General features: G+C 63.8%; 53 protein-coding genes (1 of these 53 only partly in view). 17 read left to right on the top strand and 36 right to left on the bottom strand.

The annotated features are described in order from the left end of the window. Positions 1 to 206: 206 nt before the first annotated feature. From frp to NKI21_RS18370, 8 genes are all read right to left on the bottom strand, one after another. Positions 207 to 551, bottom strand: coding sequence for a fluorescence recovery protein (gene frp / locus NKI21_RS18335; protein WP_352442004.1), 345 nt, complete (start codon positions 549 to 551; stop codon positions 207 to 209). Positions 552 to 612: 61 nt separating this feature from the next. Then, entirely contained in the window at positions 613 to 1,260 is a 648-nt protein-coding gene (locus NKI21_RS18340) for a ThuA domain-containing protein (RefSeq protein ID WP_352442003.1), read from the bottom strand. Between the two features lie 42 nt (positions 1,261 to 1,302). Further along, the gene (locus tag NKI21_RS18345; RefSeq protein ID WP_023809378.1) at positions 1,303 to 2,325 is read right to left on the bottom strand and encodes an LLM class flavin-dependent oxidoreductase; all 1,023 of its coding nucleotides are present in this window, start codon (positions 2,323 to 2,325) and stop codon (positions 1,303 to 1,305) included. A 70-nt stretch (positions 2,326 to 2,395) separates the two neighbouring features. Continuing rightward, a complete protein-coding gene (locus NKI21_RS18350) occupies positions 2,396 to 3,283 on the bottom strand; it encodes an ABC transporter permease (RefSeq protein WP_352442002.1) in 888 nt (295 codons plus the stop codon). Continuing rightward, on the bottom strand, positions 3,280 to 4,239 hold the full coding sequence (locus NKI21_RS18355; RefSeq protein WP_352442001.1) for an ABC transporter permease: 960 nt from the start codon (positions 4,237 to 4,239) through the stop codon (positions 3,280 to 3,282). Before NKI21_RS18355 ends, NKI21_RS18350 begins: the two co-directional genes overlap by 4 nt. A 7-nt stretch (positions 4,240 to 4,246) precedes the next feature. Then, positions 4,247 to 5,884 (bottom strand): ABC transporter substrate-binding protein, encoded by a 1,638-nt coding sequence (locus NKI21_RS18360; protein WP_352442000.1) that lies wholly within the window; start codon positions 5,882 to 5,884, stop codon positions 4,247 to 4,249. Positions 5,885 to 5,918: 34 nt separating this feature from the next. Then, entirely contained in the window at positions 5,919 to 6,695 is a 777-nt protein-coding gene (locus tag NKI21_RS18365; protein ID WP_128303938.1) for a DUF427 domain-containing protein, read from the bottom strand. A gap of 14 nt (positions 6,696 to 6,709) precedes the next feature. After that, entirely contained in the window at positions 6,710 to 8,068 is a 1,359-nt protein-coding gene (locus tag NKI21_RS18370) for an LLM class flavin-dependent oxidoreductase (RefSeq protein ID WP_352441999.1), read from the bottom strand. Between the two features lie 190 nt (positions 8,069 to 8,258). Here NKI21_RS18370 and NKI21_RS18375 point away from each other — a divergent pair, with 190 nt between their 5' ends. The 5 genes from NKI21_RS18375 to NKI21_RS18395 all read left to right on the top strand — a co-directional run bounded on the left by NKI21_RS18375 (position 8,259) and on the right by NKI21_RS18395 (position 13,252). Further along, a complete protein-coding gene (locus NKI21_RS18375) occupies positions 8,259 to 10,067 on the top strand; it encodes a dipeptide ABC transporter ATP-binding protein (protein WP_352441998.1) in 1,809 nt (602 codons plus the stop codon). A gap of 163 nt (positions 10,068 to 10,230) precedes the next feature. Beyond that, positions 10,231 to 10,593 carry a hypothetical protein gene (locus tag NKI21_RS18380; protein ID WP_245273081.1) on the top strand — a complete coding sequence of 121 codons (363 nt, stop codon included), beginning with the start codon at positions 10,231 to 10,233 and terminating at the stop codon, positions 10,591 to 10,593. Between the two features lie 132 nt (positions 10,594 to 10,725). Further along, positions 10,726 to 12,162, top strand: coding sequence for a multicopper oxidase family protein (locus NKI21_RS18385; protein WP_502896765.1), 1,437 nt, complete (start codon positions 10,726 to 10,728; stop codon positions 12,160 to 12,162). Positions 12,163 to 12,203: 41 nt separating this feature from the next. Continuing rightward, a complete protein-coding gene (locus NKI21_RS18390; RefSeq protein ID WP_352866654.1) occupies positions 12,204 to 12,644 on the top strand; it encodes a DUF411 domain-containing protein in 441 nt (146 codons plus the stop codon). 185 nt (positions 12,645 to 12,829) lie between these two features. After that, entirely contained in the window at positions 12,830 to 13,252 is a 423-nt protein-coding gene (locus tag NKI21_RS18395; RefSeq protein ID WP_023809388.1) for a hypothetical protein, read from the top strand. Positions 13,253 to 13,357: 105 nt separating this feature from the next. Here NKI21_RS18395 and NKI21_RS18400 read toward each other — a convergent pair whose 3' ends face one another. The 8 genes from NKI21_RS18400 to NKI21_RS18435 all read right to left on the bottom strand — a co-directional run bounded on the left by NKI21_RS18400 (position 13,358) and on the right by NKI21_RS18435 (position 21,743). Further along, positions 13,358 to 14,140: an ABC transporter ATP-binding protein gene (locus NKI21_RS18400; protein ID WP_023809389.1), complete on the bottom strand. Its 783-nt coding sequence runs from the start codon at positions 14,138 to 14,140 to the stop codon at positions 13,358 to 13,360. A 10-nt stretch (positions 14,141 to 14,150) separates the two neighbouring features. Further along, entirely contained in the window at positions 14,151 to 14,918 is a 768-nt protein-coding gene (locus NKI21_RS18405) for an ABC transporter permease (RefSeq protein ID WP_031212557.1), read from the bottom strand. A 100-nt stretch (positions 14,919 to 15,018) separates the two neighbouring features. Then, entirely contained in the window at positions 15,019 to 16,026 is a 1,008-nt protein-coding gene (locus NKI21_RS18410; protein WP_031212560.1) for an ABC transporter substrate-binding protein, read from the bottom strand. Between the two features lie 200 nt (positions 16,027 to 16,226). Beyond that, the gene (locus tag NKI21_RS18415; protein ID WP_023809392.1) at positions 16,227 to 17,525 is read right to left on the bottom strand and encodes a hypothetical protein; all 1,299 of its coding nucleotides are present in this window, start codon (positions 17,523 to 17,525) and stop codon (positions 16,227 to 16,229) included. Between the two features lie 109 nt (positions 17,526 to 17,634). Then, entirely contained in the window at positions 17,635 to 18,366 is a 732-nt protein-coding gene (gene hutC, locus NKI21_RS18420) for a histidine utilization transcriptional repressor HutC (RefSeq protein ID WP_023809393.1), read from the bottom strand. 32 nt (positions 18,367 to 18,398) lie between these two features. Further along, positions 18,399 to 19,424 carry a zinc-dependent alcohol dehydrogenase gene (locus tag NKI21_RS18425; RefSeq protein ID WP_023809394.1) on the bottom strand — a complete coding sequence of 342 codons (1,026 nt, stop codon included), beginning with the start codon at positions 19,422 to 19,424 and terminating at the stop codon, positions 18,399 to 18,401. Positions 19,425 to 19,439: 15 nt separating this feature from the next. Further along, positions 19,440 to 20,762 carry a histidinol dehydrogenase gene (gene hisD, locus NKI21_RS18430; RefSeq protein WP_023809395.1) on the bottom strand — a complete coding sequence of 441 codons (1,323 nt, stop codon included), beginning with the start codon at positions 20,760 to 20,762 and terminating at the stop codon, positions 19,440 to 19,442. A 207-nt stretch (positions 20,763 to 20,969) separates the two neighbouring features. Beyond that, entirely contained in the window at positions 20,970 to 21,743 is a 774-nt protein-coding gene (locus NKI21_RS18435; protein ID WP_352441997.1) for an SDR family NAD(P)-dependent oxidoreductase, read from the bottom strand. 130 nt (positions 21,744 to 21,873) lie between these two features. Here NKI21_RS18435 and NKI21_RS18440 point away from each other — a divergent pair, with 130 nt between their 5' ends. Together NKI21_RS18440 and NKI21_RS18445 are read left to right on the top strand one after the other, a co-directional pair. After that, positions 21,874 to 22,977: a histidinol-phosphate transaminase gene (locus NKI21_RS18440; RefSeq protein ID WP_023809397.1), complete on the top strand. Its 1,104-nt coding sequence runs from the start codon at positions 21,874 to 21,876 to the stop codon at positions 22,975 to 22,977. Between the two features lie 108 nt (positions 22,978 to 23,085). Further along, positions 23,086 to 23,457: a hypothetical protein gene (locus NKI21_RS18445; protein WP_245273087.1), complete on the top strand. Its 372-nt coding sequence runs from the start codon at positions 23,086 to 23,088 to the stop codon at positions 23,455 to 23,457. Between the two features lie 147 nt (positions 23,458 to 23,604). On the opposite strand, the gene NKI21_RS18450 is transcribed toward NKI21_RS18445, so the two are convergent. The 5 genes from NKI21_RS18450 to NKI21_RS18470 all read right to left on the bottom strand — a co-directional run bounded on the left by NKI21_RS18450 (position 23,605) and on the right by NKI21_RS18470 (position 28,955). After that, positions 23,605 to 24,288: an SGNH/GDSL hydrolase family protein gene (locus NKI21_RS18450; RefSeq protein WP_023809399.1), complete on the bottom strand. Its 684-nt coding sequence runs from the start codon at positions 24,286 to 24,288 to the stop codon at positions 23,605 to 23,607. 64 nt (positions 24,289 to 24,352) lie between these two features. Then, on the bottom strand, positions 24,353 to 25,306 hold the full coding sequence (locus tag NKI21_RS18455) for an ABC transporter permease (RefSeq protein WP_023809400.1): 954 nt from the start codon (positions 25,304 to 25,306) through the stop codon (positions 24,353 to 24,355). Positions 25,307 to 25,309: 3 nt separating this feature from the next. After that, positions 25,310 to 26,272, bottom strand: coding sequence for an ABC transporter permease (locus NKI21_RS18460; protein WP_023809401.1), 963 nt, complete (start codon positions 26,270 to 26,272; stop codon positions 25,310 to 25,312). A gap of 10 nt (positions 26,273 to 26,282) precedes the next feature. Then, positions 26,283 to 27,794, bottom strand: a complete 1,512-nt coding sequence (locus tag NKI21_RS18465) for a sugar ABC transporter ATP-binding protein (RefSeq protein ID WP_023809402.1) — start codon at positions 27,792 to 27,794, stop codon at positions 26,283 to 26,285. Positions 27,795 to 27,875: 81 nt separating this feature from the next. Further along, the gene (locus NKI21_RS18470; RefSeq protein ID WP_023809403.1) at positions 27,876 to 28,955 is read right to left on the bottom strand and encodes a substrate-binding domain-containing protein; all 1,080 of its coding nucleotides are present in this window, start codon (positions 28,953 to 28,955) and stop codon (positions 27,876 to 27,878) included. A gap of 342 nt (positions 28,956 to 29,297) precedes the next feature. Here NKI21_RS18470 and NKI21_RS18475 point away from each other — a divergent pair, with 342 nt between their 5' ends. The 9 genes from NKI21_RS18475 to NKI21_RS18515 all read left to right on the top strand — a co-directional run bounded on the left by NKI21_RS18475 (position 29,298) and on the right by NKI21_RS18515 (position 37,618). After that, positions 29,298 to 29,948, top strand: a complete 651-nt coding sequence (locus NKI21_RS18475) for an SGNH/GDSL hydrolase family protein (RefSeq protein ID WP_023809404.1) — start codon at positions 29,298 to 29,300, stop codon at positions 29,946 to 29,948. 57 nt (positions 29,949 to 30,005) lie between these two features. Next, positions 30,006 to 31,100, top strand: coding sequence for an ROK family transcriptional regulator (locus NKI21_RS18480; protein WP_352441996.1), 1,095 nt, complete (start codon positions 30,006 to 30,008; stop codon positions 31,098 to 31,100). 135 nt (positions 31,101 to 31,235) lie between these two features. Then, positions 31,236 to 31,928 (top strand): helix-turn-helix domain-containing protein, encoded by a 693-nt coding sequence (locus NKI21_RS18485; RefSeq protein WP_352732807.1) that lies wholly within the window; start codon positions 31,236 to 31,238, stop codon positions 31,926 to 31,928. 3 nt (positions 31,929 to 31,931) lie between these two features. Beyond that, on the top strand, positions 31,932 to 33,011 hold the full coding sequence (locus NKI21_RS18490) for an extracellular solute-binding protein (RefSeq protein WP_023809407.1): 1,080 nt from the start codon (positions 31,932 to 31,934) through the stop codon (positions 33,009 to 33,011). Between the two features lie 24 nt (positions 33,012 to 33,035). Further along, on the top strand, positions 33,036 to 33,944 hold the full coding sequence (locus NKI21_RS18495) for an ABC transporter permease (protein ID WP_352441994.1): 909 nt from the start codon (positions 33,036 to 33,038) through the stop codon (positions 33,942 to 33,944). Beyond that, on the top strand, positions 33,941 to 34,729 hold the full coding sequence (locus NKI21_RS18500) for an ABC transporter permease (protein WP_023809409.1): 789 nt from the start codon (positions 33,941 to 33,943) through the stop codon (positions 34,727 to 34,729). Before NKI21_RS18495 ends, NKI21_RS18500 begins: the two co-directional genes overlap by 4 nt. 1 nt (position 34,730) lies before the next feature. Next, on the top strand, positions 34,731 to 35,840 hold the full coding sequence (locus NKI21_RS18505) for an ABC transporter ATP-binding protein (RefSeq protein WP_023809410.1): 1,110 nt from the start codon (positions 34,731 to 34,733) through the stop codon (positions 35,838 to 35,840). A 29-nt stretch (positions 35,841 to 35,869) separates the two neighbouring features. Further along, complete coding sequence (locus NKI21_RS18510) at positions 35,870 to 37,252, top strand: NAD(P)/FAD-dependent oxidoreductase (RefSeq protein ID WP_352441993.1); 1,383 nt, start codon at positions 35,870 to 35,872, stop codon at positions 37,250 to 37,252. A 9-nt stretch (positions 37,253 to 37,261) separates the two neighbouring features. Beyond that, positions 37,262 to 37,618 carry a cupin domain-containing protein gene (locus NKI21_RS18515; RefSeq protein ID WP_352866662.1) on the top strand — a complete coding sequence of 119 codons (357 nt, stop codon included), beginning with the start codon at positions 37,262 to 37,264 and terminating at the stop codon, positions 37,616 to 37,618. Between the two features lie 17 nt (positions 37,619 to 37,635). Here NKI21_RS18515 and NKI21_RS18520 read toward each other — a convergent pair whose 3' ends face one another. From NKI21_RS18520 to NKI21_RS18565, 10 genes are all read right to left on the bottom strand, one after another. Then, complete coding sequence (locus tag NKI21_RS18520) at positions 37,636 to 37,902, bottom strand: BrnA antitoxin family protein (RefSeq protein ID WP_023809413.1); 267 nt, start codon at positions 37,900 to 37,902, stop codon at positions 37,636 to 37,638. Positions 37,903 to 38,001: 99 nt separating this feature from the next. Continuing rightward, entirely contained in the window at positions 38,002 to 40,878 is a 2,877-nt protein-coding gene (locus tag NKI21_RS18525) for a nitrate reductase (RefSeq protein ID WP_352866665.1), read from the bottom strand. A gap of 4 nt (positions 40,879 to 40,882) precedes the next feature. Next, positions 40,883 to 41,212, bottom strand: a complete 330-nt coding sequence (gene nirD / locus NKI21_RS18530; protein WP_023809415.1) for a nitrite reductase small subunit NirD — start codon at positions 41,210 to 41,212, stop codon at positions 40,883 to 40,885. Positions 41,213 to 41,274: 62 nt separating this feature from the next. Continuing rightward, complete coding sequence (gene nirB, locus NKI21_RS18535; protein WP_352441992.1) at positions 41,275 to 43,725, bottom strand: nitrite reductase large subunit NirB; 2,451 nt, start codon at positions 43,723 to 43,725, stop codon at positions 41,275 to 41,277. A gap of 4 nt (positions 43,726 to 43,729) precedes the next feature. Continuing rightward, positions 43,730 to 44,527 carry an ABC transporter ATP-binding protein gene (locus NKI21_RS18540; protein ID WP_023809417.1) on the bottom strand — a complete coding sequence of 266 codons (798 nt, stop codon included), beginning with the start codon at positions 44,525 to 44,527 and terminating at the stop codon, positions 43,730 to 43,732. A 10-nt stretch (positions 44,528 to 44,537) separates the two neighbouring features. Continuing rightward, a complete protein-coding gene (gene ntrB, locus NKI21_RS18545) occupies positions 44,538 to 45,428 on the bottom strand; it encodes a nitrate ABC transporter permease (RefSeq protein ID WP_023809418.1) in 891 nt (296 codons plus the stop codon). Positions 45,429 to 45,498: 70 nt separating this feature from the next. Further along, on the bottom strand, positions 45,499 to 46,815 hold the full coding sequence (locus NKI21_RS18550) for a CmpA/NrtA family ABC transporter substrate-binding protein (protein ID WP_023809419.1): 1,317 nt from the start codon (positions 46,813 to 46,815) through the stop codon (positions 45,499 to 45,501). Between the two features lie 356 nt (positions 46,816 to 47,171). Further along, the gene (locus NKI21_RS18555; RefSeq protein ID WP_031212563.1) at positions 47,172 to 48,410 is read right to left on the bottom strand and encodes a CmpA/NrtA family ABC transporter substrate-binding protein; all 1,239 of its coding nucleotides are present in this window, start codon (positions 48,408 to 48,410) and stop codon (positions 47,172 to 47,174) included. 2 nt (positions 48,411 to 48,412) lie between these two features. Continuing rightward, positions 48,413 to 49,015 (bottom strand): ANTAR domain-containing response regulator, encoded by a 603-nt coding sequence (locus NKI21_RS18560; RefSeq protein ID WP_013530455.1) that lies wholly within the window; start codon positions 49,013 to 49,015, stop codon positions 48,413 to 48,415. Between the two features lie 82 nt (positions 49,016 to 49,097). Next, on the bottom strand, positions 49,098 to 51,167 hold the full coding sequence (locus NKI21_RS18565; RefSeq protein WP_023809421.1) for an oxidoreductase: 2,070 nt from the start codon (positions 51,165 to 51,167) through the stop codon (positions 49,098 to 49,100). Positions 51,168 to 51,440: 273 nt separating this feature from the next. On the opposite strand from NKI21_RS18565, the gene argE reads away from it, so the two are divergent. Further along, a complete protein-coding gene (gene argE / locus NKI21_RS18570; RefSeq protein ID WP_352441990.1) occupies positions 51,441 to 52,601 on the top strand; it encodes an acetylornithine deacetylase in 1,161 nt (386 codons plus the stop codon). A gap of 6 nt (positions 52,602 to 52,607) precedes the next feature. Here argE and NKI21_RS18575 read toward each other — a convergent pair whose 3' ends face one another. The 5 genes from NKI21_RS18575 to NKI21_RS18595 form a co-directional block, all read right to left on the bottom strand. Further along, positions 52,608 to 53,564: a LysR family transcriptional regulator gene (locus NKI21_RS18575; RefSeq protein ID WP_352441989.1), complete on the bottom strand. Its 957-nt coding sequence runs from the start codon at positions 53,562 to 53,564 to the stop codon at positions 52,608 to 52,610. 151 nt (positions 53,565 to 53,715) lie between these two features. Continuing rightward, positions 53,716 to 55,206: an aldehyde dehydrogenase gene (locus NKI21_RS18580; protein ID WP_352441988.1), complete on the bottom strand. Its 1,491-nt coding sequence runs from the start codon at positions 55,204 to 55,206 to the stop codon at positions 53,716 to 53,718. 20 nt (positions 55,207 to 55,226) lie between these two features. After that, the gene (locus NKI21_RS18585) at positions 55,227 to 55,901 is read right to left on the bottom strand and encodes a DUF1028 domain-containing protein (RefSeq protein ID WP_352441987.1); all 675 of its coding nucleotides are present in this window, start codon (positions 55,899 to 55,901) and stop codon (positions 55,227 to 55,229) included. A 5-nt stretch (positions 55,902 to 55,906) separates the two neighbouring features. Further along, positions 55,907 to 56,323, bottom strand: coding sequence for a RidA family protein (locus tag NKI21_RS18590; RefSeq protein ID WP_023809426.1), 417 nt, complete (start codon positions 56,321 to 56,323; stop codon positions 55,907 to 55,909). A gap of 42 nt (positions 56,324 to 56,365) precedes the next feature. Further along, positions 56,366 to 56,895, bottom strand: partial view of a flavin-containing monooxygenase gene (locus NKI21_RS18595; RefSeq protein ID WP_352441986.1) — the 3' end only. Its footprint extends 745 nt past the window's final position; only the last 530 of its 1,275 coding nucleotides appear in the window; its start codon lies beyond the right edge, outside the window — the gene reads right to left on this strand; the stop codon is at positions 56,366 to 56,368.

Here is a 56,895-nt window from a genome sequence, read left to right on the forward strand (position 1 = left end):
CTCGTCGAAACCATCGAGGCAGCCGAATGCAAGAACTACTTCGAAAACGCAGGCTACGCTTCCGTCAAAATATGAAACGCTCTAGGGTCTTCGCGACGTCGCTTCGCGACTGCTACGCCCTAGGATGACGACGCGTGGGGTTCGCAAAAGTGACGTCAATCAACGATCGCCAACCTCTCGCAGTTCTGGCAGCGCCGTTCCCCTCGTCATCCACTTGCAAAGCGACTCTCGACATAGGCCAGGTCCCGCTGAATGACATCCCGCTTGTCTTGCGACAGACCGGCAAGCAGCTTTTCATCGAGATATCCTGCTCGAATAAGCTGCGCGAACACGAAGAGAAGCTGCGAATAGCGATAGTCGAACGTGCGATCGATTTCCCGTCGCTGTTCACGCAAATAGCCTTCGAGCTCCCACATCTCGGAGGGCTGCGTCACCGCACTCGCCTTGCTTTTGAAGTCGGCCATCGTCTTTGCGAGCGCCGCCTCAAGAGCGGTATCGAAGGCATGGCGCGCGAGCTTCTTTTCGGATCCGGACCACTCGAAATCACTCATTTGATATCTCCATGGATGCCCTGTGAATTCAACCCAGGTTTTCACGAAAACGTGCCTGCTGCTACCCCCGCGCCGCCCAAAGCAAACCCCGCTCCACCATCAGCGCCATTTCCGGCACCGCGAACTCATCCGCCGTGTGACCAAGGGAACTGTAGAAAACCTTCCCCGCCCCATAGCGCCGTTTCCAGACGACCGGCATGACGACGCCGCCTATCCCCGGAAAATGCGCGTCGGTGAAGGTGGTGGTCGCCAGCACCTCGTTGCTTGGGTCGACATGCATGTAATATTGCTCCGACCGGTAGGCGAAATCGCTGATACCTTTTGTGATCGGATCGTCCGGCCGGGTGATGGCGACGTGATAGTCGATGATGTTGCCGGGATGCGCGACCCATTGACCGCCGGTCATGAACTGATAGTCGGGCTCGTTGCGGAAACTGTCGCCCATCGTCCCGTGGAAACCGCCGAGTCCGCTCCCCCCGAGAACCGCATGCGTCAGGTTCTGCAGTTCGGTCTTCTCGATCGTCGACATGGTGGTGACGGGCACGATGAGATCGAATGACGACAGCTCCGGATCGGCGAACATCGCCGTGCCTTCGCCCAACGTGACGTCGAAGCCGTTTCGCTCAAGCAAGGTGCGAACGATCTTCGCGCTCTGCTCCGGCGTATGGCCCTCCCAGCCGCCCCAGGCGATCAAGGCCTTCTTTGGCATGGTGTACCTCCCTTGGAGCACTCCGCTTCGATCGATCCGGCGTCAGCGCCAGCCCAGAGCCGGCGCGACATGGGTCAGGATCGCCTCGATGACATGCGCATTATAGTCGACGCCGAGCTGGTTCGGAACGGTGAGCAGCAGCGTGTCGGCCTCGGCGATCGCCTCGTCCTGCGCCAATTCCTTGATCAGCACATCCGGCTCAGCCGCATAGCTGCGCCCGAAGATCGCCTTGGTGTTCTCCTCGATGAAGCCGATCTGGTCGCGGCTTTCGTTGCCGCGGCCGAAATAGGCACGGTCGTGATCGTCGACCAGCGCGAAGATGCTGCGGCTGACCGAGACGCGCGGCTCGCGCTTGTGGCCGGCCGCCTTCCAGGCCTCGCGATAGATGCGGATCTGCTCGGCCTGCTGGATGTGGAACGGCTTGCCGCTCTCGTCGAATTTGAGCGTCGAGCTCTGCAGGTTCATGCCGAGCTTGGCCGCCCATTCCGACGTGGCGTTGGTAGCCGCACCCCACCAGATCCGCTCGCGCAAACCCTCCGAATGCGGCTCGAGGCGCAAGAGGCCGGGCGGATTGGGGAACATCGGCCGCGGATTGGGCTGGGCGAACCCCTCGCCCCGCAGCGTCTCGAGGAATACCTCGGCATGATGCCGCGCCATGTCGGCGTCGCTTTTGCCTTCCGGTGGCGCGTAGCCAAAATGGCGCCAGCCATCGATCACCTGCTCGGGCGAGCCACGGCTGATGCCAAGCTGCAGGCGGCCGCCGGCGATGATGTCGGCGGCACCGGCATCTTCCGCCATGTAGAGCGGATTCTCATAGCGCATGTCGATTACTGCAGTGCCAATCTCGATGCGGCTGGTCTTGGCGCCAACGGCGGCCAGCAGCGGGAACGGCGAAGCGAGTTGGCGGGCGAAATGATGCACGCGGAAATACGCCCCATCCGCGCCAAGCTGTTCGGCGGCGACGGCGAGGTCGATGGATTGCAAAAGCGCGTCCGATGCCGAGCGCACTTGCGATTGCGACGAGGGCGTCCAGTGCCCGAACGACAGGAAACCGATTTTCTTCATAGCCATGCGATATAAGGATGCGCGTCAGGCTTCAATGCCAAAGAGATTTTTCGACGCACCCGATCAAGGCTCATGCATCGCTGTTTTCGAAGGCGCCGATGCCTTGTGCGATAAGGTTGGTCGCCATGACCAATGAGACGATTGCCGCGGAATTGAAGACGACCACCCACCATTTGCCGCCGGTCAGGAAGCCGTAGCCGTCGGCGACGGCCAGTCCCCAGTCGGCCGATGGCGGCTGGATGCCGAGGCCGAGAAAGCTCAGCGTCGCGATCGAAAAGAACGCGTAGCCCAGCCTTGTGACCAGCTCGATCAAGATCGTTTCCCTGATGTTGGGCAGTATCTCCAGAAACATGATGGCGAGCGGGCCCTCGCCGCCAAGCCGCGCAGCGCTGACATAGTCGCGCTCCTTCTGCTCGCGCACGGCGGCGCGGACGGTGCGAGCCACCAGCGGCGCGTAGGCGATGCCGATCACCAGGATGACGGTCAGGTTCGACGGGCCGATCGCCACCAGCGTCATGGTGACGAGAACAATGAACGGAAACGCCATCAGCGTATCGAGCAGCCGCGCGCCGATGGCATCGACCAGGCCGTCGAAATAGCCGAGCACCAGACCGATGATGCTGCCGGCGGCAACGCCGGCCAGCGTCGCCAGCGGCGCAACCAGCAGGATATCGCGCGATCCGACGACTATGCGGGACAGCACGTCGCGGCCGAGATGATCGGTGCCGAACCAGTGCAGCGCATCGGGCGGCGTCAGCATCGCCAGAAAATCCTCGGCATAGGGATCGTAGGGAACGAAGAGGTTGCCGAACAGTGCGCAAACGACCCAGAACAGAAGCAGCAGCGATCCGACCACGACCGACGGGGCCAGTCCGGGGAAAACACTGCGGATCCTGCGCACTGCCGGAAAGCCGGCCACCGCGCGCCGTGGTGCGGGAAACTCCGCCAGATCCGTCATGGCGAGGTCCGGCGGCGTTGCCGCGGATCGAGCAGCGCCAACACGAGGTCGCCGGCCGCCGCCGACAGCACGAAGATTGCCGCCATCACCAGCACGCCGGCCTCGAGCATCGGGAAATCGCGTGCCTTGGCCGCATTCAGAACCAGATTGCCAAGCCCCTGGATGCCGAACAGCGCCTCGATCACCACCAGCCCGCCAAGCATGTAGCCGGTCTGCGTCGCCAGCACCGCGATGGTCGGCGTCAGCGCGTTGCGCAGCACGTGCCGAAAGATGATCTCGCGCCGCTCCAGCCCTTTCAGGACGGCGGTGCGCGTATAGTCGGCGGCCATTGCCTCGATCACCCCTGCCCGCGTCATCCGGGCGATGTAGCCGGCAAGGTTCAGCACCAGCGGCAGCGCCGGCAGGATCAGATAATAGCCATGCGTCCAGAAGCCCGCGCCATCGGGCGCAACGCCGGAGATCGGGAACCAGTTCAGCCACAGGCCGAAGAGGATAAGGAGCATCAGCCCGGAAACGAAATCAGGCACGATGCCGAAGGAAACGCCCGCCATCACGATCAGCCGGTCGATCAGGCGGCCGGCATTGAGACCCGCGATGACGCCGGCCCCTACACCAAGCGGCACGAGAAAAATCAGAATAATGCCGGCAAGGGCAGCAGAGCGCTTGAGGCTTTCGAGCACGAACGGCGCCACCGGCCCGCGCATAGACAACGAGGTGCCGAAGTCACCGGTCACGGCCTTGCTGAACCATAGCCAGTACTGGACGAGAATCGGCTGGTCGGCGCCGAGCCGCTTGTTCAGTTCCGCCACCGCCTGCGCGTCGGCAAACGGACCGAGCATCACGCGGCCGACATCGCCGGGCAGGACCTGCCCGGCGAAGAACACCAGGATGCTGACCAGCCACAGCGTGAGGACAAGTGTGCCCACACGCGTTGACAAAGTGCCGCCCGTCAGCATGTCTCGATCATGCCTGGACGAAGGAAACGCGGTCGAGCAGCAGATGCGAGATCGCCGTGAAGCGCACGCCCTCGACCTTGGAGCTGACGATTCGGCTGTATTGCGAGAAGTAGCTGATGATCGCCGGCGTTTCGTCGAGCAGCAAGGTCTGGATCTTGCCGGCAACGAGGCGCTGTGCCTGCAGATCACGCGCCTTCGAGTAATCGAGCAGCAGCGCATCATAGGCCGGGTTGTTGAAATGCGCCGCGTTCCAGGCTCCCGAACTCTTCAGCGTGGCGTTGAGGAAGATGTCGGGAGTGCCGCGATGGCCGTAGTCGGTGATGCCGAGCACCGAATCCAGCCATGGCGAGCTGCCGAAGGTCGCCGAGCCGTAATAGGCGTCCTGCGGCAGGACATTGAGCTTGATGTCGATGCCGGCCTTCCTGGCGAAGTTCTGGATGATCACCGCATAGTCGGGAATGTCATAGGCGCGTTCGGTGGTCAGCGTCACCTCGAAGCCGTTGGGCACGCCCGCCTCGCCAAGCAGGCGCTTGGCCTCGGCAATGTCTTGCTTGCGCTGCGGCACCGATGGATCGGCCGATGGGAAGATCGGCGCGAACGGGGTGTCGTTGCCGACGATGGCGCGGCCCTTCAGCAGGCCCTTGACGATCGCCTCGCGATCGAGCGTGAGCGCCAGCGCGCGGCGGACCCGCTTGTCGGTGAACGGAGCCTGGTCGGTTCTGAGATGCACCTGGTCATGCGAGCTTGCCTGCACGCTGAGCAGCTTGAAGTTGGGATTGCCTTCGATCGCGAGTTCCAGGCGCGTCGTGCTCGGGATGACGTCGAGCTGGCCGGCCTGCAGCGCCAGCACCTGCGCCTGCTCATCATCGAAGAACTTGATCTCGACCCGGTCGGGCAGCGCCTTGTCGCTCCAGTAATCCTCATTGCGCACGAAGCTGGCGCCTTGCTTGGGACGGAAGGATTCCAGCTTGAACGGGCCGGTGCCGTTGAAAGTCTTCTCGAAATCACCGGCATAGTCGGCCGGCAGGATGACGGCATTGTAGACGTCGGAGGAGACATAGAAGGGGAAGTTGCTGTTGGGGCCATCGAGGTCGAAGGCGACCGTCTCATCGTCGACCAGCTTGGCGCCGCCCTTGGACAGGATGCCCTTGTAGGCCGACAAGGCCGACGAGCCGCTGGCCGGATCGACCAGCCGCTCGAAGCTCGCCACAACATCCCTAGCGGTGACCGCGCGACCATCGTGGAATTTCACCCCTGGCCGCAATTTGAAGGTCCAGCGACTGGCCGTCTCGTTTGCCTCCCAGGACAGAGCGAGCTTCGGCTGCAGACCATCCTTCGGATCGTCGAGGATCAGATATTCGCCGACCTGGCTGATCACCCCGATGCTGGCCGGATCGGTCACTGAAACCGGATCGATCGCCTTGGTCGGCTGGCCGAGCCCGACGCGAACCGTGCCGCCGGCAGCAGTCGCGGCGCGCGCGCCTCCAAGCCCCTGCGAGGCGGCAAAGCCGGTCAGGCCGAGCAGTGCGGCGTATTTCAGGAGATCGCGGCGCTTGAGAAAGCCGCCCTGGTATTCGTCGACGGCGACATTCCAGATGTCCCCCGACAGGTTGCGAACTGCGTCGATATCTCTGCGTTTGGTCATGTTAAATCCCTGCTCTGAAATGAAGATTGAAAAGCTAGGCGACGGGTTCGCCGTCGAGATGGATGCGGTCTACGGCCTGCGGATAGAAGGCGATGAGCCCTTTGATCTTCGGCATTTCCTCTATCGGATTCCGGTAGCTCCAGGCGATGTCCGGGCGCACCGAACCGTCGCTCAGCAGGCCGGACCAGTAGGAGGCGATGCCCTTGTAGGGACATCGCGTCGTTGTGGCCGAGGTCGTCAGCCGCTCCAGCCGGACGTCTTCCGCTGGCAGATAGAAACGCGTCGGCAGATGCGTCTCGAACAGCAGCACAGGGCGGTGGCTTTCGGCGATCGGCTCGCCGTCGAACCAGACCTGCACATGGCTCGAGCTTTGCAGCACATCGATGCGCGCATACGGGTCTCGGGCGTGGACGAAGACTTCCTCTTCCTCCTCGAACCATTGGTCGACGGCCTTCCAGGTGAAGGCGATGCGCCCGGCCAGCGGCGCCAGGTTTTCATCCGGCGGCGAGACGAACGACCAGGCGGCGTTGGCGCTTCGCCTGTCGCCGCTGTCGATATCCCAATAGGCGGTTTCGCCACCGACCGGATGCGGCTCGCGATGCAGCGAGGGTTTCAGCACCGACGGATCGACCGCCGACGGCGGGAAGAAATAGATCGGCAGGAAATGGTTGGAGCGCAGCACCAGCACGTTGCGGCTGTCGGCGATGGTACGGCCGCCGAATCTGACGCGCACGCGCTTGGGGCTGTGCAGGACATTGACGAGCCGCGGCGCGGTTGCTTCGCGCGGCTGCAATCTTGGTGCGACGGTCATGATTGGTCTCCCGGTCAGGACACGGCGCGCGCATTGTCGCGCTGTTCGGCGAAGCGGTTGGCCGGCCGCGCCAGGCCGAAGCGGTCGCGCAGCGTTCCCGGCGCGTATTCGAGGGGGAATACGCCACGGCGCTGGAGCTCCGGCACCACCTGTTCGGCGAAGTTCACCCAGTCCTCGGGCAGCAGCGGGAACATCAGGTTGAAGCCGTCGGCGGCACCCGAAACGAACCAGTCCTGCAACTGGTCCGCGATCTGTACCGGCGTGCCGGCAACCGTCGGCACCGAACCGCTGTTGGCGAGCTTGCGGGCGATCTCGCGCAGGCTGAGATTCTGCTTCGCCCACTGCTTGACCCGGTTGAGCGATGTGCGCCCGCCATTGAACGTGCTTTCGTCCGGCAGCGGCGGCAGCGGCCCGTCCGGCGGGAACAGCGACAGGTCCAGCCCGCTCCAGCTCGACAGAAGGTCGATGCCGACCTGGTCGGGCAGCAAGGTCTGCAGATACTCCTGCTTCTCCCGCCCTTCCGCTTCGGAGGCGGCGACGATCGGCAAGATGCCGGGCAGGATCTTAAAGCTCTCCGGCCGCCTGCCGTGGCGGGCCAGCCGCTCGTTGATATCCTGACGGTATTTGATGCCATCCTCCTTGGTGCTGTAGATGGCGAAGTGCGCATCGGCCTGGGCGGTGGCGAAGTTCTTGCCGTCTTCGGAGGATCCGGCCTGGACGATCAGCGGATGACCTTGCGGCGGCCGCGAGACGTTGAGCGGCCCGCGCACCTTGAAATGCTTGCCCTTATGGTCGATGGGGTGGACCTTGTCGGGATCGGCGAAATAGCCCGACGCCTTGTCGATCAGCAGCGCCTCGTCTTCCCAACTGTCCCACAGCGCTTTGACGATATCGAGGAATTCGGCCGCGCGCTCATAGCGGAATGCATGTTCGATATTGCCGTCGCGGCCGAAATTGCGCGCCTCCTCGTCCATAGCCGAGGTGACGACGTTCCAAGACGCCCTGCCCTTGCTGATATGGTCGAGCGACGCGAACATGCGCGCCACATTGTAGGGCTCGCTGTAGGAGCTCGACGCCGTGGTGATCAGGCCGATATGCTTGGTCACGCCGGCTAGCGCCGACAACAGCGTCAGCGGTTCGAGGCGGGCATTGGCATAGTGGGCAACGCCGCTCTTGACCGAATCCCAGATCGACACGTGGTCGGCGACGAAGATGGTGTCGATCCTGGCGCGCTCGGCCGCCTGCACGAGATCGCGGTAGAACTCGAAGTCCAGCACTTCCCGGCCCGGTGCCCGCGGATGGCGCCACGACATTCGATGATCGCCCTGCGGGTTGAAGAAGAATGCGCTGAGGATCATGTGGTCTCGAGCCATGCCGGCCTCCTTCCAGATCTGCTCCGGAGACCGTCGCGCTGCTTCGGCAGGCGGCGACAATCTCTGCTGATCCGAGAAAGGTAGATTGCGCTCCGGCTTAATCCGAGTAATTTTATAGAGATAATGCGTTGCGAAAGCGGAAGCGATTGCCCTCGATCGCAGCCCGCGAAGAAAGTGGTTTCAAGTCCCCATGTCCTCCTCGGTTCTGAACGTCGACCAGCTGTCCATCGCCTATGACGGGCACAAGGGATCGCATCCCGCCGTCAGCGGCGTGTCGCTGCATATAGGCGAAGGCGAAGCGCTCGGCCTGGTCGGCGAGTCGGGATCTGGGAAAAGCTCGGTGGCGCTCGCCATCCTGCGCTATCTGCCGAAGAATGCCCGCATGGCGGTGTCAGCGCTCGAATTCCAGGGCCGGGAAATCCGCGACCTCTCCGCCGAGCAGCTGCGCCAGCTCCGGGGAAATCACATCGCCGCCGTCTACCAGCATCCGGGCGCGGCCCTCAATCCGAGCATGACGATCGGCCGGCAGATCACCGAAACGATCATGCGGCACCGCCCGGTTCGCCCCGACGAGGCGCGCGAGCGTGCCGCGGAACTGCTCGGACGGGTCCGCGTCAGCCATCCGGAGCGTGTGCTGGATCTCTATCCGCACGAATTGTCCGGTGGCATGCAGCAGCGCGCCAACATCGCCATTGCGATTGCGCTCGATCCGTCGCTGCTGGTGCTGGACGAGCCAACGACGGCGCTCGATGCCAGCGTCCAGTCCGAGATCATCGCCATCCTGCATGACCTTCGCAAGGATCACAAAACCAGCATCCTGCTGATCAGCCACGACATCCATATGATCCGCTGCTCCTGCGACCGTGTGGCGGTAATGCAGGAGGGCACGGTGGTCGAGAGCGGCGCCGTCGGCGATGTATTCGACAACCCCTCTCATGCCTACACAAAGGCGCTCATCGCCTCGATCCCGGCGCTCAACTACACCAAGCGGGACGGAAGACTGGCGGAGACGGACGGCATGCCAGCGCACCCCACAGCCCAAGGCGAAGACGCCGGCTTGCCAAAAGAACGCCGGATCGCGATCGCCTGCAAAGGCATCAGTCATGCCTTCGGCAGCCAGCCAGTGCTGCACGGCATCGATCTCGACATCGGCCAAGGCGAAACCTTCGGGCTGATCGGCGAGTCCGGTTCCGGCAAGTCGACCCTGGCACGCATCGTCACCGGCCTGCAGACGCCCAGCGCCGGATCGGTCGAGCTGTTCGGCAGAACGGTCGCGCCGCGCGTCGAGAAGAGAAACCTTGCCGAACGCCGCGACGTGCAGATGGTCTTCCAGTCGCCGGATCGCACGCTCAACCCGCGCCAGCGGATCGGCAGGATCCTTGGCCGCCCGTTGCGGCGGCTCGCCGGGCTGCGCGGCAGTGAGGTGAGAGCGCGCGTCAGCGACCTGCTGCAATCGGTCCGCCTCGCCGGCGCCACGGCCGAGCAGAAATCGCGGTCGCTTTCCGGCGGACAACGGCAACGGGCGGCGATCGCGCGCGCCTTCGCCGGCGTGCCGAAGGTCGTCGTGCTCGACGAACCCACCTCCGCACTCGACGTCTCGGTCCAGGCGACAGTGCTCAACCTGCTCAACGACCTGCAGCGCGACAAGGACACCACCTATCTGTTCATCAGCCACGACCTCAGGGTGGTGCGCTACATGGCCGACAGAATTGGCGTGCTCTATCGCGGCCGCTTGGTCGAGACAGGCTCATCCGACCAGATCTTTCGCGGCCCGAACCACCCCTACACCGCACTGCTTCTGGCGGCATCTTCCGATGAGGCCGCGCCAAAGCTTTCCGCTTCGGTCGAGACAGAGGCCACCGGCATCCCGAACACGGGATGCTCCTTCGCCGACCGCTGCCCGCTGGTCCTGCCCGACTGCAGAAAGGCAGAGTCGCCCGCTAACGAGGTCGCGCACGGCCACCGGATCGCCTGCTGGCGGCACAGCCAGGGTTTTTGAGCGGCTCAACAGCAGCCCGAAGGCCCGCGGCAGCTCGGTTTTAGCGGCAGGCGCGATGCGATGCCGGGATTGTCGCAGCATTGGAATCCAGCTTGCAAAAGCCATCTTTTGAGGCCAGCCTAGACGGATGATGGCACGCCGGTCGCCAAAACATATTCTTGTCATGCTGCTCGCGGTATTCCTGACCGCCGGGTTCAGCCTGTCTGCCGCTCAGGCGAGCGTCATGTCGGCGAAGATGATGATGACGACTGGCAGCGGCATGCCTGCCGGCACCGGCATGGCCAGGATGGCCGACACCGCCATGAATGGCGATTGTAGCGCGTGCCTCAAGGGCGCCGCCGACAGTGGCAAATCGATGCATTGTCCGCCGACCTGCGTCGCACCGGTGCTCGCGGTGTTGCCGCTCGAGTTCGCGGCGATGACTTTGACCCGGGCATCGCTGCCGTCGGCACTGCCGACCCCGTTCCTTCATGGGCGAAGTTCCTTGCCCGACCCATTCCCTCCCAAATCCACCGATCTCGTCTGACGCAGTTTCAGCCGCCTCGCGGCTGACTTCTGGCGTTTGATTACCGCTGGCGCTTTGCGCCGGCGAGCACACGGCAACTCGACGTCGAGAGGCTCGCCGTCGATCGAGATCGCAAAGGGCTTGAGAGTGAGTATCGATTTCAGTCATTCCATTTCACGCCGCAGGTTTGTCCTCGCGGCGGCGGGCGTTGCGGCGGCCACCGTAGTGCGCCCCGTATCGTCGATGGCATCCGCCGTCGATGAGCGCCGCATAAGGATGGCGCCGGGCCAGGCCATGTTCACCGGCGCTAGCGGTCCGCTTACGCCTGTCTGGACCTATGATGGGACGGTCCCAGGCCCGGTGCTGCGCTTACGCCAAGGCCAGCCCGCCCGTATCGTCGTCGAGAACGGATTGAACGAGGACACGACAGTCCACTGGCATGGCATCCGCCTGCAAAACGCCATGGACGGCGTGCCCGGCCTGACACAGCCGCCGATCAAGCCGGGGACAGATTGCGTCTATGAATTCACGCCGCCCGACGCCGGCACCTTCTGGTACCATCCGCATGCCAACAGCCTCGTGCAGCTCGGCCGCGGGCTGGCCGGCGTCCTCGTTGTCGAGGAGACCGAACCTGTCGCCGTCGACCGCGACCTCCTGTGGTTGCTGCAGGACTGGCGGCTTGCCGACGACGGGCAGATGGCCCTCGGCTTCGGCAGCGCGATGGACGCGGCGATGTCCGGCCGCGTCGGCAACGTCGTCACCATCAACGGCACGGCGCCGGCCGACCAGAGCGCAAGGGCGGGCGAACGCGTCAGGCTGCGGCTGGCCAATGCCTCGCTCGCCCGCATCATGGCGTTGCGCTTCGAAGGCCACCGCCCGGTCGTCGTGGCGATCGACGGCCAGCCCTGTGATCCGCACGAACCGGATGACGGCCGTCTTGTTCTGGCACCCGCCATGCGCATCGATGTCATGATCGACACGCAGGGCGACCCGGGCAAGCGTTACGCGGTGATCGACGACTTCTATGACGGTCTCGCCTATACGCTGACCACGCTTGCCTATGACAGCGCATCGCCGCTTCGGACCCATCCTCTCGACACGCCGCTTGGCCTGCCGCGCAACCCGTTGCAGCAACCCGATCTCGCAAGCGCCGAACGTCAGGAGATCGTCCTGCAGGGCGGCATGATGGGTGGCGGCAAGCTCGCCGGCGTCGGCGGCATGATGGGCATGGCGACACCCGGCATGAAGGGTGGCGCGGCCTGGGCGATCAACGGCATGTCGATGACCGGTGACGGCCACGCCGGCATGGCGCCGCAGTTCACCTTGCCGCGCGGCGCAACCTGTCATCTCACCATGCGCAACGAAACCGCCTGGTGGCACCCGATGCACATCCACGGCTTCAGCATGCTGGTGCTTGCGCGCAACGGTTCGCCGGTGACGCACCGGCAATGGCAGGACACGGTGCTGCTCGCCCCCAAGGACACGATCGAATGCGCTTTCGTCGCCGACAATCCAGGCGACTGGATGCTGCACTGCCATGTCGCCGACCACCAGATGGCCGGCCTCATGACGGTGTTTCGAGTGACCTGATTTTCTCGTCAAACAACGTCAAGACAACAAGGAGAACTGCGATGAAACTGACTTACTCCCTCGCCGCCTTAGCGGTCGCGATCGCCATGCCGCTGCCAGCTGTCGCGGCGACCATCAACGCGGTGATGTACAAGAACCCGCAATGCAGCTGCTGCGAATCCTATGCCAACTATCTGGAACACAACGGCTTCAAGGTCGACATCAAGCCGGTCAACAACCTGTCCCAGATCAGCAGCGATGCCGGCGTGCCGGCCGACCTCGAAGGCTGCCACACGCTGATGGTCGACGGCTATGTCGTCGATGGCTTGGTGCCGGTCGATATCGTCAAGAAACTGCTGACGGAGCGGCCCGCCATCACCGGCATCACGCTAGCCGGCATGCCGACCGGCGCTCCCGGCATGGGTGGCGACAAGGCCGGCCCGTTCATCGTCTACGCCTTCACCAAGGACGGCAAGGCGCCCACCGTCTACGCGACGGACTGAAAGGCAACCGCGATGTCTGCCGATATGTCGGATTGCCCTGCCCGAACCTGGCTCGCCATGATGTTCCGGTCCTTCGCACGGCCTCGTGTCCTGCTTTTGCGCCATTTCGCATACAAGGACATGAGTTTGTGCTAATATACAATGGCCATGCACCTTCGTGCGTGACCAACCAATGGGAGGATGCAATGAAAACCATAAATCGCAGGTCTGCAATTGCTCTCGGTGTGACGGCCGCCGCGATTACGCCTCTGTTCACCCTGGCGGCATCCGCGAAGGTCAAGAAATACGGCCCGAAGGAAGGCAAGGAGATTGCGCCCGGTGTAAGGGTGGTGGAGGTCGGCACCGGCGACTCCGACATCGCCGCTTACAAGAGCATCGCGATCGTCGATGTGGTGTTTCAGCCCGGAGCGCACGCTTCCGCGATGATGATGGACAACGACATGGTATGCACCATCACTTCAGGCGCGTTCACCATCAAGAAGGCAGACAAGGAATTCAAGCTCAAGACGGGTGACATGTACACCTGCGCCAAGGGCAAGACCGACGAGGCGACGAATACAAGCAAAGAGGTCGGCGTGCATCGTATCGCCGTCCTGATACCTGCGTAGCAGTTGGAGTTCCGGCCGGACAGGCGGCTTGCATGCTGTCCGGCCGTCGTTTGCGTATCGCCGGGTGCTAGCCTCGTCCGGCATGATTGGGCCTACCACAAGCGCCTACGCCATTTCGGGGCGTTTTGAACCCTCGCGGATGGCCTTGTGCACGCCGCGCTGCAGATCCATGAATGCAGGGCTTTCCATCACCTCTTCGCGGCGCGGGCGCTCGATATCGACGTTGAAGGTCTGGGTGATGCGGCCCGGGCCGATGCCCATGACGACGATGCGGTCCGACAGATAGACGGCCTCCTCCACATCATGGGTGACAAACAGGACGGTCAACCTGTGTTCCTCCCAGATCTGGGTGAGCAGTTCCTGCATCTGGTGCCGGGTCAAGGCATCGAGCGCGCCGAAGGGCTCGTCCATCAACAGCATCTTGGGCCGGTAGGAAAGCGCGCGCGCAATGGCGACGCGCTGTTTCATGCCGCCCGAGAGTTCGGCCGGGTAGCGGTCGGCGCTGTCGGACAGCTTGACGAGTTCGAGATGCTCCAGCGCGATCCTGCGGCAGGTCGGGCGATCGTAGCCGGCGGCCTTGAGGGCAAACTCGATGTTCTGCCGCGCCGTCAGCCAGGGAAGCAGCGTGTAGGACTGGAAGACGACGCCACGGTCGAGACCCGGCTGCAGGATCGGCGCGCCGTCGATGCTGAGATCGCCCGCGTCGAAGTCCTGCAGTCCGGCAACGATCGACAGCAGCGTGCTCTTGCCGCAGCCCGACGTACCGACCAGGGACACAAACTCGTTGTCGGCAAGATCGAGGTTGATATCGCGCAGCACTTCCGTGCGCCGTTCGCCCGTGCCGAAGCTCTTGCGGAGGCCGGCGATCCGCAATTTGGGGAAACTCATCGGCTGGACCTCATTGCGAGCGGCCCTCTTGCTTGAACAGCACCTTCTCCAGCGCCTTCATCACCTGGTCGGTGATGAGGCCAAGCAGGCCAAGCAGCAGGATGTAGCCGATGATCGTGTTGGTCTGGAAATAGCGCTGCGACACGGTGATGCGATAGCCGAGCCCCGAAGTCGCGGCGACAAGTTCGGCCAGCACCAGCCAGGTCCATGCCCAGCCCAGGCTGATGCGCAGCGTATCCCAGATACCCGGCAAGGCGCTGGGGACGACGATGCGCGTCAGGATCTTGCGATCCGGCAGGCCGAGTGTGCGCCCAAGGCCGATGAAATCGGTGGGAACCCGTTTGACGTTGTCCATGATCATAAGGACCTGCTGGAAGAAGGTGCCGATGAAGATGATCAGGAACTTCTGCGAATCTCCGGTGCCGGCCCAAAGAATGGAGAGCGGCACGAAAGCGACGACCGGCATGTAGCGGATGAAATCAACCAGCGGCTCGATGGCCGCTTCCCAAGAACGGAAACTGCCAATCAGAACGCCGATCGGTATCGACAGTACCGAGGCGATGAGGAAGCCGATGGAGATGCGATACATCGAGGCTTTGAGGTCCAGCCACAACGTGCCGTCGGCAGCGAGCTTGGCGATCTGCGTCGCGACGCTGCCCGGCGAAGGCAGGAAGATCGGCTTTACCAACCCCAGTCCGGTCGCCGCCCACCAGGCAAGGCCCAGCCCAACGAACACGGCCACCGCGATGATCAGAAAGCGCGACCTGGCGATGGGCACGCCGATCCCGGAGGATCGGCGGCGCCTCGCCTGTTTCGCGATCGGTCCTGGCGCCGGTCGCTCCCCGGGCATCTGTGTCACCACCGCGATCCGGCCTTGATCATTCCGCCGCCTTGACGAAGGACGGGTCGATCATCTGCTCCGGCGTCACATCGGCCTGCAGCAGCTTGGCGTTCTTGGCGGCGGCTTCGACATCGGCGAAGGTCTTGGTGGTGAAGTCGCCGGTGAGCGCCGTCTTGTTTTCGGCCAGCGAGTAGTAGCGCACGCCGTCAAAGGCGGTGTTGAGGTCCTTGACGTCCGAACCGACAGCCTTGGCGATGATGGCGCGGCCGCCGGGCGTATCAGCATTGTAGTCCTTGAGCGCTGCGTCCCAGCTCTTGATCATGGCCAGCACCTGGCCGGGCCGCGACTTGATCACCTCGTCACGCACCACCAGCACGTCGCTGATCAGGCCGGGATCCTCGCCGGCGGTGAACAGAAGCTTGAGGTCCTTGTTCTGCGCCATGGCGACGGTGAGGTACGGTTCATAAGTCACCGCGACCGGCACCTGACCGGCGATCAAGGCGCTGCCGGCATCGGACGCCGGCATCGGGACCGGCTTCACATCGTCGATCGACATGCCGTTCCTGGCGAGCGCGTATTTGAGCAGGATGTCGCTCGTCGTGCCTTCCTCGAAGGCGACCTGCTTGCCCTTAAGGTCCGCGATGGAGGTGACGTCCTTGCCGGCGATGATGGCGTCGGCGGTCATGGAGACGTCGAGCAGCAGCACGATCTTCACCGGCAGGCCGGCCGCAACCATGCCCATCGCCGTGTGGGTGGCGATGTTGGCGGCGTCGAGCTGGCCGCTTGCAAGTGCTGCATTGATGTCCTTGTCCTCGGCGAAGTTGACGATCTGGACGTCGCTCAGCCCGTTTGTCTTGAACAGACCCTTGGCCTCGGCGACATGCCACTGGCCATAGCCGAGCCAGGGCTCGATGCCGATCTTGAACGCTCCTGCCTCGGGCGTGGTGGGAATGGCCGCATCGGCCGCGTAGGCTGCCGGGGCGGCGGCGAGCCCGATGGCGGCGGCCATCACGAGCGCGCGAAACTGTCCTGTTAGGTTACGCATCATCTTTGTTCCCCTTGATGATCAGACCGCTTTTTCTAGCTGAGGTAGCCGGTCTGGTGAGACTGCGGGTTTCTGCTCTTGCGGCACTGTGCCTCGGCGTCTTACCTGCCACTTCATGGTGAAGTGCGAGGATATTTCAGCGTCAGCGGGAGCGGATGTCAAGGCTAAAATACATACATGCATATACAAGTTGGAAAGACTCAATTTCCCACCTTGGCCGGATCGATCCGGTCGAGGAAACCTGTCACCCGATCGGCTCCGGCAACGGGTTCGCTGCCGACCATGACCGCGACTGAGAAGGCAATGAGGGAGGAGACCGGCGTGTGGCTGCGCGCGCCAGCCCGCAGGTTCATAACCAGCGTCGGCGACAGGAAAAGACCGGCTCGCAGCACCGCGCGCCAATCGGCCGGCAGCATGCCGCGCCGTTTGAGCTCCAGCAGCAATGGCCGCCACAGCGCTGTCGCCTTGACCTCCAGCAGGTCGCGGCGGACGAGGCTCAGGTCCCAGTCCGTGTCGACATGGAGCAGATTTCCGTCCAGCCGCGCCTGGGCGCGAAAAGCCTCTGTCGCGGTCGCCGGATCATAGAGCCAGAACGGGTGGGCGAAGATGTTGTGGAACGTCGCCTTCACCTCGGCCAGCAGCGTCGGGATGTGCGAGCCGGCAAAGGCGGGATCGAAGAAGGACAGCTCCGCCCTCCCCGCCTTCGCCGTGTACCAGACATTGGCGTTGTGGGCGTCGCCATGCGCGACCACGCCGCCGGCATCGGCAAGGCGGTCGGGCCGTAAGCGCACAGCCGCGGCATCGAAAAGCTCACCGATGCTGTCGGTGTACTGCTGGTCGTTGATGACGAATTTCAGCCGGGAAAACCGATCCCAATCCAGCTCGGCACCGGGAAAGACGAACGGCTTGCCGACATAGAAATCGGCCAGCCTTCCGCCTGGTGACAAGCGTGTCTCGGCATCGATCAGCCGCTCATGAAACAGCCTGTGGATCGGCTCCGCCGCCACGTCCTCGACAGTGACGGGATGCAGCGTCTCGAGATAGACCTTGAGCAGCCTGGCCGACAGGTCGCGCTCGGCAAGAACGGCTTCTTGCCGCTTGCAGGCATCGTCCTGCCCATCCAGCGCGAACAGCACATCCGAAAATCTTGGATCCGTGCGGCGGCGATAGACAAGGATCTGCTCGCCTGGTTGGGCAGACATATGCACGGGTTGGTCGACCGGCAGGCCGGCGCGCGACAGAATCTCGGCGCGGTAATACTCGCCCGTCATCGCCTCTTCCCGCTCCTCCTGATGGAACTTGAAGAAGTAGGCCTTGCCATCGTCCTCGAAGAAGCCGTTCAACGAATTGAGGCTGTACTTGTCGAAGTTGATGCGCACATTGCGGGGGGTCATCGCGAACAGGTCGCCCAGCAATGCCGCCAGCGCGCTTTGTGCTTCGGCAACATCATGCTGCGCGAGTGCCCGGATCCGCGCCGTGCGGCTCAGTGCCGGCGTCATCTGTCGCTCCTTCCAGCCAGTTCGTTCGCCGAGGGCGAAACCGTTTTCATCGATACATGTATATACATTGGCAGCGGGGCCGCTCCGACTTGCATTCGACCTGCTTCCGTTAGCTGCTTTTTGAAGGTGAATAGCGGCTGCCGAGCGAGTAGCGGCTGCCGGCATAAGTCAGCTTGCTGATCGTCGCCACCACCGCGCCTGTCCATGTCCGGCGGTGCAGGAAGAGGCAGCAGGCGCCGACATCGATGCCCAGATGCCGCGCCGTCTCGGCATCCGCCGGGATGGCGGAAATGATATGCTCGACCTCGGTCACCGGGGTTTTCTGCATGAGGTAGTCATAGGTCGCCGTCTTCGAAAAATCCTGCTTGTCATAGTCGGGGATGAGGCTCGGATTGACGAAGCGCTCTTCCAGTTGCACCGGCAAATCATTCTCGAAATTGACGACGACAGAATGATAGATCGGGACGCGCTTTGCGAACTCGAACGACAGCGCCAGCTCCTTTGTCGGCATGATGGTTTCGAGGACGAGGACTTCGGAACGATGCCTGTTGCCGCGCTCGACGATCTCGGCTGCGATGTTGTTGATCTCGATCAGTGTCGATTGCGGCCGCGGTGGCGCGATGAAAGTTCCCACACCTTGCAGACGGATCAGGAACCCGGCCGAGGTCAACTCTCTGAGCGCCCGGTGAACCGTCATCCGCGACACGCCGAGTGAAGCCACCAACTCATTCTCGGACGGCAGCTTGCGATCCTTGCCCCACCGGCCCGTTCCGATGTTGGCCAGGATGTAGTCCTTCACCTTCTCGTAGAGAGGGCTGGCCGTGTCAGGCAAAGTGACCATTTCCAAAGTCCTTTCCGGCGATTCATCGGAAATCACGACCGCTCGACAGGTTGCCGCATGCGGATGATTGTTTTCAAGCCGTCGCTGTGTCCCGCCAACAGCCGCTCATAGGCAGCCGGAATGTCATCCAGGCCAATCTCCTGGTCGATCAGCGCCAACAGCGGTTCGCTGAGCTCACCTAGCATCCGCACGGCCTCGGGCAGCTCATCGGCAAAGGCGTGGCATCCCAGCAACCCGATTTCGCGTTCGACCAGCGTATTGGGATCAATGTTGAGGCGGCCGTGAAAGATGCCCACCATGGCGATCGTGCCGCCGGGATCGAGAACGCCAAGCAACTGGTTGAGCGCCGCGACGCTGCCGGTCGCCTCAATGGCCGCGAGCAGCGGGGCATTGGCGGTTGCGGCGGCAACGGCATCCCGGTTCAGATCGACCATCGTGGCACCCGTCACCCGCGCCACCCGGGCGCAGCGGCTCTGGTTGCGGTCGGCGACGAGCACGATGCCGGCGAAGGTCCGCGACAGCAGCAGCGCGGCAAGACCGCCGATGGGCCCGCAGCCGACGACCAGCACCGCGCCTGCCGTTTTCGGCAGCCGCCGCACCGCATGCAACGCCACCGCCAGCGGCTCGGCCATCGCCGCGACCCGCTCGTCGAGCCCGGCATCGATGATATGCAAGAGCCGTGCGGGCAGCACCGCCTGTTCGGCAAACCCACCGTCGCAGATCTCCCCCACAAAGCCCAGCGACGCACAGAGATGCCGCCTGCCGGCATGACATTGCGCGCAGTCTCCGCACCAGAACCGTGAATCGGCAACCACCCTGTCACCGACGGCGACGCTATCAACGCCTGCGCCGATGGCGGTCACCGTGCCGGCCAGTTCATGGCCGGCCGTCGACGGCGACCGGCTTATCCATTGCCCCGTGCGGAAATTGTGCAGATCAGAACCACAGATGCCGGCGGCATCGACCCTCAGCTTCACCCAGCCCGGATCCGGCGCGCCTGGCGGAGCGATGTCCTCGACACGCAGGTCACCAGGTTGATAAAGTCGAGCAGCCCTCATCGCGATCGTTTCCGCTCAGCCGGCGAGATAGCGGTCGCGGATTTCCGAGACCGCGTTCTCGTGCGAACTGAAGCCCTCATAGCGGGCAAGCCTGCGGGCATGCAGAGCGAGTTCCGGATAGGCCGCCGAGGTGACATAGCCGACCGACGAGCGCTTGACGAAATCCGTCACCGAAAGCGGGCCGTAGGTCCGCGCCCACCGGCTGGTCGGCAGCACTGCATTGGGTCCAAGGACGAAGTTGGCAAGGGTCACCGGCGTATGCGGTCCCATGAGGATTTCGGCCGCCTCGGTGATGCGTCCGAGATGGGCGAACGGCTCCGTCGACAGGATCTCGAGATGTTCGGGCGCATAGTCGTTGATGAAGCGGTAGCTGTCTTCCAGCGATGCGGTCAGCACGATGCCGCCGCGCTTGCCGGTCAGCACCGCGCGCGAAAACTCCACACGCTGCTCGGTCATCCGCGACCAGTGCTCGGGAAGTGCGGCGAGTGCTGCTTCTGCGATCTTGCGGCTGTGCGTCACCAGATAGGCCGAGGAATCTGGCCCGTGCTCGGCTTCGATCAACAGGTCGAGCGCGGCAAGCCCGCCGTCGACGCTGTCATCGGCAAAGATAATCGCTTCCGACGGGCCCGCCGGAAGGCCTGTGTTGATGACCGATGACAGCACGCTCTTGGCCGCCACCACCCACGGGCTGCCGGGACCGACGATCTTGAGTGCGGGCTTCACCGTCTCGGTGCCGTAAGCGACGGCGGCAACTGCCTGGGCGCCGCCGCATTTGTAGACCGTGCCCACGCCGGCGAGACGCGCGGCGACGAGCGTTGCCGCGTCCACCGAACCATCCGATGTCGGCGGCGTCACGATGGCAATCTGCGGCACGCCGGCAATCACCGCCGGCACCGACGTCATCATCGTCACCGACGGGAAAGCGCCCTTGCCGCGCGGCACGTAGAGCGCAACGGATGCGATGGGCGTGTACCTGTCCCCGGCATAGGCGCCCGGCCGGACTTCCTTGAGCCACATCGTCTCCGGCTTCTGCTCCTCATGGAAGCGCCTGATGTTGTCGATGCCGAACTGGATGCTCTCGACGACGTCCCTTTCCACCTTGTCGAACGCCGCATCGAACTCGGCTTCCGACACCTGCAGTTCGCCCTCGGCGACATTGGCCTTGTCGAGTTCCCCGGCGAAGCGGATCAAGGCGGCGTCGCCTTCGTCCTTGACGGCCTGGATGATCGGCCGGACCTTCTCAACGAAGACCGTCAGATCGGCCTCGGCGCGCTTCAGCAGACTGGCGCGCTGGTCGGCATCGATGGATGACAGATCGTGGAAGCTGATGTCGGACATGATTGCTCGTCTCCTGGAACTCTTGGAACGCAATGACGGTTGGCCCGTGGATGGCCATAGTTCTGCGGGTCGACAAGCCGACCGGGGCAAGGATCAAAGCCGTCGAGAGGCTTCACTCAGGCAAAAGTATATACATGTATGTATGATGGTCGCCAGCAATTTTTCCATCATCCTTCCCGTCGAAACTGCGGAGGCAAACCTGCCTCATCAGATCGAGGCGAGAAAGCCGCCATCGACCGGAATGGACTGGCCGGTTATGTAGGCAGCCGCATCCGAAGCGAGGAACACGGCGATGCCGTGCAAGTCTTGGAGATCACCGAAACGCCGCTGCGGGATCTTGGCCAGCATGGAGTGCTGCCATGCCTCGTCGCTGTAAAAAACGTCGGTCATCGCCGTCCTGAAATAGCCCGGCGCGATGGCGTTGACCCTTATGCCAAGCTCCGCCCACTCCGCCGCAAGGGCGCGGGTCATGCCGAGCAGGCCCGACTTCGACGAGCCATACGGCACCGCGGTGGGGATTCCGACTTCGGATGTCAGCGAGCACAGATTGATGATGGCACCAGGGCGTCCGGCGTCGCGCATCTGCCGCGCGGCGGCCTGGGCGCAGAAGAACGCTCCCTTGAGATTCGTGTCGACGATCCTGTCCCACAGCGCCTCGTCGACATCGAGCGAGGGCCGCACCTCCTCCACGCCGGCATTGTTGACGAGAATGTCGAGACCGCCAAGCAGGCTGGCAGCCTCTGCGGTTGCTGCCCGGCAGCGGCCGACATCGGTGACGTCGAGAGCGATGGCGTGCGCCACTCCGCCGGCGGCGCGGATGGCTGCCGTGGTGGCCTCCAGCGAGGCCAGGCTGCGCGCCGTGACCGCGACGTCTGCGCCGGCAGCACTCAGCGCCTCGGCGATGCTGCGCCCGATGCCCCGGCTTGCACCGGTGACAAGCGCCTTCCTGCCGGAGAGATCGAAGAGAGAAGCGTTGCGCATGTGATCCTCCTGATCGGTGTCGGTTTCCGCTTCAGCGTCGAGACTATCAGATCAAGTTGCATATACAAGCATATACAAACTGTTTGGGCTACGGTACGGATGACGAAATCCACCGCAGAGGAGCCCGCCCTTGTCGAAAGCCTCGGATATGGTCCGTACCGAAGTCAACCGCCTGTCGCCCTACAATTCCGGGCTGACAATTGACGAGGTCATGGAGCGATACGCACCGGCCAGAATCGCCAAACTGTGCTCGAACGAAAACCCGCTCGGGCCCAGCCCGACCCTCGCCACGACGATGCATGCCGGCTCCGAGATGTTCCGCCTCTATCCGGACCCTGCCGGGCGCAAGCTGCGCCAGGCGATCGGCGACAAATATGCCGTCACCGAGGACCAGATTATCCTCGGCAACGGTTCCGAAGACCTTCTCTCCGTCATCAGCCGTGCCGTGTTGCGGCCGGGCGACGCGGTCGTCACGCTCTATCCGTCGTTTCCGCTGCATGAGGACTACGCGACGTTGATGGGCGCTACCGTCAAGCGCGTTGTCGTCAACGACGATCTGACCATTAATGTCGATGCGCTGGTCGAGGCGGCGCGCGAGCGGCCGCGCATGCTGCTGTTCTCGAACCCGATGAACCCGGTCGGCAGCTGGCTCTCCGGCGGCGATCTGTCGAGGGTTCTGGATGCGACGAGCGACGAGACGCTGATCGTCATCGACGAAGCCTATGCCGAATATGCCGAGGGCGACGACTATGCGTCGTCCCTGCCCTATCTCGAAAAGCTGGACCGGCCCTGGATCGTGCTGCGGACCTTTTCCAAGGCGTTCGGTCTGGCCGGATTGCGGATCGGCTTCGGCATCGTCGGTGACCCGGAGCTGCGCGCGCTGCTCGACCGCGTCCGCACGCCTTTCAACGCCAACGGCATGGCCCAAGCCGCCGCACTCGCGGCGCTGGCCGACGACGAACACCTCGCCAGGGTCGTCGCGCTGGCCAGGGCGGAGAGAAAACGCGTCGAGACTTTTCTGGCGAGCAAGGGCCTCGACGTCGCCGCCTCCAGGGGCAACTTCCTGTTCTTCAACTGCCGGCGAGATGCTTCCGTGTTCGTCGAAAGCCTGTTGCGGCAAGGCGTCATCGTCAAGCCGTGGAAGCAGCAGGGTTTTGACACCTATGTGCGCGTCAGCATCGGCTCGGCTGCGGAGAACGACCACTTCATGGCCGTTCTGTCGGAGCTGTTGTGAATACACGCTTTGATCGGGATTCGGAACGGACCAGCCAAATTGACCTGCTCCTTGCGGCAGCGAGGTACCAGTTCGGGCACGATGTCACGCTGCGGCGCAATTCGTCGAATGAGGCAGCAGATTTTTTTGAGCTTCAGGCCGACAGCAGGCCTTAACTTTCGCGGCGTGGGTTTTTACATCTCTGGGGTCTGCAAACGATCGACGCTTGAGGAGGCTCCCTTGCAGCAACCAGATGACATCGCCGCCCGCCGATTGGGCATTCTCATCGAGCAATATGTGGAAGCGCGCAAAAAACGATACGGCTATGTGTCGACCGAGCAGGCCTATCGGGCCATCCGGCAGGTCCTCAAACCCGTCATTCCCGACCGCGAACTCGACGACATGGTCGCCTCGCTTGCCGTGAAGAACGGTCTGGCGGTCGTTTTCGACCGCCAAACCAAAGCGTCCGCCGATGACGTAGCTCCGAGGCCAAGCCCCTAGATCGACGCACATCTGCCGGCGCAGGGCGCCATATCAATACGGGGCCAAACGCATCGTTCGGCCCCGCATCGATGTGCATCGCCGGAGGAACCTGCGATACACCTGCGCCGTGGGCCTGTGTGCCGCAAGCCGACGGGCGTGGCGGCTTCAAGCGGCGGTGCTGACCTGGCCCGGCTCGAGGATCGACTTGACCTTGCCGGCCACCGCGCGTCCCAGATCGGCGTTGTTTGCGGCGGTGAAATGAATTCCGTCGACACCGTCCGTGGTGAGGTAATCGCCGGCATTGAGGAAGTCGATCTTCATGAAATCCGCCATCGCCTTGTACTGCCTGGCCAGATCCCTGGATTTTTCGTGCCCGCCGCCGAACATGCCCTCGAACCACGGATCGGGCATCGGGGTCAGCGGCGGCGGCGCAATGACCAGCGCCTTCGGCGCCGGATAAGGCGTGCCGATGCCGCCGGCACTGGTCAGGATCTGCCCGACCAGTTTCGCCATTCCATTGGCGATCTCATAAGGCGTCCGGCGGAAATAAGACTTGGTGTCGTTGGTGCCGAGCATGACAATGACCAGGTCCAGCGGCAGATGGCTGGCGATGGCCGAGGGCAGATAATTGGCCCCGTTCAGGCGCGGATCGTTGGGGTCGTCGAGACAGGTGGTGCGCGCGCTCAGGCCTTCTTCGATGATATGGTAGCCCGCCCCCAGCGCCGCCGACATCACACCGGTCCAGCGCTGGTCATAGGGGTAGCGGTAGGTCGGCGACCCCTCCTTGACCGGAACCCAGCCCCAGGTCAGCGAGTCGCCGTAGCACATGATGTTTTTTGGCGGTGACATCCATGTTTCTCCATCTGTTTGCAATTGTCTGAACGCCGGCGCACTTGCTTTTCGCCGTCTTAAGTCAGGGGTTTCGCACGCGCACTCCGTAGAAGATCGCCGCGCCGAGGATGATGACGCCCTGCGCGATGAGCTTGCCGGGCTCGTCGATGCCGAGCACCGTCATCACCACGAACAGCAGCGCAAAGCACAGCGCCCCGAAGAAGGGCCCCCAGACGCCGCCGTCGCCACGACCGAAGACGACGCCGCCGAGGATCGTTGCCGCGACCGCCAGGATCGGCAGGTCGAGGCCGACACGGACGCTGCCGACGGCGATCGAACCGGTCTGCACCAGGGCCGCGATCGCCGCGATCAGGCCGGCGAGCGTATGCGCCAGGATGACCGTGCGCTGGACCGGCACGCCGGAAAAATGCGCGGCTTCGGCATTCTCCCCGACCGAGGCGACGTAGCGGCCAAAGACGGTCCGCGACAGAAGCAGCCACACCGAAGCGGTCAGCAGGACCCAGAACAGCACCGGCGTCGGAACCGACAGGAATTTCGTGTTGTAGAGGTCGTTGAACAGCTTCGGCACATCGCCGGGCGGATTGCCGCTCGACAGGAACTGCACCAGCCCTACCAGGATGATGCTGACCGCCAGCGTGACGATGACAGCCGACACCCGCCGGCTCCCTATCATGAAGCCGTTGAACAGGCCGATGACGAGGCCGGTGGCGAGCGCCAGCACGACGAAGAAAGGCATCGACGCGCCGGGGAAAGTGCCCGACGAGATGAAATAGTTGATGAGCAGGATGATGCCGCCGCCGGAGAGGTCGATCGACTTCACCCGCATGACGACGAGCTGCCCCAGCACCAGGATGCCGAGCGGGACGATCTGCCTGACGAAGATACCCATGATGTTGAGGTTGAGCATGTTCGGTCGCGCGATCCACAGCGTCGCCAGCAGCACGAGAAAGACAAAATAGGACGGCGGTATGCGCAGCAGGCGCCGGGCGATCGGATTTGCGAGAACGGCAGCCATCTTTTAGAGCCCCATCTTCTTGCGGGATTGCAGCCCGACCACCGCCAGCAGGATGCCGCCCTTGATCGCGGTCTGGACAAAGGGGGAGACGTTGGCGAGGTTCATGCCATTGGCCAGCAGCGCCATGACCAGCGCGCCGATCACCGTGCCGTGCAGGCTGCCTATGCTGCCGGAGAGCTGGGTGCCTCCAAGGGCGACGGCGGTGACGGTGTCGAGTTCGAAAAGCAGCCCGACATTCGGATCGCCCGACACGATGCGCCCGGCCAGGAAGACACCGGCAACGGCCGCGAAACAGGAACAGACCACATAGGCGAGGATGATGTTGCGACGGTCGGAGACGCCGAAATTGCGGGCAGCACTTTCAGCGCCCGAAGCAATGCCGCCGCCAATCGCAAACAGATGCAGCCCGTATCGCGATCCGTAGAGCAGTTTCCACGCTGCCAGGATCACGACGATGCCCCAGAAAACCGGATAGGGAACGCCGAGGAAACTGCCTGAGACGGCATCGATGACGATCTCCGGCACCGTACCGCCGGACACAGGACGCAGGATGCGCGTGATGCCGAGCACGATGTACTGCGTCGACAGCGTCGCGATGATCGGATGGACGTTGAAACGGGTGATCGCCAGGCCGTTGATCAGCCCGATGAGTGCCGCCAGCACGAAGACCGCCGGGATCAGCACGACAGCCGGCTGATCGAGCGCCAGCACCGCCGTGGTGAAGCTGATGACGGAGCCGACCGACAGATCGAGCCCGCCGATGAGCACGACCACCAACTGTCCGATGGCCGCGATGATCAGCGGCATTGCCTGGGCCACCAGGTTGAAGAGGTTTTCGGCCGTGGCAAATTGTGTCGTCTCGACGGTCAGCCACAGCGAAATGAACAAGGCGACCAGCAGTGGCAGGCCCCACAGGCCTTGCCGCGTGTTCCGGCCACTCAGGATGTTGAACAGCGAGCGAACCATGGCAGCCCCCCTAGTGCTGGCGCGCGGAGCCGCCCGTCAGGGCCGCGTCGAGGATCTTGTGTTCCGTCGCCTGCGCCGCCGGCATTTCGGCAACGATGGTGTCGTCGTGGACGACGTAGATGCGATCGCAGAGCCCGATCAACTCGATCGTCTCGCGCGACAGCACCAGCACGGCGCCGCCCTTGGCGGTAAAGTCGCGCAGCAGGTGGTAGATCTCGGACTTGGCGCCGATGTCGACGCCGCGGGTCGGCTCCTCGACCAGCAGAAGATCGAGATCGGCGGCCAGGTAGCGGCCGAGGAGAACCTTTTGCTGGTTGCCGCCCGACAGGGAGCCGACCGGCGCGGACGGCCCTGCCGCCTTTATGTTCATGACCTCCATCATGCGGGCGATGACGTTTCGATACGGCTGCGCCGGCGCGAGTTCGAATCGCCTCGAATGCAATCCGATGGCGATGTTGTGGGCGATCGGCAAAGCGAGGAAGAGCCCCTCCTCCTTGCGGTCCTCGGGAACGAAGCCGACCCTCAGCTGCTGCAAATGGCGAACGCCTGATGATGCCGGGAGCGGCATTTTCAGCGCTTTGCCGTTGACGGAAATCGTCCCGGCGGAGGGATGATAGCGGCCGATCAGCGATCTCAGGAAGCGCTGCTGGCCCTGCCCCTCCAGTCCGGCCAGGGCTACGATCTCACCCTTGTGCAAAGACAGCGACAGCGGCCGCGATGTGTCGGTGATTCTGAGGTTCTCGACTCGCAGGATCTCATCACCCTTATCGCCCGTGCGATCGGGAAAAAGGTCCTGGAGTTCGCGTCCGACCATCATGGCGATGAGGTCGTCGGTGGTGATCTCGGACACCATCCTGGTGCCGACCAGTGCGCCGTCCTTCAGCACCGTCACCGTGTCGCACAGCTCGAAGATCTCCTCCATGCGATGCGAGATGTAGACGATGGCTTTTCCCTTATCGCGCAGCCGGCGGATGTTGCGGTTGAGCACATCGACATCGGCCGCGTTGAGAGCAGCCGTCGGCTCGTCGAGGATAAGCACGCTGGCGTCCGCCTGGATGCAATGCGCGATCTCGACGAATTGCCGCTCGGCTATGGTCAGGTTGGAAACGAGTTGCGACGGGTCGAGCGTGAGGCCGAGTTCGCCAAGCGCCTTGGCGGTCTGGCTTTTCATCGCCCGATAATCGATCGAGCCGAACCGGGTCGTCGGCTCCCGGCCCAGAAACATGTTTTCGGCGATCGACAGATTGGGCAGCAGCGAATGCTCCTGGAAAACGGTCGAAATGCCGGCATCGAGTGCGGCGCGCGGCGATTTCAGATCGAGCTTCTCCCCGTTCATGAAGATCTCGCCGGAATCGGGCTGATGCACGCCCGCCAGGATCTTCATCAACGTCGATTTGCCGGCGCCGTTCTCGCCCATCAGGGCGTGGACGCTGCCCGCCTTGAGATCGAGGGAAACGGAATGGAGCGCCTTGCTCCCTCCGAATGCCTTCGAAATGTGGGACATCTCGATAAGATTGGTCACGAAACCCTCGAACGAACCAAATTCAACACATGGAACGGCCTGCGGGGAATGCTTGTCCACTCCCCGCCAGCCACGGCGCCGTCACTTCTTGCCGTAATATTCCTTGAGCTTGTCCTCGGGCAGTTCGCTCGGCCACCAGACATTGGCGGTCAGGTCGTCGCGATAGTATTTTTTGGCCTTGTCCTGGTCCCATCCGTCGGGATTATAGACATAGCGTTTGTAGAGCTGCTTGCCTTCCAGAAGGGCAACAGCGGCGCGCACGCCGGCCGCACCTTGGGCGGGGCTGTATTCCGGCGAGATCGACTTGAACCCGTCCGTGATCCACTGGCCGAAATAGCCATTGTTGCCCTCGCCCGAAATCGGCGGAACGGGCGTGCCGAACTGCTTGAAGACATCGACGCAGGCGCGCGTCATGTCAGCGCCGGACGACCAGATGCCGTCAACCTGTGGGTTGTTCAGATAAAGCGTCTCGCACAGCTTCTTGGCCTTGTCGTACTGCCAGTCACCATGCTCCTCGGCGATGATCTGCACATGCGTGCCCTTGAGCGACTCCAGGAGTCCGTTGTAGCGGTTGGTGTCTTCCGGATGTCCGGCCAGGCCACGCAGGACCCAGATCTTGCCGTTGTCGCCGACGGTCTTGACCAGCCAGTCGCCCATCACCTTGCCGAAATGCTCGGCGCCGCCCTGGATTTCGGTGGTGTAGGCGTCGGAATCGATGCGACCGGTGTGGAGAATGACGGGAATGCCGGCGGCGACCGCCTTGGCGATGCTGGCATTCGCCGATGTGCTGGTCACCGGCTGCACGATGATCGCGTCGACATGCTGCGCAATCAGGTCCTCGATATCAGCCACCTGCTTCTTCTGGTCGAAGCCGGCATCGAGCAGGATGAATTTCGAGATGCGCTTGTCCTTGGCCGCGGCATTCTCCGCCTCATGCGCCACCTGTACCGTCCACGTGTTTGCGTTGACGCCGAAGTCGCTCATTCCGATGACCCAGGGCGGGTCCTTCTTAAACGCACCGGCCGCGGTCATGCGCGTGTCGTCGGGGCGCGGCGCGACGCCGTCCATCAGCTTGATGTCTTCCGCATGCGCCAGGGACGTCACGGCAAGCGTGGACGCAACTAGCATCCCCAGGCCGACGGTTTTCAGCAATCCTAACATTCAACTCTCCTCCTTGTGGTTGCCCCGGCCTACGAATTCGTATGGCCGGCCGTACGAATGTGTACTGCCGCGAGACGCTCTCCCGATGCATGCTCGTCGTCGCAAACCGACCGATGCACGCAATTCTCCCGTCCCCGAACACATGCGTGTCGAGGCCCAACCCGGGCTGGACGATGGTGACGGTTGAGAACTCCTCCGGCACTTTAGAAGCACAGCGGATTCGCCCTGTCAATAGTTAGTCATGTTGAATGACTATTCCCTTGCTTGCCTTTCACCGCTCCGCTATCCATCATGAATGGCGCTCGCCGGCTTCGGCGCGCTGTCAGTCCCGGCGGGAAAAACATGCGATCAGTCTTGTGCTACGGCGACTCCAACACGCACGGCCAGATCCCCGGCAGGGGGCCGCTCGAGCGCTATGGGCCGGGTGAACGCTGGCCGGGAATATTGCGTTCTCAGCTAGGCCCCGACTGGTATGTCATCGAGGAAGGATTGAGCGGCCGCACCACCGTCCACGACGACCCGATCGAGGGCGCCCACAAAAACGGCAGAACCTATCTTCGCCCCTGCCTGCAGAGCCATGCGACGCTCGACCTCGTCATCATCATGCTCGGCACCAACGACCTGAAGATCCGCTTCAACAAGCCGCCGTCGGAAGTGGCGATGGGGATCGGCTGCCTCGTCTATGACATCAAGGAGCTGGCGCCTGGGCCAGGCGGCTCGACGCCCGAGATCATGATCGTGGCGCCGCCGCCGATGCAGGACGACGTCAAGGAATGGAAGTCCATCTTCGCCGGTGCGCCGGAGAAATCGCGCCTGCTCGCGCTCGAGTTCGAGGTTCTGGCGGACTCGCTCGAACTCCACTTTTTCGATGCCGGCTCGGTGGTGTCGTGCAGCGAAGCGGACGGCTTTCACATCGATGCCGAGGCGCACAGATTGCTGGGCACCGCACTTGCCCGCGCGGTCGATGCCATCGGCTGGAGCCGCTCGACATGAGCAACACTAAAGCCACCGGGCAACGAGCTCCAACCGACGGGGCGACCCTTGCCTGACATGAGATTCGCACCACCCAACCCCTTGCGCATCGCCGATCGTGCGAGCGGGCTGAATGCGTTGAGCGTGCGCAGCTACAATGAGCGGCTGGTGCTGTCGCTGCTGCTTCAGAACGAAGGCATCTCGCGGATGGAAATCGGCGAAAAGACCGGCCTGTCGGCGCAGACGGCCTCGGTCATCGTCCGTTCGCTCGAGCAGGAAGGCCTGGTCTCGCAAGGCGAGGCGCAGCGCGGCCGCGTCGGGCCGCCCACCATCCCGCTTTCGCTCAACCCGGAGGGCGCCTATGCGGTTGGCGTCGGCTTCAGCCGGCGCAGGATCGACATCGCGCTCATCGACTTCATCGGCACGGTGCGCTTCCACACGCAGTTGCCGGCGGATGAAGCCAATCCCTTTCCGCAAAGTAGCGAGCTGTTCGGCGCGATCAGGCAAGCCATGACCAGCCTGCCGGTCGAGGTGCGCAGCCGGGTTGCCGGCATCGGCCTGGCCGTTCCCGACGATGTCGACACCATGGCTGCAACCCGCAGCGGATCGAGCACCTCGCTGAAGGCCTTGCAGGCCGAGATCGAGGAACAGATCAAGCTGCCGGTTTTCGTGCAGAACGACATCACCGCGGCAGCCGGCGGCGAGAGCATGTTCGGCGTCGCAAAGCCGCTCAACGACTATCTGTTCTTCTATCTGGGAGCACGGCTGCAGAGCAGGCTCATCCTCAACCACCAGATCTACAAGGGAAACTCCAGCGCCAGCTTCGATCATGGCCTGATGCGCCTGGAGAGCGAACTGGCCATGCGCGGGCGCCCGTCCGAAATCATCTGGAGCAGCAGCCCTGAGTGGCCTGACCTCGGCGAGGCCTACAGCGAATGGCTGGGGGAATGCTCCAACCGCCTGAAAGCCTCTATTTCCGCACTGACCCAGTTTGTCGAATTCAGGACGGTCGTCCTGTCCAGCTATGCGCCGCAGAAGATCGCCAAGACCTTGTGCGCCGACATCAGCCGGGAATTCCCCGGCATCGAAGCGCTGCCCGCGCGGGTCAGCATCAGCCCGAAGGCCGTCGGCGCGGCAAGCCTGCCGTTCAGTTCGCGCTTCATGATCCAGTGATCGAGCCGAACCGGCGTTGCCGGTCTGCCGATCATGCACCCTCCGCAGGTCCATCGATGATTTTCAGGTGACCAAGCGAATCTACTTGCCAGGACGCCTCACTTAATAGCATGTTAAGTGAACCCTGAGATCACCATGAAAATCGCTGCGGATCACGCACTCAATGACAATGCCGCAACCAGCGCCGAAGCGCGCCGCTCGACGGTATTGGGCGATCGCATCAAGGCCTATCGCACCACGCGGCGCCTGACGCTGCGCCAGCTCGGCGACATGATCGGCACCACCGCCAGCTTCCTGAGCCAGCTCGAGCGCGGCCTTTCTGGCGCCAACACCAGCACGCTGATGCTGATAGCCAACGCGCTCGGCATCAGCCTCGCCGATCTTTTCGACGAATGCGAAGTCTCGCCGCACGCGGTGCTGACACGCGCCGAGCGGCCGGCGCTGCCGACCAGCGAGGGCTACCGCAAGACGCTGCTGTCGCGCCGGCCGATCCGCGAGATGGAAGTCTATTGCGGCGAGTTCGCCGTCGGCGGCTCCACCGGCGACGTGCCCTACACCCATGGCAACGCGAGCGAGATGTTCCTCGTGCTGCGCGGACGCGTGCAACTGACGCTCGGCGACGAGAGCTTCACCCTCGAAGAGGGCGACAGCATCGAATATTCGACCTCGACGCCGCACCGGACGATCAATGTCGGCGATACGGTGGCCGAAGTGCTGTGGATCATCGCACCGCCGACAAGCGGCGCTGTCGACCTCGATCAATATGTAGCCCGGAAAACGCTCGCGCCCGGCCTGCCAAAATCAAACAGCGAGCCATCGGAGGGTTAGAAAATGGGAAGCAGATCAAGATTGGCCGGATTTGTCGGCGCCGCCGCACTGGCCTTGCTCGCAGCCGCCGCTCACGCGCAGAACGCGCCGCCGGCCGGAACCGTCGTCGACGGCTCGTTGAAGGGCAAGACGCTGACCTTCGTCTCCTATGGCGGCATCTACCAGGACGGCCAGGTCGCCGCACTCAAGGAATTCGTCGACAAGAGCGGCGTCAAGCTTTTGAACGACGGACCGACCGAAATCGCCAAGCTTCAGGCGCAGGTCGAATCAGGCAATGTGACCTGGGATGTCGTCGACACGGACGATTTTCCGCCCTTCGTGCATTGCGGAAAACTGTTCCAGAAACTCGATCTGACCAAGCTCGACATCTCGCACATCCCGCCCGGACAGGTCGGCGAATGCAGCGTGCCGGCGATGAACTACGGCATGGTCCTGATGTATAAGAACGACACGTACAAGGACAATCCGCCAAAGGACTGGAAGGATTTCTTCGACACCGCGAAATTCCCCGGCACCCGCGCCATCGACGGCAGTGGCAGCCCGCTCGGCGGCCTGATCGAACAGGCCATCCTGGCCGACGGCGGCAAGGTCGACGCCATGACGCCTGCCGATATCGACAAGGGCATCGCCAAGATAAAGGCGATCGGTCCCGACACCATCTTCTGGAAGACCGGCGCAGAATCCCAGCAGCTTGCCGAATCCGGCGAGGCCGACATGATCATCATGTGGACCGGCCGCGCCATGACGGCGGTCAAGAATGGCGCTGCCTATACGCCGGTGTGGAAGGACTGGCTGGTCGTCATGGATCAGCTGACCATCCCGGTCGGCGCCAAGGACACCGATGCCTCCTACGCGCTGATCAACGCCTATCTCGGCAAGAAGTCGCAGGAGATCCTGACCGAGCAGACCTCCTACTCGCCGATCAACAACGAGGCACAGCCAAAGGTCGACGCGTCCGTCGCCGCCTTCCTGACCAACACGCCGGACCACGCCAAGCTCGGCTATCAGCAGAACATCAAGTTCTGGGTCGCCAACTTCGCCGCCGCGTCCGACAAGTGGACGGCGCTGATGGCCGGCAACTGAGCCGGCTATCACTGAGGTGACGGCGTGAGCCAGACATCGCATACGCCGACGGCCGGGGGTGATCATTCCCGGCCGTCAGGTGCCGTGCAGGGGCCGCAGCGGCGCCTGCGCCTTGCCGCCTATCCGTCGCTGCTGGCGATGCCGGCCCTGGCTCTGCTCATCGCCGCTATGGGCTATCCCTTGCTGACCGTCACGCTGCGCAGTTTTTCGGATCCGGCCTGGGGCCTGCAGAACTACGTCTGGTTCTTTTCCACCCCGGTGAACGTCACCGTGCTGTGGCGCACCTTTTCCATCGCCGCCTGGGTCACCATCGTCTGCGTCATCGCCGCCTATCCCTATGCCTATCTCATGACGGCGGTCGGGCCGCGCCTGCGGCTGGTCCTCATCTTGTGCGTTTTGGTGCCGTTCTGGGTCAGCGGCGTGGTGCGCACCTTGGCCTGGGTCATCCTGCTGCAAGATTCCGGCATCATCAATTCGGTGATCAGGCTGCTCGGCTTTGACGGCGTGAAGCTGATCCGCACGCAGACCGGAGTCGTCATCGGCATGGCGCAGGTGTTGCTGCCGTTCATGATCCTGCCGCTCTATTCGGTCATGCGCGGCATCGATTTGCGCCTCGTGCAGGCGGCGCGCAGCCTTGGTGCGCGCCCGGCACGCGCCTTCCTGGAAATCTATCTGCCGTTGTCGCTGCCCGGCGTCTTCGCCGGCGCCATCATCGTCTTCATCCTGTCGCTCGGCTTCTACATCACGCCGGCCCTGCTCGGCGGCCCGCGCAGCACCATGCTGTCGACGCTGGTGCAGAGCCAGGTGCTCAGCCTGCTCAACTGGGGCCGAGGCGGCGCCATGGGCGTCGTCCTGCTGGTCGCGACCTTCGTGCTGCTGGCGCTCGCCGCACCGCTGATGCGCCAGCGCCACAAGCAGGCGTCCAGATCATGAGACAAACGCCGTTCCGCATTCTGCTCGGCCTGTTCTGCCTGCTGGTCGCCGTCTGGCTGGTGATGCCGACGCTGGTCATCATCCCGATGTCGTTCAACGAGAAGAAGTCGCTCGCTTTCCCGCCGTCCGGCTTCTCCTGGCAGTGGTACGCGAATTTCTTCACCAATCCCGATTGGCTGTCGAGCTTCTTCAATTCGCTCAGGGTCGCGGGCCTCGTCGCCGTTGCCGCCACGCTGATCGGCACGCTGGCGTCGCTTGGCCTCAGCCGCATGAAACATTCCGGCGCCGGCCTGCTGCGCGCCATCCTGATCACGCCGATGATCGTGCCCGGCGTGGTGCTGGCGATCGGCATCTATGCCGTTTACCTCGACTACCAGCTTGTCGGCACCACCACCGGCTTCGTCATCGCGCACACGATGCTGGCGATCCCCTTCGTCATCATCGCCGTATCGGCAAGCCTCGAAGTCTTCGACGTGCGGCTGGAAACGGCGGCGGCCAGCCTCGGCGCCAACCGCTTCACCACATTCCGCACCGTGACCTTGCCGCTGATCGCGCCCGGTATCCTGTCCGGGCTTTTGTTTGCCTTCGTCACCTCCTTCGATGAAATCATCGTCGCGCTGTTCATCACCAGTCCCTACCTCAAGACCTTGCCGGTGCAGATCTTCACCAGCATCACCCGCGACGCCGACCCGACGGTGACGGCCGTCGGAACCATCATCTTCATTGCCACGACGCTGATCATCAGCGCCGGGCTGATCATCAGCTCGAAATCGACGAGGAGTTGAGATGACTGCGAGGGAACGTGGCGCGGCCATCGACATCAAGGGCGCAACCAAGCGCTACGGCAATTTCACCGCGCTCGACGATGTCAGCCTGCATATCGAGCCCGGCGAGTTCATGACGCTGCTGGGGCCCAGCGGCTCGGGCAAGACGACCACGCTCAACGTCGTTGCGGGCTTCACCGACCTCACCGCAGGCGATCTTGCCGTCGGCGGCAACAGCATCGTCGCCCTGCCGGCGCACAAGCGCAACATCGGCGTCGTGTTCCAGCACTACGCGCTGTTTCCGCACATGACCGTCGGCAAGAACGTCGCCTATCCCCTCACCTTGCGCGGCATGGACAAGCAGGCGCGCGACCGTCTCGTCGTGCGAGCGCTGGACATGGTCAAGATGGCCGATTTCGCGCATCGCTATCCCTCAGAGCTTTCCGGCGGCCAGCAGCAGCGCGTGGCGCTGGCGCGCGCCATCGTCTTCGATCCGCCGCTGCTGTTGATGGACGAACCGCTCGGCGCGCTCGACAAGAAACTGCGCGAATGGCTGCAGCTGGAGATCAAGCGCATCCACCGCGAACTCGGCACCACCTTCGTCTATGTGACGCACGACCAGGAAGAAGCGCTGGTTCTGTCCGACCGCATCGCCGTGTTCAACCAGGGGCGCATCGAACAGGTCGGAACCGGCCGCCAGCTCTATGACGAGCCGACGACCTTGTTCGTGGCCAAGTTCATCGGCGAATCGACCAGTTTGCGTGGCACCGCCCAGACGTCAGGAAACGAGACCAGCCTGACGATCGCCGGCCAGAAGATCGTGGCCAACGGCAAGCTTGCCGGCGGAGGCAAACCGGTGGTCCTGCTGCGGCCGGAAAAGCTCTCGCTTGCCGGCACCAACACGCCTCCCGCCGCCGGGCAGAACAGCCTCACCGGTGAGGTCAGCGAGGCGATCTATCTGGGGTCGGGTTCGAAATACCAGGTGACGCTTCGCGATGGCTCGGTCGCCATCGTGCGCTCGTCGCTGGAAGCCACACCGTTCTCGATTGGTGACACGGTCGATCTGCGCTGGTCGGTAGTCGATGCAAAACTTCTTGCCGACGACGATCGCGCCGACATGACGATGACCTGATCGCTCTTTTCCCCGCAGGATTTTTAGACATGGACGCCAAAGTCAACGGCAACGTCTCGTTCTGGTATGCCGACATGGGGCTGCCGGCCTATCGCGCGCCGCTCCCGGGTGACCTCGAAGCCGATGTCTGCATCGTCGGCGCCGGCTACACCGGCTTGTGGACAGCTTACTATCTGAAGAAGGCCGATCCTTCGATCCGCATCGCCATCGTCGAAAGGGAGTTCGCCGGCTTCGGCGCGTCGGGCCGCAATGGCGGCTGGCTGTCCGGCGGCTTCAGCTGGTCGCGCGAGAAATATCTGCGGACCTCGACGCGCGGCGCCGTCATCGACATGGAAACCGCCATGCATGGCACGGTCGACGAAGTGATCGCGGTGACCGAGGCCGAAGGCATCGATGCCGACATCCGCCGCGTCGACAATCTGACGGTCGCCACCAACCCGCCGCAGCTCGAACGGATCAAGGCCGCCTATGCCGATGCGATCGGCTGGAGCGTGCCGCAGGACCGCGTCAGCCTGATTGGCCAGGCAGAGGCCAAGGCCCGCATCAACATCAAAAATGTGCTTGGCGGCTATGTCCACCACGGCACCGCGCGCGTGCAGCCGGCCAAGCTGGTGCGTGGGCTCTCCGAAGCCGTCGAGCGGCTTGGCGTGCCGATCTACGAGCAGACCACCGTGACCGGCATCGAGAAGGGCAAGGTCACGACGAACCGCGGCACCGTGCGCGCGCCGATCATCATCCGCGCCACGGAAGGGTTCACGGCCGGCATATCAGGCAATGAGCGGCTCTGGCTGCCGCTCAACAGCGCGCAGATCATCACCGAGCCGCTGCCTCAATCGCTATGGGACGAGATCGGCTGGGAGGGCCATGAGCTTCTCGGTGACGCCGCGCACGCCTATTGCTATGCGCAGCGCACCCGGGAAGGCCGCATCACCATGGGCGGGCGCGGCGTGCCCTATCGTTACGGCTCGCAAACGGATGTGCGCGGCCAGACGCAGCAGGCCACGATCGAAAGCCTGCACGCGATCCTCACCCGGCTTCTGCCGCAGACAGCCGGGCTTCGCATCGACCACGCCTGGTGCGGCGTTCTGGGCGTGCCGCGCGACTGGTGCACGACATCAGGCCTCGACCCTGAAACCGGCATCGGCTGGGCCGGCGGCTATGTCGGGCTCGGCGTCTCAAGTTCCAACCTTTCGGGCCGCACGCTGCGCGACCTTATCCTGCGCCGCGACACCGAACTGACCCGCCTGCCCTGGGTCAACCGCCAGGTGAGCAAATGGGAGCCCGAGCCGATGCGCTGGCTCGGCGTCCACTCGATGTATCAGCTCTATCGCGTCGCCGACGAGCGCGAGGAAGCCGGCCTCCAGCATACGTCGAAACTGGCCGCAATCGCCGACCGCATCACAGGACATTGAGAGACCGCCATGACCGACTTCCAGACCTTCGCCCATCTCGCTTCCATCGACCTCGGCGAGCCTGAGCCCAAGCCGACCTCGATCAGCGGCGATCAGCTCGAAGCAGCGAAGACGCTGTGGACCTCGCCTGACGGCACACTGGAAGTCGGCGTCTGGGAGTGCACGCCGGGCCGCTTCACCGCATCGCGCGAGAGCAATTCCGAAACCTGCCACATCGTGTCAGGTCGGGTCTCGCTGCATGGTCCCGATGGCCGCAGCGATGACGTCGGTCCGGGCGAAATGCTGGTGCTGCCGAAAGGCTGGAAAGGCGAATGGACGATCCACGAGAAGACGCGCAAGCTCTATATCCTGCACTTCGAGGCGTGAGCTGACTGGAACAGCCGCTACTCGTCGTCTGAACGATCATCCTCGGCAACAACAGGCTTGCCTTCTATCGCCTGCCGCAAGGCGTCGTTGATGCGGTCCTGCCAGCCCGGCCCATCCTCCTGGAAGTGGTCCAGCACGGCGCGATCGATCCGGATCGAAACAAGCTCCCTGACGCCTGGAGCGGCGGAGGGCTCACGAACCGGCGCGGCCGGCTTCTTCACCGGCTTGAAAGCCGCCTCGGCGGCCGTCATCGGATTTGTCGGTCGACGCGGGGGATTTGCCATCGGATGACCCTGACTGAAGACGATTCGTGCACGACGTGGCACGCTTGCGCCACCATAGCCCAACCAGCGCCGTCGCGCAGGCCCCTTTGGTCGGGACAATCACTCGGCTGCTTGAAGACTCTGCGCGTCGATGATGACCCTGATCTCGGCGCGGCAGGAGCCGCAATTCGTGCCGGCATGCAGGGCCGTGCCGATCGCCGCAACGCTGCCGCAGCCGCCGCGCACCGCTTCCGCGATCTGGTTGGCGCCGACGCCGAAACAGGAGCAGACGATGGCGCCGCGGTCGACGTCGATCCCGCCCGGTCGTCCGGCTACGATCGCCAACCTGCCGCGCCGGTCGACATGATCGGCACTCAACTGTTCCGCCGCCCAGCCGCGCGACACGGCGACCGGGCCGGGTGCGACGAACAAGGCGGCTGACAGTTGATCGCCGTCGAAGGCGGCGATGCGATGCTGGCCGGCGTCGCGGTCATGATAGGCGAGCATTTCCGCACCCGGTGACACGCCGAACAGTGACCCGGCAAAGCCAGCCCAATCGATGTCGTCTTCGGCAAAGGCAAGCTCGACCCGCCAGCCGCCCTTGCATTTGGCCACGGCCCAGTAGGCCGCGGTATCAGGCTCAGGCCTGCGCCGCGTCACCGCAAAGCCAAAGGCCTTTGCGGCGAATTTCTCGATGCGGGCGGCGACATGTTTCAGCGCCGGCTGGCCGGAAATGGGATCGGTCAGCGGCGCGGTCAGCGTGTCGAGCCGGCCCCTTGCCGCAAACTGATCGGTCCAGTGCATCGGCGCAAACAGGCTGCCCTGGCGCTGGCGCGCCGTCACCAGCGCGCGCACCAGCACGTCGCCGCGCGGGCTGGAAACCCGCGCGATGTCGGCGTCGCCGATGCCGAAGCGCTGCGCATCCGCCGGGTGGATTTCTACGAAGGGCTCGGCGATGTGCTGCGACAAACGCGGGCTTTTGCCGGTTCGCGTCATGGTGTGCCAATGGTCGCGGATACGGCCGGTATTGAGGATCAGCGGATAGTCCGGGCTGGTGCGGACTTCCGTGGTGGGGCGGATGGCGATGAAGCGCGCTTTGCGGTCGGGCGTGTAGAAATTGCCGTCGGCGAAGAAGCGGGTGGTGTTACCTTCCAGCCTCTGCCCGGCCCGAAGATGCTCGTCCGACTGATGTCGAGCTTGAGCACCCCCCTCTGTCCTGCCGGACATCTCCCCCGCAAGGAGGGAGATTGGCAGCTTTGATGCTCGCATATCTCCTGCATTGTTTGGAATTGGCGAAGGCCGTGGTGGCAGCCGATCTCCCCCCTTGCGGGGGAGATGGCCGGCAGGCCAGAGGGGGGTGGCTGGGCTCGGCGCCGGCCATTGGAACGGCTCCAGCGCCTCATACTCCTCCGCATCAACCCCGGCATAAGCACCAATATCGAAATCCCGCGCGCCATCATTCTCGAATCCTGACAGCGCGGCATGCTCGGCAAACACCTCCCCTGGCGTCGCATAGGAAAACGCCTCGCCAAACCCCATCCGCTTGCCGACCTCAGCGACAATCCGCCAGTCGGGCCTTGCCTCGCCGGGCACGGGCAAAAACGCGCGCTGGCGCGACACACGGCGCTCTGAATTGGTGACGGTGCCATCCTTCTCGCCCCAGGCGGCGGCGGGCAGCCGGACATGGGCGTGGCGGACGGTGTCGGTCTGGGCCAGCACGTCCGACACCACCACGAACGGGCACGCCTTGATCGCCGCCTCGACGGCATCGGCGTCCGGCATCGAATCGACCGGGTTGGTGGCCATGATCCACAGCGCCTTGATCCGCCCGTCGGCCAGCGCCTGGAACATCTCGACTGCCTTCAGGCCGGGCTTTCCGGCAATGGCCGGCGCGTTCCAGAAGCGCTGCACGCGGTCGCGATGGTCGGGGTTTTCGATTTCCATATGCGCGGCGAGCATGTTGGCCATGCCGCCGACCTCGCGGCCGCCCATGGCGTTGGGCTGGCCGGTCACCGAAAACGGCCCTGCTCCGGGTTTGCCGATGCGGCCGGTGGCGAGATGGCAGTTGATGATGGCGTTGACCTTGTCGGTGCCGGATGACGACTGGTTCACACCCTGGCTGTAAACCGTCACCGTTTTCGCCGTTGCCGCAAACAGGCTGTAGAAACGGCCAAGCTCGTCCTCGCTCAGGCCCGTGCCGGCAGCGACGCCGGCCAGGTCGAGCGCGGAGGCCGCGAAAAGCGCTTGCCCGAAGCCGGTCGTGTGCGTCGTGATGTAGGCGCGGTCGAGCGCATTGTGCTGGCCGAGATAAGCGAGCAGCCCGGTGAACAAAGCGACGTCGCCATCCGGCGCGATCGCCAGATGCATGTCGGCGATGTCAGCGGTCATGGTGCGCCGCGGATCGACCAGGACGATCTTCATCTCCGGCCGCTTTTCCCGGGCAGCCGCGATGCGCTGGTAGAGCACCGGATGGCACCAGGCGAGATTGGAGCCGACCAGCACGATCAGGTCGGCCAATTCCAGATCCTCATAGGTTCCCGGCACGGTGTCGGAGCCGAAAGCGCGGCGGTGGCCGGCGACCGAGGAGGCCATGCACAGGCGCGAATTGGTGTCGATGTTGGCCGAGCCGACAAAACCCTTCATCAGCTTGTTGGCGACGTAATAGTCCTCGGTCAGCAACTGGCCCGAAACATAGAAGGCGACCGCATCCGGGCCATGCTCGGCGATGGTTTGCGAGAAGGTCGAGGCGACAAGGTCGAGCGCCTCGTCCCAGCCGGCGCGGCGGCCGTGGACCTCCGGATGCAGCAGCCTGCCGTCGAGGTCGATGGTCTCGGCGAGTGCCGAGCCCTTGGAGCAGAGCCGGCCGAAATTGGCCGGGTGGTCGGGGTCGCCGCGGACGGACACCTGCCCGTCCGCGGTGGCCTTCGCCAGCACGCCGCAGCCCACCCCGCAATAGGGGCAGGTGGTCCTCACCTCGCGCGCTTCGTCGATCTCCATGGGTTCAGGCCGCGCGGCTGGCCAGCGCTTCCAGCGCAATGAACAGACGCTCGCCTTCGACCCGCACCGGAATGGTGCGCACCGCGCCCTCGTCGGCGCCGAGCGCCTTGCCCGTCTCCAACGAAATCACCCAATTGTGCAAGGGACAGGTCACCGCCGCACCGTGCACGATGCCCTGGCTGAGCGGTCCGCCTCTGTGCGGGCAATGGTCGTCGATGGCATAGACCTGATCGTCCAGGGTGCGGAATACGGCGATTTTTCCCTCGGGCGTTGCGACGCAGCGCGCGCCGCGGCGAGGGATGTCGGAGATGGAGCCGATTGCTACCCAGTTCATCTAGATTTCCTCTTTGCGCGTGTTCTTGACCGAAAACCGGTTTCCACTTTTCGGGAACACGCTCACTCCGCCGCCTGCGCAAACCCGACCGAGGCCATCGGCCGGAATTCGTGCTTGTCCTTGCCGGAAACGCGTTCCGACCACGGGTCGACCTGGGCGAATTTCTGGCTGAAGACGAAACGGTCGTAATAGGCCTTGCGCTTGTCGCCATCGTCCATGATCTGACGCTTGATCTCGGGGATGCCGATGCGCTTGGCCCATTTGTAGATGCGCTCGAGATAGCGGCCCTGCTCGCGATACATCTGCGTCAGCGCCACGATATGCTCCAGCGCCTCGTCCTCGGTCCTGACCAGGCCGAGCACCTCGGTGCCCTTGATGTCGAGGCCGGCCGCCCCGGCAAAATGGATCTCATAACCACTGTCGACGCAGATCACGCCGACATCCTTGCAGGTCGCCTCGGCGCAGTTGCGCGGACAGCCCGACACCGCCATCTTGACCTTGGCCGGCGTCCACGAGCCCCACATGAATTTTTCGATGCGGACGCCGAAGCCCGTAGAATCCTGCGTGCCGAACCGGCACCAGTCTGAGCCGACGCAGGTCTTCACCGTGCGCAACCCCTTGGCATAGGCGTGGCCGGAGACGAAGCCGGCCTGACCGAGATCGGCCCACACTGCCGGCAGGTCCTCCTTGCGGATGCCGAGCATGTCGATGCGCTGGCCGCCGGTGACCTTGACCATCGGAATTTCGAACTTGTCGACGACGTCGGCGATGGCGCGCAGTTCGGCGGCATTGGTCACCCCACCCCACATGCGCGGCACCACCGAATAGGTCCCATCCTTCTGGATGTTGGCGTGGACGCGCTCGTTGATGAAGCGCGACTGGTAATCGTCGGCGTAGTCATCCGGCCAGTCGCAGACGAGGTAGTAGTTGAGCGCCGGCCGGCATTTGGCGCAGCCGCAGGAGGTCGTCCATTCCAGTTCCTGCATGACGGCGGGAATGGTCTTCAGGCTCTTGGCCTTGATCAGCCGGCGCACCTCGTCATGGCCGAGGGTGGTGCAGGAGCACATCGGCTGCACGGCGGCGGGGTTGTACGTGTCGCCGAGGGTCAGCACCATCAGCTTTTCAACCAGCCCGGTGCAGGAGCCGCAGGAGGCCGACGCCTTGGTGTGGGCGCGCACGTCGTCAAGCGAGGTCAGGCCCTTGGCCGTGATCGCGCCGGTGATCTTTCCCTTGCAAACGCCGTTGCAGCCGCAGATTTCCGCATCATCCGGCAAGGCTGCAACGGCCGCCATAGGGTCCAGCGGGGCACCCCCCTGGTAGGACTGGCCGAAGATGAGCGTGTCGCGCATTTCGGAAATGTCGGTCTGCTTCTTCTTGAGGTCGTTGAACCAGGCGCCGTCAGCCGTCTCGCCATAGAGCACGGTGCCGATGATGCGGTCATCCTTCAGCACCAGGCGCTTGTAGACGCCTGCGGCGGCGTCGCGCAGCACGATCTCCTGGCGATCCTCGCCCTCGGCGAAGTCGCCGAGCGAGAACAGCTCGATGCCGGTGACCTTGAGCTTGGTCGGCGTGTCCATATGGACGAAGGCCGCCGCCGCGTCGCCGGCAAGCTGGCTGGCGGTCACGCGCGCCATCTCGTAGAGCGGTGCGACGAGGCCGTAGACTTGGCCGTTGACCTCGGCACATTCGCCGAGCGCGTAGATGTCGGGATCGTTGCTGCGCATGCCGGCGTCGACGACGATGCCCCTGTTGACGGCGATGCCGGCCTGTTTCGCCAGCCCCGAATTCGGCCTGATGCCGACGGCCATCACCACAAGCGTTGCTGGGATAATGGTGCCGTCAGCGAGCTCCACCTGCCCGACCTTGCCGTTGCCTGTGATCGCCTGTGTGTTGGCCTTGGTGATGACCTTGATGCCGCGCTGTTCCACCGCACGCTGCAAGAGATAGCCGGCCGCGGGATCGAGCTGGCGCTCCATCAGCGTCGGCATGACATGCAGCACGGTGACGTCCATGCCTTGCGCGTTCAGCCCTGCTGCCGCCTCCAGCCCGAGCAGGCCGCCGCCGATGACCACCGCCTTGGCCCGCGACTGGGCGGCAAGCATCATCGCCTGCACGTCGTCGAGATCGCGATAGGTCAGCACGCCCGGCAGGTCATGGCCGGGCACCGGAATGATGAACGGCACCGAGCCGGTGGCGATGACGAGCTTGTCATAGGGTTCGGTGACGCCATGATCGGAGGTGACGGTCTTCGCCGCTCGGTCGATGGCGACGATCTTGTGGCCCTTGTAGAGGGTGATGTTGTTGGCGATGTACCAGCCGTCGCCGTGGATGATGATCTCCTCATAGGCTTTCTCGCCCGACAGCACCGGCGACAGCATGATGCGGTCGTAATTAACGCGCGGCTCGGCGTTGAAGATGGTGACGGTGTAGCGGCCCGGAGCCTGTTCCAGCAGGTGCTCCAGCATGCGCCCCGGGGCCATGCCATTGCCGATGATGACAAGTCTTTCGCTCATGGTGCTACTCCGCGGCTTCGACGAAGCGGTGGCGTTCGTAGAGGAACTTCAGCACCGCCTCGCGGCAGCGCAGGAAGGTCCGGTCGGAAGAGAGTTCGACGCGCCGGCGCGGCCGCGCCAGCGGCACGGCAAGCACTTCGCCGATGGTTGCCGCCGGGCCATTGGTCATCATGACGATGCGGTCGGACAGCAGCACCGCCTCGTCGACATCATGGGTGATCATGATCGTCGTCGAGCCGAGCCTGGAATGGATGTCCATCACCGCGTCCTGCAGATGCGCGCGCGTCAGCGCGTCGAGCGCGCCGAACGGCTCGTCGAGCAGCAGGATCTTCGGCTCCATGGCCAGCGCCCGGGCGATGCCGACGCGCTGCTTCATGCCGCCCGATATCTCGGCCGGGCGCTTGTCCTTGGCATGCGCCATCTGCACGAGGTCGAGATTGCGCATGATCCAGTCATGCCGCTCGGCCTTGCTTTTCGAGCGACCGAAAACCTTCGACACCGCCAGGTTGATGTTTTCATAGACGGTCAGCCACGGCAGCAGCGAGTGGTTCTGGAACACCACGGCGCGTTCGGGACCGGGGCTGTCGACCTCTTTGTCCTCGAGCAGCACGGCGCCGGCGGACACCTTGGTCAGCCCGGCGATCAGATTGAGCAGGGTCGACTTGCCGCAGCCGGAATGGCCGATGATGGAGACGAATTCGCCCTTGTCGATGGTCAGCCTGATGTCCTTCAACACCTCGCTGACCTGGGCACCACGCGAGAAGGATTTGTCGATATGGTCGAGCTTCAGATAGGCCGTCATCGCCCTCTCCTCACTTTGCCGTTGTGCCGCGGGTGACGAAGGCGCCGACCGCCGCGACCAGACGGTCGAGGCAGAAGCCGGTGACGCCGATATAGGCGAGCGCCACGATGATGTCGGGCAGCCGCGACGAGTTCCACGCGTCCCAGATGAAGAAGCCGATGCCGACGCCGCCGGTCAGCATTTCGGCGGCGACGATGGCGAGCCAGGACAGGCCGATGCCGATCCTCAGGCCGGTGAAGATGTAGGGCGCGGCGGCCGGTACCATGATCTTGACGAAGAATTCGAACTGGTTGAGCCGCAGGATGCGCGAGACGTTGCGGTAATCCTCGGGGATGTTGCGCACGCCGACGGCGGTGTTGATGATGATTGGCCAGATCGACGTGATGAAGATGACGAAGATCGCCGACGGGCTGGAATCGCGGAACGCCGCCAGCGACAGCGGCAGCCAGGCCAGCGGCGGCACCGTGCGCAGGATCTGGAACACCGGGTCGAGGCCGCGCATCGCCCAGATCGACTGGCCGACCAGCGCGCCGAGCGCGACGCCGACCACCGCCGCCAGGCCGAAACCGATGGCGACACGCTGCAGCGAGATCAGCACGCGCCATGCCAGGCCGATATCCTGCGGGCCATTGTCGAAGAACGGATGCGCGATCAAATCGTAGGCCTCGTTCCACACCTGGGTCGGCGGCGGCAGGCTTGATGTGGGCGACGAACAGGCGATCTGCCAGACGACCAGCATGACGGCGATGACTACGATCGGCGGTAGCAGCGCGCTCGCCAGTTTGCCGGCAATCGCCAGCGGATCGAAGCGACGTCGTGCCTTTGCGGTGAAGGCGATGACCTCCGCCGGCTTCGCAGGAAAGGCCTTCACCTTGGTGTCCTCGATAGTCTGGATCGACATGTCTGGGGAAAACTCCGTGGGGCAGATAATTCGAGCGACAAACGGCGCAATGCGCCGTTTGCGCAGAGGTTCAAGCCGATGCCTTGATCTTCAGGCTGTCGAGATAGGCCGACGGGTTGGCCGGATCGAAGATCTTGCCGTCGAAGAAGGTCTCGACGCCGCGCGACGACGACGCCGGAACGTCGGCTGCCGCGACGCCGAGATCCTTGGCCGCCTCGCGCCACAGATCCTCGCGGTTGACCTGATCGACCAGCGCCTTGATGTCGGTGGTCGGCGCGAATTTGCCCCAGCGGATGTTCTCGGCGAGGAACCACGCATCATGGCTCTTGAACGGATAGGAGACGCCACCTTTCCAGAACTTCATGTAGAGATCGGTGCCGTTGGCGACGCGGCCATTGCCGTAGTTGATGTCGCCCTTGAGGCGGCCGATGATGTCGGCGACAGGCACGTTCATCCATTGCCGCTTGCCGATGATGGCGGCCATCTCGTCCTTGTTGTCGCTGGCCTCGCACCATTGCTGGGCTTCCATGACGGCCATCAGGATCGCCTTGGTGGCGTTCGGGTATTTCTCGATGAATTCGGCACGCAGGCCGAGCGCCTTTTCCGGATGGCCCTTCCACAATTCGCCCGTCGTGGCGGCGGTGAAGCCGACGCCCTGATGGACGAGCTGCTCGTTCCACGGCTCGCCGACGCAGAACACGTCCATGTTGCCAACCTTCATGTTGGCCACCATCTGCGGCGGCGGCACGACGATGGTCGAAACGTCCTTGTCGGGATCGATGCCGCCGGCGGCCAGCCAGTAGCGCAGCCAGAGATCATGGGTGCCGCCCGGGAAGGTCATGGCGGCCTTGATTTCCTTGCCGGCCGCCTTCTTGGCGGCAAAGGCGTCTTTCAGCTTCGAGGCATCGAGGCCGACGCCGGTGCCGGCATATTCCTGGGCGACCGAAATGCCTTGGCAGTCGTAGTTGAGCCGCGCCACGATCGCCATCGGCATCGGCTGGTTGTTCTGTGTCACCTTGCCGGTGTGCATGAGGTAAGGCAGCGGCGTCAGAATATGGGCACCGTCGATGCCGTTGGCGGCGCCGCCGAGCATCAGATTGTCGCGCGTCGCGCCCCAGGAGGCCTGCTTGAGCACCTCGACATCGGGCATGCCGAACTTGGCGAACAGCCCCTTCTCCTTGGCGATCATCAGCGGTGCCGCATCGGTGAGGGCAATGAAGCCGAGCTTGGCGCCGGTGACCTCCGGAGTGGCGGTCGCAGCATAGGCGCCGGAAGGGAAGAGCTTGCGGGCCGCCACGAACAGGCCGGCCGTCATTGCACTGCTGACCAGAAAATCGCGGCGCGTCATGTCTTTGAGGGTCGTTCCAGTCCTGATCCGTTTCGTCATCGTCGTCTCCGGTTGGGCGCGGCTTGGGATCCGCGTCGTCGATTGTGTGTTGATCAAAACAAAAAAGCCGCCAGCCAGGTCTTCGCGTCCGGGTGACCGGGAGCGCGTATTAACCTGAGCGGCAGCTTTGCCTGTGGCGCCCGCCATTGGGCGCCTGTTCCGTGACCCGCGAAGGGCCTGTCTATTTCAAAGCAGGAACCGTGCCAGTTTTGAGAGAGGCGAAAAAGATCAATTAAATCAGTAACCAGCGCCGATCGCGGACCCGCCGGGTCCTATGGCCGGAAGGTCAAAGATTGCTCATTCGGGCAATCGCGCGCACAATTTTTGTGCAATGCACAAGAATGACGCGGAAATGATCAGGCTTCCGCGCGAGCCGATTTCTGGCCGGTAATGTACGCGTCGACCTCGTCCGGATCGAAGATCTGGCCGTCGAAGAAACCGTCCGGACCGAGCACAAGGCCGGCGCCTGTCGCGCCGACCGCGGTTGCAACTTGGAGCGCGCCCTCGACCTTCGAATTGGCGCCGGGAAGTGCGATGCCGAGCGGCTTCAGCGCCGAACGATAGAGATCGGGACGATAGCAATCCCGCGCGATGGCGAGGTTTTCAGGCGTATGCGCCACATGCCCCCAACGCACCATCTGCGTGTAGAACCACAGCGCATGGCTCTTCCACGGAAAGTTCGCCGCCTTGTCGAAGGGGAGGAAGAAGTCGTCGATGCTCCGCTCCGCGCCGCCGCCCAGTCGGAGATGGCCGGTCAGGATCGGCATCTGCACGGCCGGCGGCAGGCCGAGAAAGCCGGCCTGCGCCATGACGGCAGCCAATTCGCCATGGTTGGCCGGATCCTGGCACCAGCGTGCCGAGTGATGCAGCGCGCGCAGCAGCGCCGCCAAGGCCTCGGGGTTTTCGTCTGCCCAGGCCTTGCGCACGCCGATCACCTTCTCCGGGCTGTTACGCCATATCCGCGCCTTGACGGTGACGATATGCCCGGTGCCGGCGGCAACCGCAGCACTGTTCCAGGGTTCGCCTACGCAGTAGCCGTCGATGCGGCCGGCGGCCAGTGCATCGGCCATGAAGGGCGGCGGCACGATGACGATCTCGATTTCGCGCGTCGGATCGATGCCGCAGGCGGCGAGCCAATAGCGCAATTCGTAATTGTGCCCGGAATGCGGATGCACCACGGCGAAGCGCAGCGGGTCGCCACCGGCCGCAGCGCGCTCGCGAATGAGCGCGCGCAGCGCCGCACCGGCGCGCGCGGGGTCGAGATCGGCTTCGGCGCTGTGCGCCACCATTCCGGCCCACACAGTGTTGGAGACGGTGACGCAATTGCCTCCGAGTCCGAGCGAGAACGGCACGATGGTTTCCGAAGCGAGCGGCGTCAGCCCGAGATTGCAGGCGAGCGGCATCGGTCCCAGCATATGCGCCAGATGGAAGTGACCGATGGCGATGCGGTCGCGGATGTTAGCCCAGGACGTCTCGCGGTGCAGGGTGAGGTCGATGCCTTCTCGTGCGGCAAAGCCAAGCTCACCGGCCGCGACCAGCACGGCGCTGTCGAAAAGCGGCATGAAGCCAGCGGTGATCTGGTGCGCGGCGTCCATGCTCATTCGTCCTCCGCCGGTCCCAGCAACCCGGCGGCAGTCACCAGGCTCTGGGCGATGTCGCCGATCTTGCGGTTCTGGTTCATCGCCGTCTTGCGCAGCAGCGTGTAGGCGGCCTCTTCGGAGAGGCCGCGCGACTTCATCAATATGCCCTTGGCACGATCGATCACCTTACGGCTCTCGAGCTCGCCGCGAACCTCTTCCAGTTCGCGCGCCATGCGCGAAAAAGCGTTGAAGCGGCTGACCGCCATGTCGAGAATGGGTTTGACGCGCTCTTGCCGCAGACCGTCGACGACATAGGCCGAAACGCCGGCATCGACCGCCGCCTCGATCGAGGCCTGGTCCGAGCGGTCGACGAACATGGCGATCGGCCGTTTTACGGCACGCGAAAGCTGGAACATGTTTTCCAGCATGTCGCGATTCGGGTTTTCGAGATCGATGACGATGACATCGGGCTCGATCTCGGCGATCCGCCGCGCAATGCCGGTCACATCATGGATGACGGTGACCCGCTCATGGCCGGCCTCGCGCAACCCCGCCTCGATGATCGCGGCGCGGATGCGGTTTTCGTCGATCACCAGGACGGCGAGTGCGGTTCGAACCATGCCTGCATTGTGACCAAGCGAAGGAATTGTGCAATGCGGTATGGTTGAACAACCCGAGATTCGCTAACCGCGCCGCAGGCGCCTAATCCGCCGCCAGCGCCGTGACCTCGCGGCGGAAGGGCAGTGCGTCGCCGATATCGGCTTCGTCCAGCTCGCGCGCGAAGCGGTGGCCGGCGTAGGTTGCCCAGGCGATCGGACCCGGCGCCTCGGCATCGCCGATGATTTTGATCGAGCGGATGCCGCTGTCGGCCCACTCGTCGCGCCGCGCCTTCAGCTCGTGCCAGACGCTATCGTCCTGCTGGCGCGATGTCACCAGCACTACTGCGTCCACGGCGATGTCAAATTGGCTGCCCGTATAGGCGCAGGCCGTGGCAACACCGCCCGGTACGATGCGCGTCACGATCCGGTTCAACACGATCTCGACGCCGAGTTCGGCCAGCCGGCGGTGGATGGCGCCCTGCTCCAGCGTGTTGCGGGTCCAGTCGGACACATAGGCGGACGGCGTCACCAGCGTCACCTTCGCGCCCTGGCGCGCCATCAGCTCGGCCAAAACGCCGCCCATGTAATAGTGATCGTCATCGAACAGCACGACAGTGCCGGTCGGCACATTGCCGCCCATCAGATCGTCCGGCGTATAGACCGGCATGGCCGGGTCCGCCGGCATCGGCACGACATGCGCGCGCGCCACGCCGTCACGGCGCCATGTCGAGCCGGTGGCAAGCGCAATGTTCTGAAAGCCGAAGTCCAGTATCTCCTGCGCCGACAATCGGCTTTCGAAATAGACATCGACATTGGACATCTGGCTGATCTGGTACTGGCGGTAGTCGCGCACGCGTCCCCATGCCGAGAGACCGGGCAAGCGGCATTCGCGCGCCACGCGGCCGCCGAGCTCGGTGCCGGCTTCGGCGATGGCCACCTGATAGCCGCGCAGGCCGAGCGCACGCGCCGCCTCCAGCCCGGCCGGGCCGGCGCCGACGATCAGCACGCTGTCGCTATCGCCCTTGGCCTGCATGCGTTCGGGATGCCAGCCCTTGCGCCATTCCTCCATGAAGGTCGGGTTCTGCGTGCAGCGCGAGATCGACATGGTCATGTCGCCGGTGATGCAGATGTTGCAGCCGATGCATTCGCGAATGTCCTCGATTCGCCCCTCCTCCACCTTCTTCGGCAGGAAGGGATCGGCGATCGATGGCCGCGCGCAGCCGATGAAATCCAGCGTGCCGGACTTGATCATCTTCACCATCACATCCGGCGAGGTGAAGCGACCGACGCCGACGACCGGCTTCGAGGTCAGTTTCTTGATGCCGGACACCAGGCTCTCCTGCGCGCCCTCCTCCTTGAACCGCGACGGCCCCGAACAATCCTCCCAGGCGCCATGTGCCAGGTCCCAGAGGTCTGGCAGGTCGGCGTGCATCTCGATCATGTCGCGCACTTCGGAGTTGGCGAAGCCAAGCTCGCCGATCATCTCGTCCAGCGACAGCCGCAGCGTCAGGCCGCAAGTGCCGCCGATGGCATCCCTGCCCTCTTCGATCAACTCACGCATCAACCGCGAGCGGTTTTCCAGCGAGCCGCCATATTCGTCGCTGCGCTGGTTGGTGGCGGTGGACAGGAAGTGCTGGATGATGCCGAAGCCATGCGCGCCGTAGAGGCAGACCAGGTCGAAGCCCGCAAGCCTGGCACGCTTGAATGCATTGCGGTGCCAGCGGCGCAGGTCGCGTATATCTTGCTTGTCCATGGCGCGCGCCTGAACCGGATCGTTGGTGAAGGTACGGATCGGCAAGGCCGACGGCCCGCGCGGCACTTCCTTGGTGTAGAGGTTGGGACCGTTGATGCCTGAATAGGCCAGCTGGATACCGGCCAGCGCGCCATGCTGGTGCATGGCCTTGGCCATCTTCGCCAGTGCCGGGATATCGGCATCGTCCCACAGCCTGAGCTCGATGAAGGGCGTGATCTCCGAAGTATGGTGCATCTCGGTCTGCTCGGTGAAGATGACGCCCCAGCCGCCTTCCGACTTGATGCGGCGCATCTCGGCTGCGGCCGAAGGGTCGCGGTAGCCGCCGCCATTGCAATGCGGAACCTGGTAGAAGCGGTTCTTGGCGGTCACCGGACCGATCTTCACGGGCTCGAACAAAATGTCGTAGCGCGGATCGCGCATGGAACGTGCCTTCCTGCCAGCGTCGCCTTGCACATGCCCGATCATGGTTTCGAGCCAAGGTGCAAGCCGGCCAGCCCAGTGGGTTGATGCCTTGAGACCATCCATAAATTGCGACAAGCGCCGGGAAACAACAGATTTCTTCTGTGCCGGTTAGGACGCGCCTAATCGCCCGCCGGGATTAGCATCCGCTGAATCCCGGCTGAGCCAAATGCGACTTCAAGGCCGCGGCCGCGCGATGCTAGAAGTGCCGACGGCCAATGAGACACAAGACGCATGGACAGCATCCAGATCCTTGAAAAGCTCATCGCATTCCCGACGGTGAGCCGCGATTCGAACCTCGCCCTCGTCGGCTACGTGGCGGAGCTGCTGGACGCGCATGGCATTGCCAGCCAGATCATCCACAGCGAGGACGGCCACAAGGCCAACCTCTTTGCCACCATCGGACCGGCCGACGCTTCCGGCATCATGCTGTCCGGTCACACCGACGTCATCCCCGTCGACGGCCAAGCCTGGACGCTACCGCCCTTCGAGATGACGAGCCGAGACGGCAAGCTTTACGGACGTGGCACAGCCGACATGAAGGGTTTTGTGGCCTGCGCGCTCGCGGCGTGCCTTAAAGCCTCAAAAATGACGCTGCGCACGCCGCTGCATTTGGCACTCTCCTACGACGAGGAGATCGGCTGCATTGGTGTGCGCAGCCTGATCGACATGCTGCAAGCAGCCCCGCAGCGGCACTTGCTGTGCATCGTCGGCGAGCCCACCGACATGCAGGTGGCGACGGGCCACAAGGGCAAGCTTGCCGCACGCGCGCTCTGCAAAGGCCGCGAAGGCCATTCGGCGCTGGCCCCGTTGGCGCTCAATGCTATCCATCTCGGCTGCGACTTCGTCGCCGCCTTGCGCCGCGAGCAGGATCGGCTGGTGCGCGATGGCGCCCGCGACGGCGACTACGACATTGCCTACACGACCGTCCATGTCGGCAAGATCAACGCCGGCGTGGCGCTGAACATCGTGCCGAACCTCTGCCAGGTCGACTTCGAGATCCGCAATGTCGCGGCCGACGATCCGCACGAGATTCTCGACCGTCTGCGCAAGGAGGCTGCTCATATTGCATCCGAAGCCTCGGCCACCGCCCCCGAGGCGGCGATCGACATAGACATCACCAACACCTATCCCGGCCTGGACACGCCGGCCAGTTCGCAAGCCGTCGCTTTCATCAAATCGCTGACCGGCGCCAACAACACCATCAAGGTTGCCTACGGTACGGAGGGCGGCCTGTTCAGCCGCGATCTCGGCACGCCGACGGTCGTGTGCGGACCGGGATCGATGGCGCAAGGACACAAGCCGGATGAGTTCGTCAGCGTCGAGCAGATGCGCCGCTGCGACGGCATGCTGGAAAAATTGCTGCAGCGGCTTGCCGACCAGCAGTTGGCTTAACCGGGGCTACTTCTGTAGAAGTGCTGCCTGGCCGACAGCCCGCTCGGCGCCGAACACGCCTTGCTCGACGACGAAATGCCGGCAGTGGTCGATGAACGCCTGGACGGTTTGCGTGCGGTGTTCGGAACTGGGCAAGGCGACGCCCATGGTCAGCGGCCGCAGATCGCCGTCCAACGGCACGAAGACCAGCGGCTTGCCGTCCGGCGCCAGCGTGTTGAGCGGCCGCATATTGGCGATGCCGTAGCCGAAGCCGTTGGCCACCATGGAACGCATGACGGCGATGTCGCCGGTGCGCTCGGCAATGTTGGGGCGGATCCCGCGCTGGTGGAATGCCGAAAGGAAATATTCGCGGCTGAACGGCAGGTCGAGCAGCACCATCGGCTCATCGGCCAATTCCTCCGTCGTGATCGACGCCTTTGCCGCGAAGCGATGCCCCGCCGGCAGCATCACATAGGCCGGCACCAGCATCAGCGGCTCGAAGGTCATGTCCTGCGACAGTTCGAGATCGTAGGTCAGGGCAAGGTCGATTTCGCCGCGCTGCAGCATCTCAAGCAATTGCCCCTGATTGCGCTCGAACTGGCGCACGCGCACATCGGGATAGGCACGCTCGAACCGCATGCGCAGCGCCGGCAGGACGATCTGCGCGAAGGTCAGCAGGCATCCCACGGCCAGCGGGCCGCGCACCTTTTCGGCAAAATCGCCGGCGACGTCATGCAAGGCATCGGCGTCGTTGAGCAGCCTTGCGGCTTCCTTGAGGAAGATGCGGCCGCCGGCTGTCAGCGACAGGCCGTGCGAATGCTTGCGGACAAAGAGCTGGACGCCGAACTCGGTTTCCAGCTGCGCAATGGACGCCGAAATCGAGGGCGGCGAGACATTGACCTGTTCGGCCGCCTTGGCGATGGAGCCGGCTTCGCCCACGGCGACGAAATATTCCAACTGTCTGAGCGTGAAGCGTAGCGGCATGGCTGGCTATGTTGCCGGTTTGAGGGCTTCGATCAAGCCTAATGCATGTCGCGCAAAAGTGGCCCCGGTTTTGCGCAAACGACATGCATAGAGCAAAGGCCTAAAGCGCATCGCTTGAATCCGTTCAATCGCGATGCGCTTTAGGCGCCCATCAGTATTTGATCCACGTCGTTTTGAGCGCGGTGTATTTGTCGAGCGCATGCAGCGACAGGTCGCGGCCGAAGCCTGATTGCTTGAAGCCGCCGAACGGCGTCATCGGGCTCAGCGCATCGACCGTGTTGACGGAAACCGTGCCGGCATGCAGCCGGCCGGCGATGCGGTGCGCGCGCGACAGGCTGTCGGTCCACAGCGATGCGGCCAGCCCGTATGGGCTGTCATTGGCGATACGGATCGCGTCGGCCTCGTCGTCGAAGGCGATGACCGAAAGCACCGGCCCGAAGATCTCGTCGCGGGCAATCGGATCGGCAGGCGCGACATCGTCGAAGATGGTCGGCTGGACAAAGCTGCCGCGCCCGTTGACCGTGACCAGGTCGCCGCCCGCGACCAGGCGCGCGGTTTTCTTGCCGGCCTCGACGAAGCGCATGACGTTGGCGGCGTGGCGACTATCGACCATCGCGCCCATTTTCGAAGCCGGATCGAGCGGATCGCCGGGCTGCGTGACCGCCGCACGTTGCACCAGTTTCTCCACCAGAGCATCCTTGATGCCGCGCTGGACGAGCAGGCGTGAATTGGCGGAACAGACCTCGCCCTGGTTGAAGAAGATGCCGAAGGCCGCCATGTCGGCTGCAGCGTCGAGATCGCCGCAATCGGCAAAGATGAGGTTCGGGCTCTTGCCACCGGTCTCCAGCCAGACCTGCTTCATGTTCGACTGGCCGGAATACTGCAGGAACATCTTGCCCACGGCGGTCGAACCGGTGAAGGCGAGGCAATCCACATCCATATGGCGGCCAAGCGCCTGGCCGGCGGTTTCGCCAAGGCCGGGCACGACATTGAGCACGCCTGCAGGCAGGCCCGCTTCCATTGCCAGTTCCGCCAGAAGCAGGGCCGACAAAGGCGACTGCTCGGCGGGTTTGAGCACCACCGAATTGCCTGCCGCCAGTGCCGGCGCGCATTTCCACGTCGCCATATCGAGCGGGAAATTCCAAGGCACCACCGCGCCGACCACGCCAAGCGGTTCGCGCCGCACCAGCACCAGATCACCTTCGCCGGTCGGCGCCACTTCGCCATAGATCTTGTCGATGGCCTCGCCATACCATTGAAAGATCGCTGCCGAGCCGGGGACGTCGACCGCGGCCGCATCCCTGACCAGTTTGCCCATGTCGAGCGATTCCAGCAGAGCCAGTTCATGCAGGTTTTCGCGCAGCAATTGCGCCAGCCGCAGCAGAACCTCCTTACGGTGCGCCGAGCTGGTCCGCGACCAGACGCCGGTGTTGAAGCTGCGCCGCGCTGCGGCAACCGCCAGATCGATGTCTTCCTCACCGCAGGACGCCACTTCGGCCAGCACCTCGCCAGTTGCCGGATTGACGCTGGCGAAGGTCCGGCCCGAACGCGCCGCAACCGTCTTGCCGTCGATGAACGCCTTGTCGCGAAAACGGATCGCGGACGCCTTGCCGATCCAGTCCTTGTGGCTGAGTTCGCTCATCGCAGGTGACCCTGTCTTGACTATTCGTCGCCCGGCACGCCGTAGCTCGGCGCATCGGATGGGTTTATGGCGCGGGTCACATAGGCATTGAGCTGCGGCTTGTAGAGTTCCCACAGCGTCGCCAGCTGCTCGATCGGGCAGTCATCGGTCCAGTCACAGCGCAAATCGGCGACCGGCCACGCAACCTCGCGCACCAGCTTCATGCCGGCGGAATGGACAGGACCAGCCTCGCCGCCCGCTTTCAGCGCGGCGCGCATGGTCGCGATGAGGCGGTCGCCTAGATGCCCTTCCGAGGCCAGGAAGGCGTCGACCATGGCTTGCGGCACGCCGTCATGGGCCAGCATGTTGCCGCCGCAGGCGACATTGTCCGCACGCGCCTCCGCCCAGATGCCAAGCGCCTTGGGACCCGAATGGATCGCGGTCTTTCCGGCGGCATCGACAGCCAGCACCTGCCGGTATTCGGGATAAGCGCCGGTGCGCTTCAATATGGCAATCGCCTCGGCGGCCGAAGCGCCGCGCGCCAGCAATTCGAGGCCTCGCAGCCCCAGCATCGGATCGGTGACGTTCTGGCTGGCAATGGCGCCGACGCCTGCCTGCGCATAGGCGCAGCGCGCGGCGACAGCAGGCGACGAGGAGGATACTGCGACTCCGAACATGCCGGTGTGGCTGCACCGCGCGACAATGGAAAAGGTCATCGCCGTCAGTCCGGGATAACTGCGGTGCCGTCGATCTCGACCAGCCAGTCCGGCCGCGCCAAGGCCTGCACGACAAGGCCGGTCGAGACGGGATGCACGCCTTTGATGTACTCGCCCATGGTGCGGTAGACGGCCTCGCGATGGCGCACATCGGTGATGTAGACCACCACCTTGACCAGGTGCTCCATGGTGCCGCCGCACTCCTCGATCAGCTGGCGGATGTTCTGCATGACCTTGTGCGTCTGCTCGACCGGATCATGGCTGTCGATATTCTTGGCCGTGTCGAGATCCTGCGGACACTGGCCGCGCAGGTAGACGGTCCTGCCGCCCCGCGTAACGACCGCCTGGCACAGATCATTGTCGAGTTTCTGCTCGGGATAGGTGTCCTTGGTGTTGAACTTGCGAATTCTTGTATGCGCCATCTTGGTCTCCCTCAGTCAGGCTCGAGGTCGGGACGTCCGTTTCTATGCTACCCTGGTCTTGCGCTTTGCGGACGCATGGTAGGCCAGGTACTTGCGCTGCGTGGAGATATGGTCTGCCACATGCTGTGCGTCGTGCCAGACGCCCCAGATGAAGCTCGACCCCCGCCGCGATTGCCACGGCAGGCCCAGGAAATAGATCCCCGGCTCGGTCGACACGCCGCGCTGGTGCTTCGGCTTGCCCTTTTCATCAAACACATCGACTTTCAGCCAGTTGTAATCGACGGTGAATCCCGTTGCCCAGATGATCGAACCTATCCCGGCTTCCGCCAGGTTCAGCTCGAGAATGGGATCAGTCATGCATCGAGGGTCCGGTCCGATCTCGCGGGCCGCGGGCTCCTCGGGAAGGTCGAGGCCGTTGCGAGCGACATAGGCGTCGGCCTCGTCCAGCACCGACATGTAGTTCGCATCGCCGCGCGCGATATTTTTAGCCAGATCCGGAGCGAAGGTCATGACCCCTTCCTTATAGGATTCCGTCCGGCCAACCAGCGTCATCCCTTGCGCGGCAAGACGCC

This window comes from Mesorhizobium sp. M0715 (assembly GCF_040320355.1).
GTDB lineage: Bacteria > Pseudomonadota > Alphaproteobacteria > Rhizobiales > Rhizobiaceae > Mesorhizobium.

Excerpts from the sequence above, each read along its gene's own strand:
- frp (WP_352442004.1), bottom strand. The coding sequence starts at position 551 with ATGAGTGATTTCGAGTGGTCCGGATCCGAAAAGAAGCTCGCGCGCCAT.
- NKI21_RS18340 (WP_352442003.1), bottom strand. The coding sequence starts at position 1,260 with ATGCCAAAGAAGGCCTTGATCGCCTGGGGCGGCTGGGAGGGCCATACG.
- NKI21_RS18345 (WP_023809378.1), bottom strand. The coding sequence starts at position 2,325 with ATGAAGAAAATCGGTTTCCTGTCGTTCGGGCACTGGACGCCCTCGTCG.
- NKI21_RS18350 (WP_352442002.1), bottom strand. The coding sequence starts at position 3,283 with ATGACGGATCTGGCGGAGTTTCCCGCACCACGGCGCGCGGTGGCCGGC.
- NKI21_RS18355 (WP_352442001.1), bottom strand. The coding sequence starts at position 4,239 with ATGCTGACGGGCGGCACTTTGTCAACGCGTGTGGGCACACTTGTCCTC.
- NKI21_RS18360 (WP_352442000.1), bottom strand. The coding sequence starts at position 5,884 with ATGACCAAACGCAGAGATATCGACGCAGTTCGCAACCTGTCGGGGGAC.
- NKI21_RS18365 (WP_128303938.1), bottom strand. The coding sequence starts at position 6,695 with ATGACCGTCGCACCAAGATTGCAGCCGCGCGAAGCAACCGCGCCGCGG.
- NKI21_RS18370 (WP_352441999.1), bottom strand. The coding sequence starts at position 8,068 with ATGGCTCGAGACCACATGATCCTCAGCGCATTCTTCTTCAACCCGCAG.
- NKI21_RS18375 (WP_352441998.1), top strand. The coding sequence starts at position 8,259 with ATGTCCTCCTCGGTTCTGAACGTCGACCAGCTGTCCATCGCCTATGAC.
- NKI21_RS18380 (WP_245273081.1), top strand. The coding sequence starts at position 10,231 with ATGCTGCTCGCGGTATTCCTGACCGCCGGGTTCAGCCTGTCTGCCGCT.
- NKI21_RS18390 (WP_352866654.1), top strand. The coding sequence starts at position 12,204 with ATGAAACTGACTTACTCCCTCGCCGCCTTAGCGGTCGCGATCGCCATG.
- NKI21_RS18395 (WP_023809388.1), top strand. The coding sequence starts at position 12,830 with ATGAAAACCATAAATCGCAGGTCTGCAATTGCTCTCGGTGTGACGGCC.
- NKI21_RS18400 (WP_023809389.1), bottom strand. The coding sequence starts at position 14,140 with ATGAGTTTCCCCAAATTGCGGATCGCCGGCCTCCGCAAGAGCTTCGGC.
- NKI21_RS18410 (WP_031212560.1), bottom strand. The coding sequence starts at position 16,026 with ATGCGTAACCTAACAGGACAGTTTCGCGCGCTCGTGATGGCCGCCGCC.
- NKI21_RS18415 (WP_023809392.1), bottom strand. The coding sequence starts at position 17,525 with ATGACGCCGGCACTGAGCCGCACGGCGCGGATCCGGGCACTCGCGCAG.
- hutC (WP_023809393.1), bottom strand. The coding sequence starts at position 18,366 with ATGGTCACTTTGCCTGACACGGCCAGCCCTCTCTACGAGAAGGTGAAG.
- NKI21_RS18425 (WP_023809394.1), bottom strand. The coding sequence starts at position 19,424 with ATGAGGGCTGCTCGACTTTATCAACCTGGTGACCTGCGTGTCGAGGAC.
- hisD (WP_023809395.1), bottom strand. The coding sequence starts at position 20,762 with ATGTCCGACATCAGCTTCCACGATCTGTCATCCATCGATGCCGACCAG.
- NKI21_RS18435 (WP_352441997.1), bottom strand. The coding sequence starts at position 21,743 with ATGCGCAACGCTTCTCTCTTCGATCTCTCCGGCAGGAAGGCGCTTGTC.
- NKI21_RS18445 (WP_245273087.1), top strand. The coding sequence starts at position 23,086 with ATGAGGCAGCAGATTTTTTTGAGCTTCAGGCCGACAGCAGGCCTTAAC.
- NKI21_RS18450 (WP_023809399.1), bottom strand. The coding sequence starts at position 24,288 with ATGTCACCGCCAAAAAACATCATGTGCTACGGCGACTCGCTGACCTGG.
- NKI21_RS18455 (WP_023809400.1), bottom strand. The coding sequence starts at position 25,306 with ATGGCTGCCGTTCTCGCAAATCCGATCGCCCGGCGCCTGCTGCGCATA.
- NKI21_RS18460 (WP_023809401.1), bottom strand. The coding sequence starts at position 26,272 with ATGGTTCGCTCGCTGTTCAACATCCTGAGTGGCCGGAACACGCGGCAA.
- NKI21_RS18470 (WP_023809403.1), bottom strand. The coding sequence starts at position 28,955 with ATGTTAGGATTGCTGAAAACCGTCGGCCTGGGGATGCTAGTTGCGTCC.
- NKI21_RS18475 (WP_023809404.1), top strand. The coding sequence starts at position 29,298 with ATGCGATCAGTCTTGTGCTACGGCGACTCCAACACGCACGGCCAGATC.
- NKI21_RS18480 (WP_352441996.1), top strand. The coding sequence starts at position 30,006 with ATGAGATTCGCACCACCCAACCCCTTGCGCATCGCCGATCGTGCGAGC.
- NKI21_RS18485 (WP_352732807.1), top strand. The coding sequence starts at position 31,236 with ATGAAAATCGCTGCGGATCACGCACTCAATGACAATGCCGCAACCAGC.
- NKI21_RS18490 (WP_023809407.1), top strand. The coding sequence starts at position 31,932 with ATGGGAAGCAGATCAAGATTGGCCGGATTTGTCGGCGCCGCCGCACTG.
- NKI21_RS18500 (WP_023809409.1), top strand. The coding sequence starts at position 33,941 with ATGAGACAAACGCCGTTCCGCATTCTGCTCGGCCTGTTCTGCCTGCTG.
- NKI21_RS18505 (WP_023809410.1), top strand. The coding sequence starts at position 34,731 with ATGACTGCGAGGGAACGTGGCGCGGCCATCGACATCAAGGGCGCAACC.
- NKI21_RS18510 (WP_352441993.1), top strand. The coding sequence starts at position 35,870 with ATGGACGCCAAAGTCAACGGCAACGTCTCGTTCTGGTATGCCGACATG.
- NKI21_RS18515 (WP_352866662.1), top strand. The coding sequence starts at position 37,262 with ATGACCGACTTCCAGACCTTCGCCCATCTCGCTTCCATCGACCTCGGC.
- NKI21_RS18520 (WP_023809413.1), bottom strand. The coding sequence starts at position 37,902 with ATGGCAAATCCCCCGCGTCGACCGACAAATCCGATGACGGCCGCCGAG.
- NKI21_RS18525 (WP_352866665.1), bottom strand. The coding sequence starts at position 40,878 with ATGGAGATCGACGAAGCGCGCGAGGTGAGGACCACCTGCCCCTATTGC.
- nirD (WP_023809415.1), bottom strand. The coding sequence starts at position 41,212 with ATGAACTGGGTAGCAATCGGCTCCATCTCCGACATCCCTCGCCGCGGC.
- nirB (WP_352441992.1), bottom strand. The coding sequence starts at position 43,725 with ATGAGCGAAAGACTTGTCATCATCGGCAATGGCATGGCCCCGGGGCGC.
- NKI21_RS18540 (WP_023809417.1), bottom strand. The coding sequence starts at position 44,527 with ATGACGGCCTATCTGAAGCTCGACCATATCGACAAATCCTTCTCGCGT.
- ntrB (WP_023809418.1), bottom strand. The coding sequence starts at position 45,428 with ATGTCGATCCAGACTATCGAGGACACCAAGGTGAAGGCCTTTCCTGCG.
- NKI21_RS18550 (WP_023809419.1), bottom strand. The coding sequence starts at position 46,815 with ATGACGAAACGGATCAGGACTGGAACGACCCTCAAAGACATGACGCGC.
- NKI21_RS18555 (WP_031212563.1), bottom strand. The coding sequence starts at position 48,410 with ATGGACGCCGCGCACCAGATCACCGCTGGCTTCATGCCGCTTTTCGAC.
- NKI21_RS18560 (WP_013530455.1), bottom strand. The coding sequence starts at position 49,015 with ATGGTTCGAACCGCACTCGCCGTCCTGGTGATCGACGAAAACCGCATC.
- NKI21_RS18565 (WP_023809421.1), bottom strand. The coding sequence starts at position 51,167 with ATGCGCGATCCGCGCTACGACATTTTGTTCGAGCCCGTGAAGATCGGT.
- argE (WP_352441990.1), top strand. The coding sequence starts at position 51,441 with ATGGACAGCATCCAGATCCTTGAAAAGCTCATCGCATTCCCGACGGTG.
- NKI21_RS18575 (WP_352441989.1), bottom strand. The coding sequence starts at position 53,564 with ATGCCGCTACGCTTCACGCTCAGACAGTTGGAATATTTCGTCGCCGTG.
- NKI21_RS18580 (WP_352441988.1), bottom strand. The coding sequence starts at position 55,206 with ATGAGCGAACTCAGCCACAAGGACTGGATCGGCAAGGCGTCCGCGATC.
- NKI21_RS18585 (WP_352441987.1), bottom strand. The coding sequence starts at position 55,901 with ATGACCTTTTCCATTGTCGCGCGGTGCAGCCACACCGGCATGTTCGGA.
- NKI21_RS18590 (WP_023809426.1), bottom strand. The coding sequence starts at position 56,323 with ATGGCGCATACAAGAATTCGCAAGTTCAACACCAAGGACACCTATCCC.